Source organism: Variovorax sp. P5_A3 (genome assembly GCF_056400665.1).
This window is the reverse complement of sequence record NZ_JBFUKW010000003.1, coordinates 168,001-224,708: the sequence shown is the minus strand read 5'-3', so window position 1 is coordinate 224,708 and position 56,708 is coordinate 168,001. Positions and strand designations below refer to the sequence as shown.

54 protein-coding genes and 1 tRNA gene (2 of these 55 only partly in view) are annotated in these 56,708 nt (G+C 64.4%); 34 read left to right on the top strand and 21 right to left on the bottom strand.

Annotated features, from left to right (window positions below; genetic code table 11):
- Window positions 1-1,590, bottom strand: partial view of an ATP-dependent RNA helicase HrpA gene (gene hrpA, locus AC1D3B_RS06440; RefSeq protein ID WP_478190009.1) — the 5' portion only. The gene continues 2,286 nt to the left of window position 1, outside the view; 1,590 of the gene's 3,876 nt are visible here — the first part of the coding sequence; its start codon is at window positions 1,588-1,590; its stop codon lies off the left edge, out of view.
- Window positions 1,591-1,724: 134 nt separating this feature from the next.
- On the opposite strand from hrpA, the gene argA reads away from it, so the two are divergent.
- From argA to AC1D3B_RS06385, 11 genes are all read left to right on the top strand, one after another.
- On the top strand, window positions 1,725-3,071 hold the full coding sequence (gene argA / locus AC1D3B_RS06435) for an amino-acid N-acetyltransferase (RefSeq protein WP_478189829.1): 1,347 nt from the start codon (window positions 1,725-1,727) through the stop codon (window positions 3,069-3,071).
- An 89-nt stretch (window positions 3,072-3,160) separates the two neighbouring features.
- Window positions 3,161-3,502, top strand: a complete 342-nt coding sequence (locus tag AC1D3B_RS06430) for a hypothetical protein (protein WP_478189828.1) — start codon at window positions 3,161-3,163, stop codon at window positions 3,500-3,502.
- 9 nt (window positions 3,503-3,511) lie between these two features.
- Window positions 3,512-4,723, top strand: a complete 1,212-nt coding sequence (gene dapC / locus AC1D3B_RS06425) for a succinyldiaminopimelate transaminase (protein WP_478189827.1) — start codon at window positions 3,512-3,514, stop codon at window positions 4,721-4,723.
- Entirely contained in the window at window positions 4,720-5,544 is an 825-nt protein-coding gene (gene dapD, locus AC1D3B_RS06420; RefSeq protein WP_478189826.1) for a 2,3,4,5-tetrahydropyridine-2,6-dicarboxylate N-succinyltransferase, read from the top strand. The genes dapC and dapD overlap by 4 nt, the downstream gene beginning before the upstream one ends.
- A gap of 76 nt (window positions 5,545-5,620) precedes the next feature.
- On the top strand, window positions 5,621-6,772 hold the full coding sequence (locus AC1D3B_RS06415) for a PilT/PilU family type 4a pilus ATPase (protein WP_478189825.1): 1,152 nt from the start codon (window positions 5,621-5,623) through the stop codon (window positions 6,770-6,772).
- Between the two features lie 16 nt (window positions 6,773-6,788).
- Window positions 6,789-7,967, top strand: a complete 1,179-nt coding sequence (gene dapE / locus AC1D3B_RS06410) for a succinyl-diaminopimelate desuccinylase (RefSeq protein ID WP_478189824.1) — start codon at window positions 6,789-6,791, stop codon at window positions 7,965-7,967.
- Window positions 7,964-8,824 (top strand): 50S ribosomal protein L3 N(5)-glutamine methyltransferase, encoded by an 861-nt coding sequence (gene prmB / locus AC1D3B_RS06405; protein ID WP_478189823.1) that lies wholly within the window; start codon window positions 7,964-7,966, stop codon window positions 8,822-8,824. Before dapE ends, prmB begins: the two co-directional genes overlap by 4 nt.
- 30 nt (window positions 8,825-8,854) lie before the next feature.
- Window positions 8,855-10,879, top strand: coding sequence for an ABC-F family ATP-binding cassette domain-containing protein (locus AC1D3B_RS06400; RefSeq protein ID WP_478189822.1), 2,025 nt, complete (start codon window positions 8,855-8,857; stop codon window positions 10,877-10,879).
- Between the two features lie 12 nt (window positions 10,880-10,891).
- Window positions 10,892-11,464, top strand: coding sequence for a hypothetical protein (locus AC1D3B_RS06395; protein WP_478189821.1), 573 nt, complete (start codon window positions 10,892-10,894; stop codon window positions 11,462-11,464).
- Between the two features lie 180 nt (window positions 11,465-11,644).
- Complete coding sequence (locus AC1D3B_RS06390) at window positions 11,645-11,890, top strand: hypothetical protein (protein ID WP_478189820.1); 246 nt, start codon at window positions 11,645-11,647, stop codon at window positions 11,888-11,890.
- Window positions 11,891-12,053: 163 nt separating this feature from the next.
- Complete coding sequence (locus AC1D3B_RS06385; RefSeq protein ID WP_478189819.1) at window positions 12,054-13,841, top strand: tannase/feruloyl esterase family alpha/beta hydrolase; 1,788 nt, start codon at window positions 12,054-12,056, stop codon at window positions 13,839-13,841.
- Between the two features lie 36 nt (window positions 13,842-13,877).
- Here AC1D3B_RS06385 and AC1D3B_RS06380 read toward each other — a convergent pair whose 3' ends face one another.
- The 3 genes from AC1D3B_RS06380 to AC1D3B_RS06370 all read right to left on the bottom strand — a co-directional run bounded on the left by AC1D3B_RS06380 (window position 13,878) and on the right by AC1D3B_RS06370 (window position 16,125).
- Window positions 13,878-14,186 carry a hypothetical protein gene (locus tag AC1D3B_RS06380; protein ID WP_478189818.1) on the bottom strand — a complete coding sequence of 103 codons (309 nt, stop codon included), beginning with the start codon at window positions 14,184-14,186 and terminating at the stop codon, window positions 13,878-13,880.
- Between the two features lie 132 nt (window positions 14,187-14,318).
- The gene (locus tag AC1D3B_RS06375; RefSeq protein WP_478189817.1) at window positions 14,319-15,188 is read right to left on the bottom strand and encodes an OmpA family protein; all 870 of its coding nucleotides are present in this window, start codon (window positions 15,186-15,188) and stop codon (window positions 14,319-14,321) included.
- A gap of 202 nt (window positions 15,189-15,390) precedes the next feature.
- Window positions 15,391-16,125 carry an Ig-like domain-containing protein gene (locus AC1D3B_RS06370; protein WP_478189816.1) on the bottom strand — a complete coding sequence of 245 codons (735 nt, stop codon included), beginning with the start codon at window positions 16,123-16,125 and terminating at the stop codon, window positions 15,391-15,393.
- Between the two features lie 441 nt (window positions 16,126-16,566).
- Between AC1D3B_RS06370 and AC1D3B_RS06365 the strand changes: the two genes are divergently transcribed.
- Genes AC1D3B_RS06365 through AC1D3B_RS06350 form a run of 4 tightly spaced genes read left to right on the top strand, consistent with a single transcriptional unit; the run spans window position 16,567 to window position 21,658 of the window.
- Window positions 16,567-17,592 carry a TRAP transporter substrate-binding protein gene (locus AC1D3B_RS06365; protein WP_478189815.1) on the top strand — a complete coding sequence of 342 codons (1,026 nt, stop codon included), beginning with the start codon at window positions 16,567-16,569 and terminating at the stop codon, window positions 17,590-17,592.
- 27 nt (window positions 17,593-17,619) lie between these two features.
- On the top strand, window positions 17,620-19,518 hold the full coding sequence (locus AC1D3B_RS06360) for a TRAP transporter large permease (protein WP_478189814.1): 1,899 nt from the start codon (window positions 17,620-17,622) through the stop codon (window positions 19,516-19,518).
- A 20-nt stretch (window positions 19,519-19,538) separates the two neighbouring features.
- Window positions 19,539-20,639, top strand: a complete 1,101-nt coding sequence (locus AC1D3B_RS06355) for a LacI family DNA-binding transcriptional regulator (protein ID WP_478189813.1) — start codon at window positions 19,539-19,541, stop codon at window positions 20,637-20,639.
- Window positions 20,636-21,658 (top strand): NAD(P)-dependent oxidoreductase, encoded by a 1,023-nt coding sequence (locus AC1D3B_RS06350; RefSeq protein ID WP_478189812.1) that lies wholly within the window; start codon window positions 20,636-20,638, stop codon window positions 21,656-21,658. Before AC1D3B_RS06355 ends, AC1D3B_RS06350 begins: the two co-directional genes overlap by 4 nt.
- A gap of 91 nt (window positions 21,659-21,749) precedes the next feature.
- Here AC1D3B_RS06350 and AC1D3B_RS06345 read toward each other — a convergent pair whose 3' ends face one another.
- The gene (locus AC1D3B_RS06345) at window positions 21,750-22,508 is read right to left on the bottom strand and encodes a GntR family transcriptional regulator (RefSeq protein WP_478189811.1); all 759 of its coding nucleotides are present in this window, start codon (window positions 22,506-22,508) and stop codon (window positions 21,750-21,752) included.
- A 161-nt stretch (window positions 22,509-22,669) separates the two neighbouring features.
- Here AC1D3B_RS06345 and AC1D3B_RS06340 point away from each other — a divergent pair, with 161 nt between their 5' ends.
- The 6 genes from AC1D3B_RS06340 (at window position 22,670) to AC1D3B_RS06315 (ending at window position 30,669) form a co-directional block, all read left to right on the top strand.
- On the top strand, window positions 22,670-24,151 hold the full coding sequence (locus tag AC1D3B_RS06340) for a mannitol dehydrogenase family protein (protein WP_478189810.1): 1,482 nt from the start codon (window positions 22,670-22,672) through the stop codon (window positions 24,149-24,151).
- Between the two features lie 87 nt (window positions 24,152-24,238).
- Complete coding sequence (locus AC1D3B_RS06335) at window positions 24,239-25,258, top strand: TRAP transporter substrate-binding protein (RefSeq protein ID WP_478189809.1); 1,020 nt, start codon at window positions 24,239-24,241, stop codon at window positions 25,256-25,258.
- 35 nt (window positions 25,259-25,293) lie between these two features.
- Window positions 25,294-27,153, top strand: coding sequence for a TRAP transporter large permease (locus AC1D3B_RS06330; protein WP_478189808.1), 1,860 nt, complete (start codon window positions 25,294-25,296; stop codon window positions 27,151-27,153).
- Window positions 27,154-27,220: 67 nt separating this feature from the next.
- Entirely contained in the window at window positions 27,221-28,429 is a 1,209-nt protein-coding gene (gene manD, locus AC1D3B_RS06325) for a D-mannonate dehydratase ManD (protein WP_478189807.1), read from the top strand.
- Between the two features lie 50 nt (window positions 28,430-28,479).
- A complete protein-coding gene (locus AC1D3B_RS06320) occupies window positions 28,480-29,514 on the top strand; it encodes a Zn-dependent oxidoreductase (RefSeq protein ID WP_478189806.1) in 1,035 nt (344 codons plus the stop codon).
- 108 nt (window positions 29,515-29,622) lie between these two features.
- Window positions 29,623-30,669, top strand: coding sequence for an XdhC family protein (locus AC1D3B_RS06315; RefSeq protein WP_478189805.1), 1,047 nt, complete (start codon window positions 29,623-29,625; stop codon window positions 30,667-30,669).
- Here the strand turns inward: AC1D3B_RS06315 and AC1D3B_RS06310 are convergent.
- Genes AC1D3B_RS06310 through AC1D3B_RS06300 form a run of 3 tightly spaced genes read right to left on the bottom strand, consistent with a single transcriptional unit; the run spans window position 30,662 to window position 32,955 of the window.
- The gene (locus AC1D3B_RS06310; RefSeq protein WP_478189804.1) at window positions 30,662-31,396 is read right to left on the bottom strand and encodes a nitroreductase; all 735 of its coding nucleotides are present in this window, start codon (window positions 31,394-31,396) and stop codon (window positions 30,662-30,664) included. The genes AC1D3B_RS06315 and AC1D3B_RS06310 overlap by 8 nt on opposite strands.
- 9 nt (window positions 31,397-31,405) lie before the next feature.
- The gene (locus AC1D3B_RS06305) at window positions 31,406-31,951 is read right to left on the bottom strand and encodes a 4-hydroxylaminobenzoate lyase (protein ID WP_478189803.1); all 546 of its coding nucleotides are present in this window, start codon (window positions 31,949-31,951) and stop codon (window positions 31,406-31,408) included.
- A gap of 14 nt (window positions 31,952-31,965) precedes the next feature.
- Window positions 31,966-32,955: a tripartite tricarboxylate transporter substrate-binding protein gene (locus AC1D3B_RS06300; protein ID WP_478189802.1), complete on the bottom strand. Its 990-nt coding sequence runs from the start codon at window positions 32,953-32,955 to the stop codon at window positions 31,966-31,968.
- A 131-nt stretch (window positions 32,956-33,086) separates the two neighbouring features.
- Here AC1D3B_RS06300 and AC1D3B_RS06295 point away from each other — a divergent pair, with 131 nt between their 5' ends.
- The 6 genes from AC1D3B_RS06295 (at window position 33,087) to AC1D3B_RS06270 (ending at window position 39,347) form a co-directional block, all read left to right on the top strand.
- Entirely contained in the window at window positions 33,087-34,079 is a 993-nt protein-coding gene (locus AC1D3B_RS06295; protein WP_478189801.1) for a LysR family transcriptional regulator, read from the top strand.
- Between the two features lie 106 nt (window positions 34,080-34,185).
- Window positions 34,186-35,217, top strand: coding sequence for an amino acid ABC transporter substrate-binding protein (locus AC1D3B_RS06290; RefSeq protein WP_478189800.1), 1,032 nt, complete (start codon window positions 34,186-34,188; stop codon window positions 35,215-35,217).
- Between the two features lie 63 nt (window positions 35,218-35,280).
- A complete protein-coding gene (locus AC1D3B_RS06285; protein ID WP_478189799.1) occupies window positions 35,281-36,270 on the top strand; it encodes an ABC transporter permease subunit in 990 nt (329 codons plus the stop codon).
- Window positions 36,271-36,431: 161 nt separating this feature from the next.
- A complete protein-coding gene (locus tag AC1D3B_RS06280) occupies window positions 36,432-37,529 on the top strand; it encodes an amino acid ABC transporter permease (RefSeq protein WP_478189798.1) in 1,098 nt (365 codons plus the stop codon).
- 16 nt (window positions 37,530-37,545) lie between these two features.
- Complete coding sequence (locus AC1D3B_RS06275) at window positions 37,546-38,322, top strand: amino acid ABC transporter ATP-binding protein (RefSeq protein ID WP_478189797.1); 777 nt, start codon at window positions 37,546-37,548, stop codon at window positions 38,320-38,322.
- Window positions 38,323-38,366: 44 nt separating this feature from the next.
- A complete protein-coding gene (locus tag AC1D3B_RS06270) occupies window positions 38,367-39,347 on the top strand; it encodes an amidohydrolase family protein (RefSeq protein WP_478189796.1) in 981 nt (326 codons plus the stop codon).
- Between the two features lie 254 nt (window positions 39,348-39,601).
- Here AC1D3B_RS06270 and AC1D3B_RS06265 read toward each other — a convergent pair whose 3' ends face one another.
- Together AC1D3B_RS06265 and AC1D3B_RS06260 are read right to left on the bottom strand one after the other, a co-directional pair.
- Complete coding sequence (locus tag AC1D3B_RS06265) at window positions 39,602-41,839, bottom strand: NADP-dependent isocitrate dehydrogenase (protein WP_478189795.1); 2,238 nt, start codon at window positions 41,837-41,839, stop codon at window positions 39,602-39,604.
- Between the two features lie 81 nt (window positions 41,840-41,920).
- Complete coding sequence (locus AC1D3B_RS06260; protein WP_478189794.1) at window positions 41,921-43,009, bottom strand: RNA methyltransferase; 1,089 nt, start codon at window positions 43,007-43,009, stop codon at window positions 41,921-41,923.
- A 213-nt stretch (window positions 43,010-43,222) separates the two neighbouring features.
- On the opposite strand from AC1D3B_RS06260, the gene AC1D3B_RS06255 reads away from it, so the two are divergent.
- Both AC1D3B_RS06255 and AC1D3B_RS06250 read left to right on the top strand, forming a co-directional pair.
- Window positions 43,223-43,714: a hypothetical protein gene (locus AC1D3B_RS06255; protein WP_478189793.1), complete on the top strand. Its 492-nt coding sequence runs from the start codon at window positions 43,223-43,225 to the stop codon at window positions 43,712-43,714.
- Window positions 43,715-44,743: 1,029 nt separating this feature from the next.
- Complete coding sequence (locus AC1D3B_RS06250; RefSeq protein WP_478189792.1) at window positions 44,744-44,905, top strand: hypothetical protein; 162 nt, start codon at window positions 44,744-44,746, stop codon at window positions 44,903-44,905.
- Window positions 44,906-45,138: 233 nt separating this feature from the next.
- On the opposite strand, the gene AC1D3B_RS06245 is transcribed toward AC1D3B_RS06250, so the two are convergent.
- Together AC1D3B_RS06245 and AC1D3B_RS06240 are read right to left on the bottom strand one after the other, a co-directional pair.
- Window positions 45,139-45,903 carry a hypothetical protein gene (locus AC1D3B_RS06245; protein ID WP_478189791.1) on the bottom strand — a complete coding sequence of 255 codons (765 nt, stop codon included), beginning with the start codon at window positions 45,901-45,903 and terminating at the stop codon, window positions 45,139-45,141.
- 639 nt (window positions 45,904-46,542) lie between these two features.
- Complete coding sequence (locus AC1D3B_RS06240; protein ID WP_478189790.1) at window positions 46,543-46,713, bottom strand: hypothetical protein; 171 nt, start codon at window positions 46,711-46,713, stop codon at window positions 46,543-46,545.
- A 140-nt stretch (window positions 46,714-46,853) separates the two neighbouring features.
- Here AC1D3B_RS06240 and AC1D3B_RS06235 point away from each other — a divergent pair, with 140 nt between their 5' ends.
- The 3 genes from AC1D3B_RS06235 to AC1D3B_RS06225 all read left to right on the top strand — a co-directional run bounded on the left by AC1D3B_RS06235 (window position 46,854) and on the right by AC1D3B_RS06225 (window position 48,236).
- Entirely contained in the window at window positions 46,854-47,117 is a 264-nt protein-coding gene (locus AC1D3B_RS06235; protein ID WP_478189789.1) for a hypothetical protein, read from the top strand.
- 154 nt (window positions 47,118-47,271) lie between these two features.
- Window positions 47,272-47,823, top strand: a complete 552-nt coding sequence (locus AC1D3B_RS06230; protein ID WP_435501428.1) for a Panacea domain-containing protein — start codon at window positions 47,272-47,274, stop codon at window positions 47,821-47,823.
- Complete coding sequence (locus tag AC1D3B_RS06225) at window positions 47,820-48,236, top strand: hypothetical protein (protein WP_435501427.1); 417 nt, start codon at window positions 47,820-47,822, stop codon at window positions 48,234-48,236. The genes AC1D3B_RS06230 and AC1D3B_RS06225 overlap by 4 nt, the downstream gene beginning before the upstream one ends.
- 73 nt (window positions 48,237-48,309) lie before the next feature.
- Here AC1D3B_RS06225 and AC1D3B_RS06220 read toward each other — a convergent pair whose 3' ends face one another.
- On the bottom strand, window positions 48,310-48,618 hold the full coding sequence (locus AC1D3B_RS06220; protein ID WP_478189788.1) for a hypothetical protein: 309 nt from the start codon (window positions 48,616-48,618) through the stop codon (window positions 48,310-48,312).
- Between the two features lie 219 nt (window positions 48,619-48,837).
- Between AC1D3B_RS06220 and AC1D3B_RS06215 the strand changes: the two genes are divergently transcribed.
- Window positions 48,838-49,443 carry a hypothetical protein gene (locus AC1D3B_RS06215; RefSeq protein WP_478189787.1) on the top strand — a complete coding sequence of 202 codons (606 nt, stop codon included), beginning with the start codon at window positions 48,838-48,840 and terminating at the stop codon, window positions 49,441-49,443.
- A 34-nt stretch (window positions 49,444-49,477) separates the two neighbouring features.
- Here AC1D3B_RS06215 and AC1D3B_RS06210 read toward each other — a convergent pair whose 3' ends face one another.
- From AC1D3B_RS06210 to tolB, 8 genes are all read right to left on the bottom strand, one after another.
- Window positions 49,478-50,614: an AlbA family DNA-binding domain-containing protein gene (locus AC1D3B_RS06210; RefSeq protein ID WP_478189786.1), complete on the bottom strand. Its 1,137-nt coding sequence runs from the start codon at window positions 50,612-50,614 to the stop codon at window positions 49,478-49,480.
- Between the two features lie 71 nt (window positions 50,615-50,685).
- A complete protein-coding gene (locus AC1D3B_RS06205) occupies window positions 50,686-51,438 on the bottom strand; it encodes a DUF1828 domain-containing protein (RefSeq protein WP_478189785.1) in 753 nt (250 codons plus the stop codon).
- Window positions 51,435-51,893, bottom strand: coding sequence for a hypothetical protein (locus tag AC1D3B_RS06200; protein WP_478189784.1), 459 nt, complete (start codon window positions 51,891-51,893; stop codon window positions 51,435-51,437). The genes AC1D3B_RS06205 and AC1D3B_RS06200 overlap by 4 nt, the downstream gene beginning before the upstream one ends.
- A gap of 276 nt (window positions 51,894-52,169) precedes the next feature.
- Window positions 52,170-52,245: transfer RNA gene (locus AC1D3B_RS06195), tRNA-Lys, on the bottom strand.
- 66 nt (window positions 52,246-52,311) lie between these two features.
- On the bottom strand, window positions 52,312-53,124 hold the full coding sequence (locus AC1D3B_RS06190; RefSeq protein WP_478189783.1) for a tRNA threonylcarbamoyladenosine dehydratase: 813 nt from the start codon (window positions 53,122-53,124) through the stop codon (window positions 52,312-52,314).
- Between the two features lie 14 nt (window positions 53,125-53,138).
- Complete coding sequence (gene ybgF / locus AC1D3B_RS06185) at window positions 53,139-53,888, bottom strand: tol-pal system protein YbgF (protein WP_478190008.1); 750 nt, start codon at window positions 53,886-53,888, stop codon at window positions 53,139-53,141.
- Between the two features lie 5 nt (window positions 53,889-53,893).
- Window positions 53,894-54,406, bottom strand: coding sequence for a peptidoglycan-associated lipoprotein Pal (pal, locus tag AC1D3B_RS06180; protein ID WP_478189782.1), 513 nt, complete (start codon window positions 54,404-54,406; stop codon window positions 53,894-53,896).
- 19 nt (window positions 54,407-54,425) lie between these two features.
- Window positions 54,426-55,742 (bottom strand): Tol-Pal system beta propeller repeat protein TolB, encoded by a 1,317-nt coding sequence (tolB, locus tag AC1D3B_RS06175; protein ID WP_478189781.1) that lies wholly within the window; start codon window positions 55,740-55,742, stop codon window positions 54,426-54,428.
- 145 nt (window positions 55,743-55,887) lie between these two features.
- Here tolB and msbA point away from each other — a divergent pair, with 145 nt between their 5' ends.
- On the top strand, window positions 55,888-56,708 hold the beginning of the coding sequence (msbA, locus tag AC1D3B_RS06170) for a lipid A export permease/ATP-binding protein MsbA (protein WP_478189780.1). It continues 964 nt past the right edge of the window; 821 of the gene's 1,785 nt are visible here — the first part of the coding sequence; its start codon is at window positions 55,888-55,890; the stop codon falls past the right edge of the window.

Below are 56,708 nucleotides of genomic sequence, written 5' to 3'. Positions count from 1 at the left end.
CTTGTGGGTGGGCGGTGTGCCCCCACCCCGGCCCTCCCCCAGAGTGGGAGGGAGAGGACCCGCCCTGCCCCCTCCCCCTCTGGGGGAGGGCTGGGGTGGGGGCACCCCCCCGCGCGAATCATGAATCCACTTCCACAACCGCAGATACCCGCTGAACTCGCTCTTCTCGTCATCGAACTTCGAATGCGCCTGGTCCGCCTGCTGCTGCGCCTCCATCGGCCGGTCGCGTACATCCTGCACGGACAGCGCGCTGGCGATGATCAAGACCTCTTCGAGCGCGCCACGCGTGCGCGCCTCCAGGATCATTCGCCCGACACGCGGATCGAGCGGCAGCCTGGAAAGCTCGACACCGGTCGGCGTGAGTTCGTTGGCGTCGTCGACCGCACCCAGCTCATTGAGCAGCTGGTAGCCGTCGGCGATCGCTCGCCGCTGCGGCGCCTCGAGAAACGGAAAGCCCTCGACGTCGCCCAGGTGCAGCGACTTCATCCGCAGGATCACGCCGGCGAGCGACGATCGCAGGATTTCCGGATCGGTGAAACGCGGCCGGCCCTCGAAGTCCTTTTCGTCGTAGAGCCGGATGCAGATGCCGTTGGCCACCCGCCCGCAACGCCCGGCGCGCTGGTTGGCGGCCGCCTGGCTGATGGGCTCGACCAGCAACTGCTCGACCTTGCTGCGGAAGCTGTAGCGCTTGACTCGGGCGGTACCGGTGTCGATCACATAGCGGATGCCCGGCACGGTCAGCGAGGTTTCGGCAACGTTGGTGGCAAGCACGATGCGACGGCCCGTGTGGCCGTCGAAGATGCGGTCCTGTTCGGCCTGCGACAGGCGCGCGAACAGGGGCAGCACTTCGGCGTTGCGCATCACGGGCTGGTGGCTCAGGTGCTTGCGCAAATGGTCGGCGGCCTCGCGGATCTCGCGCTCGCCGGGCAGGAAGACGAGGATGTCGCCCGCGTTGTGCGGGTCGCGCCAGAGTTCGTCCACGCCGTCGGCGATGGCGTCGTTGAGGTCGTAGTCGCGTGATTCCTCGTACGGTCGGTAGCGTTGCTCCACCGGAAAAGTCCGCCCGGACACCATGATCGTCGGCGCCGGCCCCTTCGCGGAGGCGAAATGTTGTGCGAACCGATCCGCATCGATGGTCGCCGAGGTCACGATCACCTTCAGGTCCGGACGACGCGGGAGGATCTCGCGCAGATAGCCCAGCAGGAAGTCGATATTCAGCGAGCGCTCGTGCGCCTCGTCGATGATGATCGTGTCGTAGGCCTTGAGGAGCGGATCGGTCTGCGTCTCGGCCAGCAGGATGCCGTCGGTCATCAACTTGACCGACGCGTCGCGCGACAGGCGGTCCTGGAAGCGCACCTTGTAGCCGACCACATCGCCCAGCGGCGTCTTGAGTTCCTCCGCGATGCGCTTGGCGACCGACGACGCAGCAATGCGCCGCGGCTGGGTGTGGCCGATGAGCCGGCCCTTGCCTGGCGGGGCGTTGAGCTTGCCGCGCCCCAGCGCCAGGGCGATCTTCGGCAATTGCGTGGTCTTGCCCGATCCGGTCTCGCCACAGACGATCACGACCTGGTTCGCCTCGATGGCGGCCATGATTTCGTCGCGCCGGGCCGACACCGGCAGTGATTCGGGGAACTCGATTCGAAGTGGAGACGAAGACAAGGCGGGCAGTTCGGGGAAAATCGCCAATTATCTTGCGCCCGGCCTCGCGCCCCCCTATCCCGCCAATGTCCACCGTCTTCAACTTCACTTTCGTCCCCTGGTTTCGCTCGGTGGCGCCCTACATCCACATGCATCGCGGCAAGACCTTCGTGGTCGCGATGGCCGGCGAGGCGATCGCAGCCGGCAAGCTGCAGAACATCGCGCAGGACCTGGCCCTGATCCAGAGCATGGGCGTCAAGGTGGTGCTGGTGCATGGATTCCGCCCGCAGGTCAACGAGCAGCTTCGCGCCAAAGGCCACGAGGCCAGGTATTCGCACGGCATGCGCATCACCGACGAGGTAGCCCTGGATTGCGCCCAGGAAGCCGCCGGCCAGTTGCGCTACGAGATCGAGGCCGCCTTCAGCCAGGGCTTGCCGAACACGCCGATGGCCGGCTCCACGATCCGCGTCATTTCGGGCAACTTCATCACCGCACGACCGGTTGGCGTGGTCGACGGCGTCGACTTCCAGCATTCGGGCCTGGTACGCAAGGTCGATGCAGCAGGCATTCGCCGCGCGCTGGACTTCGGCGCGATGGTGCTGATGTCGCCTTTCGGCTTCTCGCCCACCGGCGAGGCCTTCAACCTCACGATGGAAGAAGTCGCGACCAGCGTGGCGATTTCGATCCAGGCGGACAAGCTGATCTTCCTGACCGAGGTTCCCGGCATTCCGCTCGACACCAGCCTGCCGGTGAGTGAAGACAATCCCATCGACACCGAGCTGCCGCTCGATACGGCGAAGAAGCTGCTGGCCTCACTGGCACCCGCGCAGCGGCCGACGGACACGGCCTTCTACCTGCAGCATTGCGTGAAAGCGTGCGAGGCAGGCGTGGAACGCAACCACATCCTGCCGTTCAGCGTGGACGGCTCGCTGCTGCTCGAGGTGTACGTGCACGACGGCATCGGCACGATGGTGATCGACGAGAAGCTCGAATCGCTCCGCGAAGCGACGGCAGACGACATCGGCGGCATCCTGCAGCTCATCGAACCCTTCGAGCGCGACGGCACGCTGGTCAAGCGCAGCCGGACGGAGATCGAGCGCGACGTCGGCCAGTACACGGTGATCGAACACGACGGCGTGATCTTCGGCTGCGCGGCGCTCTACCCCTATCCCGAGGCGAAGACGGCGGAAATGGCGGCGCTGACCGTGTCGCCGCAGTCGCAGGCCCAAGGGGACGGCGAGCGCATCCTTAAGCGCATCGAACAACGCGCCAAGTCCATGGGGCTGGAGAGCATCTTCGTGCTGACGACGCGCACCATGCACTGGTTCCTGAAGCGCGGCTTCCAGCAGGTCAATCCGGACTGGCTGCCCGAAGCGCGCAAGCGCAAGTACAACTGGGACCGCAAGAGCCAGGTGCTGGTGAAGAAACTCTAGCGCCGCACTTCCATCAACCCGAGGAGAACGCGATGTATCCATGGCTCTGGTTCTGGTCCCCAACATTGCACCTTCCGTTCAGCGGCAGCGTGGCGCAACGGATCGAGCCCGACACGAACTGGTTCTTCGCGGGAATTCCTCCCTCAGCGGGCAATGGCGACCTGGAAAAGAAGGCATTCGACGTCGCCAGCTACGGGCGGCAGATCGGCTGGATTACCGAGGTTCTGCTCGCCGAAAAGCAATCGAAGTCGGTCGACCCGGACACGGCCGCCGAATCCCTGCGCAAACTCCAGAAGACCTACGAAGAGATCGAAGCCGTCAAGAAGCAAAGCCGCGCCGAGATCGCCGACGCTGCGGCATCGGCGCTGGCCAAGCTACGGGAAGCCGACCGCGAGGCCTACGACCGTCTCCTCGCCCTCGCGCCGCGATAATCCACGCCCATGAATCCCCTGCTCGCCAAACTGCAGCCCTACCCGTTCGCGCGGCTGCGACAACTCTTCGCGGGCGTCACGCCGAACCCCGAATTCACGCCCATCAGCCTGGGCATTGGCGAGCCCAAGCACCCGACGCCGGCCTTCATCAAGGAGGCACTGTCCAGCAGCCTCGGCGCGCTCGCGGTCTATCCGGCCACGGCCGGCGAACTCCAATTACGCGAGTCGTTCACGGGCTGGCTGCAGCGGCGCTACGGGCTCGGGCTCGACGCGGCCACGCAGGTGCTGCCGGTCAATGGATCGCGCGAGGCGCTCTTCGCCCTGGCGCAGACGGTGGTCGATGCCAGCAAATCGCCCGCGCCGGTGGTGCTGTCGCCCAACCCCTTCTATCAAATCTACGAAGGCGCGGCCTTTCTCTCAGGCGCCGAGCCCTACTACGTGCCCAGCGTGGCGTCGCGCAACTTCGCGGTCGACTGGGACAGCGTGCCCGACGAGGTCTGGGCGCGCACGCAACTCGTCTTCGTCTGCTCGCCAGGCAACCCTACCGGCGCGGTGATGCCGCTGGACGAGTGGCAGAAGCTTTTCGCGCTGTCGGACCGCTACGGCTTCGTGATCGCCGCCGACGAGTGCTATAGCGAAATCTATTTCCGCGACGAACCACCGCTCGGCGGCCTCGAAGCCGCGGCGAAGCTCGGCCGCAGCGACTTCCGCAACCTCATCGCGCTCACCTCGCTGTCCAAGCGCAGCAACGTGCCCGGCCTGCGCAGCGGCTTCGTGGCGGGCGACGCGGAAATCATCAAGTCCTTTCTGCTCTATCGCACCTACCACGGCAGCGCGATGAGCGGGACGGTGGCGGCGGCCAGCATCGCGGCCTGGAATGACGAAACCCATGTGGTCGAGAACCGTGCCCAATACCGCGCCAAGTTCGCGGCCGTCACGCCCCTGCTCGAACCGGTGCTCGACGTTCGCCTGCCCGACGCCAGTTTCTACCTGTGGGCCGGCGTGCCGGACTCGTGGCAAGGCGACGACCAGGCCTTCGCCCGCGACCTCTACGCTCAATACAATGTGACGGTGCTGCCCGGCAGCTATCTCGCCCGCGACGTGGCCGGTGCCAACCCGGGCCGCGGGCGCATCCGGATGGCGCTGGTCGCCGACACGGCCGAATGCACCGAGGCCGCGCAACGCATCGTGAACTTCATCCAGAACCGAGCTTTTCAATGACCCAACAACTCCAGCAGACCATCGACGCAGCGTGGGAAGACCGCGCCAACATCTCCTCCACCAGCGCGCCGAAGGAGGTCCGCGATGCCGTCGAACACGTGATCGCCGAGCTCAACAACGGCCAGTTGCGCGTCGCGACCCGCGAGAGCGTGGGCCAGTGGACCGTGCACCAGTGGATCAAGAAGGCCGTGTTGCTGTCGTTCCGCCTCAAGGACAACGAGCAGATGCAGGCCGGCTCGCTGGGCTTCTACGACAAGGTGCCGACCAAGTTCTCGCACCTGTCGGCCGGCGAACTGAAGGAAGCCGGCGTGCGCATCGTGCCGCCGGCCGTGGCGCGCCGCGGCAGCTTCATCGCCAAGGGCGCGATCCTGATGCCCTCCTACGTGAACATCGGCGCCTACGTCGGCGAAGGCACCATGGTCGACACCTGGGCTACCGTCGGCTCCTGCGCACAGATCGGCGCCAACGTGCATCTTTCGGGCGGCGTCGGCATCGGCGGCGTGCTCGAACCCCTGCAGGCCGGCCCGACCATCATCGAGGACAACTGCTTCATCGGCGCGCGTTCCGAAGTGGTCGAAGGCGTGGTGATCGAGGAAAACTCCGTGTTGTCGATGGGCGTCTACATCGGCCAGAGCACGCCGATCTACGACCGCGCGACGGGTGAGGTCAGCTACGGCCGCGTGCCGTCGGGCTCGGTCGTCATCAGCGGCACGCTGCCCAAGGACAATGGCAAGTACAGCCTGTACGCGGCGATCATCGTGAAGCGTGTCGACGCGCAAACCCGCGCCAAGACCTCGCTGAACGATCTTCTGCGCGACTGATTGCAAAGGAAGCCGGCCGCCTGAGGGGGCGGCACGGCGGAAGTCCCGTTTCATAACCAAGCTGAGGAGATTGCCGATGAATACGATGGAAAGAATTCTTCGCCTGATGGCCGAACGCAAGGCTTCCGACATCTATCTATCGGCGAACTGCCCGGCGCTGATCCGCATCAACGGCAACTGCATGCCGATCAACGGCCAGGTGCTGCCATCCGAGGCGCCGCTCAGCCTGTTGTCCGAAGTGGTCCATGAAAGCCGCATCCAGGAGCTGGAACGCACCGGCGAGCTCAACATGGCCATCGCCCTCGACGGCGCCGGCAACTTCCGCATCAGCGCGATGCGCCAGCGCGGCAGCTACGCGGTCGTGGTGCGGCACATCGCTTCGGTCATTCCGTCCTTCGAAGACCTGAACCTGCCCGAGATCCTCAAGACGCTCGTGATGGAGAAGCGCGGCCTCATCCTCATGGTCGGCTCCACCGGTGCCGGCAAGAGCACGACGCTGGCGTCGATGCTCGACTACCGCAACGAAAACTCGACGGGCCACATCCTCACGGTCGAGGAACCCATCGAATTCACCTTCACCAACAAGAAATCGATGGTGAACCAGCGCGATGTGGGCAGCGACACGCAATCGCTCCAGGTCGCGCTCAAGAATGCACTGCGCCAGGCGCCCGACGTGATCCAGATCGGTGAAATCCGCGATCGCGAGACGATGACGGCCGCGATCGCCTATGCGCAATCGGGCCATCTCTGCGTGGCCACGCTGCACGCCAACAACAGCTACCGGGCGCTGAACCGCATCCTGAGCTTCTACCCCGTGGAAGTCCGCGCCACGCTGCTGGGCGACCTTGGCGGCGCCCTGCGGGCGATCGTCGCGCAGCGACTGCTTCGCACACCCAACGGAGCGCGCGTCCCGGCGCTCGAAGTGCTGCTGAATACGGCGCTGGTCGCCGAACTGATCGGCAAGGGCGACTTCTCGGCCGTCAAGGAAGCGATGGAACAGTCCATGGCCGAAGGGTCTCAGACCTTCGAGGAAGACATCGCCCGCCTGATCACCGAAAATCTGGTCACCCGCGAGGAAGGCTTGGCGCAGGCCGACTCGCCGACCAACCTGATGTGGCGCCTGCAGAACCGCAAGGCCCCGGCGACCCGCAGCAGCGAAGAACGCTCCCTCCTCGACCAGGTCGAGGAACCCACCTTCACGGACATCACGCTCGACGTGCGTCTTTGACCCAACTGCCCTCTCGATGTCCCGAACGCTCCAGCTTGCCGAACAACTGATCTCCCGCCCCTCGGTCACCCCCGACGATGCGGGGTGCCAGGAGATCCTCGGCGAACGGCTGGCGCGGCTCGGATTCCGGCTCGAGACCATCGAAAGCGGGCCGGCGGACTTTCGGGTGACGAACCTGTGGGCCGTGCGCCCAGGCAGCGCCCCGGGCGGCGCGAGCCGGACGATAGCGTTTGCCGGCCACACCGACGTCGTGCCGACGGGGCCCGTCGAACAGTGGACCAGCCACCCCTTCACCCCCACGCATCGCGACGGCAAGCTCTACGGCCGCGGTGCGTGCGACATGAAGACCTCGCTGGCGGCCTTCGTCGTCGCGATCGAGGAATTCCTCGCAGCGAAGCCGGATCCGCTCCTCACCCTTGCCTTGCTGCTCACCAGCGACGAGGAAGGCCCCGGGGTCGACGGCACGGTCGTGGTGTGCAACACGCTGGCAGCGCGAGGCGAGCGGATCGACTATTGCATTGTCGGAGAACCGACCGCGGTCGAGCGCTGCGGCGACATGATCAAGAACGGCCGGCGCGGCACCATGAGCGGCAAGTTGACCGTCAAGGGCGTGCAGGGCCACATCGCCTATCCGCATCTGGCGAAGAACCCCGTGCATTCGCTCGCGCCCGCGCTGGCCGAACTCGTCGCCATCAACGCGGCTGGCGCGTGGGATGCCGGCAATGACCATTTCCAACCCACCAGCTGGCAGGTCAGCAACTTTCACGCGGGGACCGGCGCCAGCAATGTGATCCCGGGCGCGGCGGTGGTCGACTTCAACTTCCGCTTCTCGACCGAATCGACGCCTGAATCGCTCCAGCAGCGCGTGCAGGCCGTGCTCGACAGCCATGGCGTCGACTACACGCTCGCATGGACGGTCGGCGGCCTGCCCTTCCTCACGAAGCCGGCGGAACTGGTCGAAGCAGTCCAGCAGTCCATCCGTGACGAAACCGGCATCGAGACCGAGCTTTCGACCAGCGGCGGCACCAGCGACGCGCGCTTCATCGCGAAGATCTGCGAGCAGGTGATCGAACTGGGCCCCGTCAACGCGAGCATCCACAAGATCGACGAGCACATCGCGGTCGCCGAGATCGAACCGCTGAAGAACATCTATCGCCGCACGCTGGACAGGCTTGAAGCGCTGCTCACGGTATGAGCACTGTCATCGAATTGATCGAGGCCGGCGCAAAGCAGCTGGCCGACGCGGGCGTTGCGTTCGGGCATGGCACGGACAACGCATTCGACGAAGCCGTGTGGCTCGTGTTGTGGCGCCTGGGCCTGCCGCTCGATGAACTCGACGCGGTCGCGGATCGCCCGGTGTCGCCGGCGGATGCCGCGCGCATCGGCCAGCTCTTCGCCCAACGCATCGAGACGCGCAAGCCCGCCGCCTATCTGACCCGGGAGGCCTGGCTGCAAGGCGTGCCTTTCTACATCGACGAGCGCGCGATCGTGCCGCGCAGCTTCATCGCGGAGCTGCTGGCCGATGGCAGCATCGATCCCTGGCTGGGCGAACACACGCAGCGCGTGCTCGATTTGTGCACGGGCAACGGCAGCCTCGCGGTGTTGGCGGCCATGACGTACCCGGATATCTCGGTCGATGCAGCCGACCTGTCGACGACGGCGCTCGAAGTCGCGGCCATCAACGTGACGCGCCATCAACTCGACGACCGCATCACGCTGCTCGAATCCGACGGCCTCGCCAACGTGCGCGGTCCCTACGATCTCATCCTCTGCAATCCGCCGTACGTCAATGCCCAAAGCATGACGGCGCTTCCGGCCGAGTACCGCGCCGAGCCCGAGCTGGCGCTGGCAGGCGGTGCCGACGGCATGGACTTCATCCGACGGCTTCTGGCCGAAGCGCCCGCCTGCATGAGCGAATCCGCCTTGCTGGTGCTTGAAATCGGCAACGAGCGCGCCAACTTCGAGGCGGCTTTCCCGCAGCTCGAAGTGGTGTGGCTCGCCACCAGCGCAGGCGACGATCAGGTCCTCCTGGTCCCGCGCGAATCCCTCTGACGAAATGCCCGCCAACGGGCGGGCAATGCAATGATCACACTCAAGAACGTCATCCTGCGCCGCAGCGCCAAAGTGCTGCTCGACGGCGCCAGCGTCACCATCAACCCGGGCGAGAAAGTCGGGCTGGTGGGTCGCAACGGCGCGGGCAAGTCCACCCTTTTCGCACTGTTCAACGGCAGCCTGCATGAGGACGGCGGCGACTTCTCGCTGCCGAAGCAATGGCGCATGGCGCAGGTGGCGCAGAACATGCCCGAAACCGACGAGCCCGCGACCGACTTCGTGGTCGGCGGCGATACACGACTTGTCGAATTGCGCGAGGCGCTCGCCCTCGCCGAAGCCGGCCACACGGCCGACCCCGACGACCACGACATGGGCATGGCCCTCGCCCATGCCTACACCGACCTGGCCGACGCGGGCGAGCATGACGCCGTGCCGCGCGCACAGTCGCTCATCCTCGGTCTCGGATTCAAGGTCCACGAGCTCGACCAGCCCGTCAACAGCTTCTCGGGCGGCTGGCGCATGCGACTGCAACTCGCGCGCGCACTGATGTGCCCGAGCGACCTGCTGCTACTCGACGAACCCACCAACCACCTGGACCTGGACGCACTCGTCTGGCTCGAATCCTGGCTGCAGAAATACGCTGGGACAATGATCGTGATCAGCCATGACCGCGAATTCCTCGATGCCGTGACCGACGTGACGCTGCACATCGAGCACGCGAAGCTCACGCGCTACGGCGGCAACTACAGCGCTTTCGAAACCTTGCGCGCCCAGCAGATGGAACTGCAGCAGTCCGCCTTTGCGAAGCAACAGGACAAGATCGCCCATCTGCAGAAGTTCATCGACCGCTTCAAGGCCAAGGCCAGCAAGGCCAAGCAGGCACAAAGCCGGGTGAAGGCGCTGGAGCGGATGGAAAAGGTTGCGCCCCTGCTCGCCGAAGCGGATTTCAGCTTCGAGTTCAAGGAGCCGGGCAACATCCCGAATCCGATGCTCTCGATCAGCGATGCGAGCTTCGGCTACCGGATGGAGGACGAGGCGCCCAAGACCATCTTGCGCGGCGTCAACCGCTCTGTGCTGGCCGGCCAACGCATCGGCATCCTGGGCGCCAACGGCCAAGGCAAGTCCACGCTGGTCAAGACGATCGCCCGCGAGATGGGCGCGCTGGCCGGGACCGTCACCGAAGGCAAGGGCCTGAACATCGGCTACTTCGCGCAGCAGGAACTCGACGTGCTGCGTCCGCAGGACACACCGCTGGAGCACATGGTGCGCATGGCGCGCGAACTGGGCTCCACGGTCAAGGAGCGCACGGGCGAGCAGGACCTCCGGGGCTTCCTCGGCAGCTTCAACTTCAGCGGCGACATGGTGAAGCAGCCCGTCGGCACGATGAGCGGCGGCGAGAAGGCGCGCCTGGTGCTGGCCATGATGGTCTGGCAGAGGCCGAACCTGCTGCTGCTCGACGAGCCCACCAACCACCTGGACCTGGCCACGCGCGAGGCGCTCGCGGTAGCGCTCAACGAGTTCGAAGGCACGCTGATGCTGGTGAGTCACGACCGTGCACTGCTGCGCTCGGTTTGCGACGAGTTCTGGCTGGTCGGCCGGGGTGTGGTCGGCGATTTCGACGGCGACCTCGACGACTACCAGAAGTACCTGCTCGAGGAGGCTAAGCGTCTGCGCGAGGAGGCCAAGATCGCCACGCGTGATGCCGCGGCGGCCCAAGAGCCGGTCGCGCCGCCGGTCCAGGTTGCGACCGCACCGGCACCCCGTGCGCCGGAGCCGGCGCAATCAGGCAAGAACCAGCGCAAGCAGGACGCACAGGACCGGCAACAACGCAGCGAGCAGGCCAAGCCGCTCAAGCGGGAGCTCGCGCAGATCGACCAGCGCCTGGCCGCCGCTGCGGGCGAGAAGGCCTCCCTGGAAGAACGGCTGGCGCAGCCGCTCGCGGCGGCGGACATCGCCGAAGCGGGCAAGCGCCTGAAGGCACTGAACGACGAGATCGCTCAGCTCGAAGAGCGCTGGCTCGCGTTGTCCGACAAGCTCGAATCGCTCGCCGTTTGATAATGGGGCGGCATGCCCTCCGCCATCGAACTCGCCCAAGGCGATCCGGACCTCATCGCAGCCGTCCGGCGCAGTCGGCGGCTGCTCGGGCGCAAGGCGCTGATGGCGGCAGCCATCGGCGCGGTACCGATCCCCGGCATCGATTGGGCCGCCGACGCGGCTCTGCTGGCGCGTGTGATCCCGCAGATCAGCGCCCAATTCGGACTATCTGTTACCCAAGTTGATCGACTTGCGCCCTCCGAGCGGGAGCGCATAAGAAAAGCCGCGGCGACCGTGGGCGCACTCCTGGTCGGCAGGCTGGTAACGCGCGAACTGCTGATCAAGCTCGCCAGTCACGCCGGGGTTCGGATGACGGCCAAGCAGGCCACCAAGTACGTCCCGGTCGTTGGCCAGGCCATCTCCGCCACATTGAGCTATGCCGCCATGCGTGCGCTGGGCGAACTGCATATCAAGGACTGCGTTCAGGTGGCCCAGCGCCTTCGACATCTGCTGCCGCCGGCGTCGGCGAGCGGGACCCGGGTCGAATCGACGACGCCAAGACGCTCACGCATCGGCGGCGTCTGGCATCGCCTCAGGTTGCGCTGACGGGCGGATATCCATGACGACTGTTGGCCTACCACGACGCGAAGCGTATGTCGATTCAACGGACGGTGGATAATGTGACAACTCACACAGACCGAAAGGCTTGGGGTGAGTCCCTAGGGGTAAAGGTACGGATCACGCTAAGGTCCATTCCGCAGGATTGAAACCGGAGGAGCGGACAAGATGAACGAGACAGACCTTGCAGCATCGGTGGAACGGCTCATGGCCCGAGTCGATTACTACCTGCACTGCGAGTTGGACGAAGAGTACGACCATGACCGACCGGACACCGCGCGCCGGTTGCTGGAAGCGGCGTTGCGACAGGAATTGATCCGCGCAAGCGCCGTAGGTGTCGTCTCCGCCATCGCCGAATCGCGACATTCCGTCCTCGACGAGGATGAAAACGCGGGCCGATCCCGCAGCGCATAGAAAAAAGGCCGCATCAGCGGCCTTTTTTGTGCCCGACATTCCGGGACTTTCGTGCCCGTCGCTCGGGTTTGCACTGAGCATTTTGATTTCCATTAAAAACTATATTGGTTATCTTCAATAACCGAATCGGGCTCTCACGGGCTCGATTCATCAGGAGACAACCATGGTGCAAATCAAGTTGCCGGCCCTCCGGCCGACGATGGTGCTGATCGGTACAGCGGCGGTTCTCGCAGCGTGCGGCGGCGGTGGCGGCGGGGGCTTCGTGCTTCCGCCCGCCGCCGGAACTGGCGGCACGGGTGGCTCGACGACACCGCCGCCCGTCACTCCCCCGGCCACCACGACGCAGGCGCAGCCCGGCAAGCTGCTGTCCTGCGATGATCTCGCATCCAAGGCCGCATTGGCCGGCACCGTCTACACCTCAGTAAGCTCCGTGGCAGCCGGCGCGCTGACCGTCGCCGGCGTCAGCGCGCAGGTGCCGGCGCATTGCCTCGTGAAGGGCAAGATGAACGAGCGCACCAGCCCGGTCGACGGACAGACCTACGCGATCGGCTTCGAGATGCGCCTGCCGGTTGACTGGAACGGCCGCTTTTTCTACCAAGCCAACGGCGGCCTCGATGGCAGCGTCGTGACCGCGACCGGCGGCATCGGCGGAGGCGGTCCGCTCTCGACCGCTCTCCACTTGGGATTTGCGGTAATCAGCTCGGATGCCGGGCACCAGTCGCCGACGCCGAGCTTCGGCCTCGATCCCCAAGCGCGCCTGGACTACGGCTACAACGCCGTTGCCCAGCTCACGCCGATGGCCAAGAACCTGATCAGCAAGGCCTACGGTCGCGGGCCGGATCGCTCGTATCTGGGTGGCTGCTCCAACGGCGGCCGGCACGCGATGGTCGCGGCTTCACGCTACGCAGATCTGTACGACGGCATCCTCGCCGGCGATCCGGGCTTCAACCTGCCCAAGGCAGCCGTGGCGCAGCTCTACGGCGTGCAGCAATACGCCACGGTCACGACCGGCCTGACCGCCCAGAACAAGCCTGATCTGCAAACAGCGTTCACCCAGGCCGAACTCAACACCGTTGCCAAGGCTGTGGCAACGCGCTGTGACGCGCTCGACGGCCTGACTGACGGCATCGTCTCCGACGTGCCCCGGTGCAGGACGGCATTCAGCCTGGCCGCGGATGTTCCCTCCTGCTCGGGTGCGCGAGACGGCACCTGTCTGACCGACCAACAAAAGACTGTGCTGTCGAAGATCTTCGCCGGCGCCCGCGACAGCGCCGGCACCACGATCTACAGCACGTTCCCCTTCGACGCGGGCATCAATGGCGCCAACTGGCGCCAATGGAAATTCGCCAATTCGCAAGCCCTGGACACGGGTGCGGTAGGCTTCGTGTTCAGCTCCCCGCCCCTGGGCCCGAACCGGCCTTCCGGCATCGACTTCGCGCTGACTTTCAGCATGGACGCGGACGCGCCGAGCATCTACGCGGCGAGCGGCGCCTACGCCGAGTCGTCCATGACTTTCATGACACCGCCGAATCCGACGCAACTGAAGACGCTGCGCGACCGGGGCAGCAAGCTGATGGTCTACCACGGCACCAGCGACCCTGTGTTCTCCTCGGATGACACCGCCAACTGGTATGACGGACTGCGCGCGAACAACGGAGGCGACGCATCCAGCTTTGCGCGCTACTTCCCCGTGCCCGGCATGAACCATTGCGCCGGCGGCCCGGCGACGGACCAGTTCGACATGCTCACGCCGCTCGTCGCCTGGGTCGAGCAAGGCCAGGCCCCGGATTCGGTGAAGGCGACAGCCCGCGGCGCCGGATCCAATGTGGTCAATGCCGAACTGCCGGCCAGTTGGTCGGCCAACCGGACGCGACCGCTTTGCCCTTACCCAACGGTGGCGACCTACACCGGCAGCAATCCGGAAGACGCGTCGAGCTTCACCTGCAAGTAGCACGCGCCGAGTGATGCAGCGGCAGGGGATCTTGCCTCATGACGCCCTGCCGCCGCCCCGCTTTCTGGAGGCGCTGTCGCCCCAGGCCAAAGAGATCAGGCCGAAGATCAAGAGCCACACGACGCCAGAAAAAATTGCGCCGCCCCAATGCATGCCGGTGTCGCAATTGACGTCGAAGAACTTCGAGAGGCTGGGGCTTTTTTCGATGGCCAGCGTCGCAAACCGGGTCGGCAGGTAATACAGAAACTGCAGCCACTCCACGACATCGGTCACCGAAATGCGCCCATCCCTGTTGGTGTCGACGACGACCTCGAGTCTGTGGCACTGATCAGCGAATATGACCATCCTTCTCGCTCCGTAAGGGGATGGAGTGGATCATCCCATGCAATTGTCACGCGGCCATGGGGAGCAAAGAGTCAATGTCGGACTGCGTCGGCAGTTCGACGTTGATTTGGATCAGCAGGCCGGGACGTCTAGCTAGCTCGCCTCTCGCGCCTCGATGTCAACGCGCCGATTGGGCGCATTGCACGCAACGCGCGCCTGCCGGGAACCGCCAACGGGGCAGGAAACGACCGGCTCGGTGCTACTCGCCCCTTCGATCGCGATCTGATTGAACTTCAGGCCTTCCTCCACGAGCACGCGACGGACGGTCGCGGCGCGCTGCTCGGACAAAGCCTGATTGCTCGCGAACGAACCTATCGGATCGGCGTGCCCGCGCACAACCACGCGAGCGCCGACCGCCGAAGACTTTTCCTTGACGTCCGCGGCGACCTTCGCCAAGTCCGCGCGCCCCGTCGAAGTGATGGCCTGCGCATCCGCCCTGCCAAACTCGAAGAGCACATCCGCATTGACGGTGTAGCGCATCGCCGGCGCGGCGGCGACGCCTTCAGAGTGACAGGGAATGACCGTACTCGCTCGGCTGATGACATGACGTTGTTCACGGGCGCCTTCGAGCAGACGCTCAGCCTCTGCACGCCTGAGGGGCACTACCTCACCGAGGCCGCGGTCCGAGACAGACACGAAATAGGTCTTCCCGCCTTCGAGGTTGACTCGGGTCTTCGGCCGTTCCTTGCCTTCATAGAGGGGGGCGTCGCCCACATAGGCTTCGAGCGCATGGTCGCCTTCGCGCAGGCAAATTCGCGTAAAGCCGTGCGGCAGCAATGCGGTGTGGAACTCGCCATCGACGTACACGTGGGCGCCCTCGCCATCAGGCGGTGCGGCCTTGCGAAACAGGACCACTTGCGCTTGATCCTTGCTGACCGCAGGTACCGCGCCATAAAGTGGCCCCTCGTGAAGGACCGTGCGATTCGACAAGTCTTGCGCAACAACTGCTGGCGAGGCCAGCAAACACAGCACCGACAGCGTCGCGGCAGCGACGCCTCGGCCGAGGCGCGCACCCGGACCGGAAGTTTGGGGTATCGAAAATTGCATGAAAAAGCTCCCAACGCCCCCGGTGGGGCGCCGTTTGAAAAAGTTGAAAGAGATGTTTTCGAAAGTGCGCCCTATATCTGACGTGGCAGTTGGTCGACCGCCACGCCAGAGGAAAGGCTTACAGGATCGTGACCTGGACCTTGTTCTCGATCAGCAGTTCGGTGGTGCCGGCCAGGTTGGTGTAGACGTTGTAGGTCACACCAGCCACCTCGGTCGCACCTTCGCTGGCCCAGCCGTCCGCGCCGGCGTCGCCGCCGAGCAGGTCGACTTCGCCGTTCGCGCCGTTGACTACCATCTGCTTCTTGCCGTCAGCCAGCGCCAGGTCGGTCTGGCCGTTGGCCAACACATCCTTTGCGCCGAGAGTCAGCGTGTTGCCACCCGTGCCGAGGTCGAACTTCTCGACACCCTGCAGGCCCAGGGCGGACAGATCGATGTGCATGGGCGCCGCGTCGTCCGTGGTGTCGCCACCTTCCAGCGGACCCGTCTTGGTGCCGACGTCGTCCGTCACCACCAGGTCGCCGACCGCTTCCGGCTTTGCGGTATCGACCGCGAAGTTCCAGATGCCCGTCGCGTCGCTGGTCCGGCCGATCGCGTCGGTGGCCGTGGCCGTGATGTTGTGCGCGCCGTCCTTCAGATCGTCGGGGGGCGTGAAGCTCCAGTTGCCGTTGAGATCGGCCTGCGCCGTGCCCAGCAGGGTGACAGTGACGTTCTCCGGAGCTTCATCATCGTGCTCACCCTTGAGCAGATACTTGACGCCAGACTTGGCCTTTATCTTGACTGCCGAGTTCGCGTCTACGACTCGAGCGACATTCTTCACGCCATCACTCACGATGATGCTTGCTTTTTTGGACATTGATTCCCTGAAAACTATTTGTAATTGAGTACAAGATTTCGCATGGATGGCCGCGTGCGACTGCCCGCAATCCATCCAGCCTTCACACTCGACGCCAAGGCCGCTGCGCCGGGGGAGTCTCCTGATTGAATGGGCCCAGGCCTATAAGAATCGTCTTAAAGTAGTACTCGCGACCGGCTGTCTGGTCATCATGGTCATCAAAAAATCACGTTCGCACGACGGACGATGCGGCCGAGATGAGGCACAAAGTGCTGACAAAGTGCGCCAGCCGAACTCATTCGAGCCCGCGCCCGGGAACTCAAACCAGCTCGTGCGAAGTGGGCGCCCCCTGGGTGAAACCCTTGTTCGATGAGGCTGGTAAGTGGATATAGTAAATCGATTTAGTAAACCGATACATAACTGGAAATTGCCCTAAGTTCACCCAAGACAAGGAGACACGCCATGGTCCAGATCTCTCGGCGGCGCTTCGTGCAATCCACCGCCGCAGCCCTCCCCGCGCTGGCGGGCTTTCCTGGCATCGTGCGGGCGCAAGTGCCCATCTCGCTGCGCATGTCATCCTCCATGACGGCGGACGACAACGCCGCCCACTACGTCTGGTACCAGCGCTTCCAGGCCAATCTGAAGGCCGCGACGGGTGATGCCATCAAGCTGGACTACTTTCCGAACAACCAGTTGGGCAAGGAAAGCGATGTGGTCCAGCAGGTCAAGGTGGGTTCCATCGACATGATGGTGACGGGCTCCTCGATCTGGGCCACGGCGCTGCCCGAGATCGGCATGCTCGATCTGGGCTATGTGTTCGAGAGCTATGCGCATGCCGGCAAGGTGCTGGAAGGGACCGTCGGCACCACGCTCAACAGCATGCTGCAGCAGCGCGCCGGTTGCACCATCCTGACCTGGGCTTCGCACTTCGGCCCACGCAATGTCTACACCAAGGCGCAGGTCAGATCGCTAGCGGAGATAAAGGGCGTGAAGCTGCGCGTGCTGCCCACGCCCGCCTTCATCGAGACCTTCAAGATCATGGGAGCCATCCCCACGCCCATTCCCTTCGGCGAGCTCTACATGGCCGCGCAGACGGGCGTGGTGGACGGTTTCGAGCACGACGCCGGCACCGTCCTGGCCAGCAAGCTGTACGAGGTCACGAAGTCCTGCTGGCAGACCGAGCATCTCTTCAGCCCGATGGTGGTCGTGATCGGCAAGCGCGGGATGGACAAGATCCCTCCCGACGTTCGCGCCGGCTTCATGAAGGCAGTCGCCGAGGCGTCGGTGCAGCAGCGAGTGATTGCCAATGAAAAAGCTGTGTCGGCCATCGAGGAACTCAAGACGAAGGGCATGACCTTCTTTCCGATGGCGCCTGCCGAGCGGGCCACGGTGCGCAAGGAGATGGAAACCAAGCTTTGGGCGGACTTCGCCAGGCAATACCCCAGCACGGCGCCGCTGTTCGCGGCCATCGCCAACAACAAGACCTGATGGGGACGCCGAATCGGGAATCCTTCGATGTCCGCAGACCTTTCCGCCGCCCTGCCCCATCCGGCAGCACTGCCGGGCTGGGGCTTTCGCCACGACACACACCCCGGCCGTTTGCTCGCCCTGCTGACCCGCTACATCGAGTATCTGTCCGGCCTTGTGCTGGCGGTGGACGTGATGGTGGTGTTCCTGTCGGTGATCTATCGTTACGTCCTGCACGATCCGGTCGACTGGGCCGAGGAGGTCGCGCGGGCGCTGATGATCGTCCTGGTGTTCTTCGGCGCCGCGACGGTGCTTGCGCGCAGCCAGCATGTCGGCGTCGACCTCTTCCGACAGATGCTGCCCGAGCGCTGGCAGCCCGGGTTGATCCAGACGGCGCACTGGATCATCGCCGGCGTGTCCGCCAGCCTTCTCCTGACATCGATCCTGCTGCTCATCGACTCGTACAGCCAGACCACGTCGCTCGGCCTGCCGCAATGGCTGTACGTCTACCCCGTCGTGGCCGGCAGCTTGTTCATGACCTTGTTCGGCGTGGCCAACGCGGTCAACGGCCCGGCGCGTGTCGTTGTCGGCACCTTGACCGCAAGCGTGGTGCTGCTGGCCGGCGTGTTCGGCTGGAACGCGCTGATGCCTGCGCACAGCATTCCTCACGGCGTGCTGCTGGCGGCGGGGTTCGTCGCCAGCCTGGCGTTGGGCGTGCCCATCGGCTTCGTGCTGGCCTTTTCGTCACTGCTCTACTTTCTGTCCGATCCGTCATTGCCCATGCTGGTGTATGCACAGCAGGTGATGGCGGGCAGCGATCACTTCGTGCTGCTCGCCATTCCCTTCTTCGTGCTGGCGGGCCTGCTGATGGAATCCAACGGCATGTCGTCGCGCCTGATCGAACTGCTGCTGCGGATCTTCGGGCGCGTGCCTGGCGGCCTGGGCCTCATCACCATCACGGCGACCGCCTTCTTCTCGGGCGTGTCGGGGTCCAAGCTGGCCGACATCGCCGCGGTGGGCGGGATCGTGATGCCCGCGGTGCGGCGCACGCGACAGGATCCGAACGAGGCCGCAGGTCTGTTGGCGTCGACCGCCATCATGGCCGAGACAATCCCACCGTGCATCAACATGATCATCATGGGCTTCGTCGCGAACATATCGATCGCTGGCCTGTTCATGGCGGGACTCGTGCCGGCGGCGGTGATGGCGTTGGCGCTGGCCGTGCTGGCCGTCATCTTCGGCCGGAAAATCAATCCGGACGAAGCCTTCGCATCGCGCACGCCGCTCCTGAAGCTGCTCGGTGGCGCGCTGGTAGCGGTGGTCATGGTGGGGATGATCGGCAAGGGCGTGACCTCCGGCGTTGCCACTTCCACGGAAGTGTCGGCCTTCGCCGTGATCTACGCGCTCGTCGTGGGCAGCCTCGCGTTCCGCGAATTGAGCGTGAAGGCACTGGCGCGGCTCTTCGTCAAGTCGGCATCGATGGCGGGCAGCATCCTGTTCATCGTCGCGGCGGCGTCCAGCCTTTCCTTCGCGCTGACCATCGAGCAGATCCCGCAACTCGTGTCCGGCTCGATGATCGCCTTCGCGCACCAGTACGGCAGCGTGATGTTCATCCTGCTGTCGGTCCTGATGATGATCGTCTTCGGCGCCGTGCTCGAAGGCGCACCGGCGCTGATCATCTTCGGTCCGCTGCTCACACCCATCGCGCAGCAGCTCGGCATCAGCCCGCTGCACTTCGGGACGGTCATGGTGATCGCAATGGGCCTGGGCCTGTTCGCGCCGCCAATCGGCCTCGGGCTTTTCGCCACCTGCGCCCTCACCGGAACGCAGGTCAAGGATGTCGCGCGACCTATGATGAAGTACCTCGCCGTGCTGCTGGTGACCCTGGTGTTGCTGGTGCTCGTGCCTTCATTTTCCTTGTGGTTGCCCAGTCGACTGGGACTCTGATCGATACCAGGAAGTAGCGGATGACCACCATCCAGGACGTTGCCAGACACGCTGGCGTTTCGGTGAGCACCGTGTCGAATGTGCTCAACGGGCGCGCCGACCGGATGCGCGCGGAAACGCTCTCGCGCGTCGAATTTGCCATCGAGACGCTCGGATTCCGGCCCAACAAGCTCGCGCAGCAACTCAAGACGGGGCAGACGCCGCTCATCGGCCTGCTCGTACCGTCGATGACCAATCCCATGTACGGATTCATCGCCCGCGAGATCGAGAACGTGGCGCAGGAGCAGTTCGGCTACCGCCTGCTGATCGGCAGCACCTATCGCGACCGCGAGAAGGAGAGTGCCTTTTTCGAGGATCTCATGTCGCACGGCGTTCGGCGCGTCATCGTGATTTCCTCGCTCGCCGACGAGCGGCACTTCGAGTTGGCCGTCAAGAGCGGCATGACGGTCGTGAGCTACGACCGGGGCGCCACGCCCGGCAAGCGCTCGAACGTCGACCACGTCATGCCCGACAACTTCGAGGCGGCACGAATGGCAACTCAACACCTCATCGACAAGGGCCATCGGCAACTTGCGTTCGTCACCGTCGCCGGCATGACGATGAGCCGCAGCGCCAAGATCGACGGCTTCCAGGCTGCAACCGGAGCGGCTGGCCTCCAGCGCCATGCGCAAGTGATCGATGGCGGCCCCCTCGACGAATACGGCGACGCCGTGATCGCCGAGGTCGGCCGCGCCACGGCCCTGCAGATCGCGGGTTCGCCGCGCAGGCCGACCGGCATCGTTGCGCTCAACGACCTGATGGCGCTCGGCCTTATGGCCGGCTTGCGCGAAGCGGGCCTGGCCGTGCCGGCAGACGTCTCGGTCGTCGGCATCGATGGCCACTTTCTGTCGACGCTGTCCAATCCGATGCTGACCACGGTCGAACTGCCCGTGCGCCAGATGGCGCGCGCGATGGTGCAACGCGTCATGCGAGGGAGCCCTGACGACAGCGATGACGAGCGCACGCTCGTCTTCGCGCCGACGCAACTCGCAGAGCGCGAGTCGGTCGCGCCCCCGCCTTCAGGGTCCACGGCGCGACGCGCTTCCGCGAGCAGGGCCAAGGCCGAGAAAACGACGACATGACCACCGTCTTCGTCAGCCATCCGGCCGACAAGCTGGACCCGTATTTCGGCGACCGGGCCATCAAGGCGTTGTCGGCCATCGCCGAGGTGCGCTTCAATCCTCACGTCCGCGAGTTGTCGACGACGGAACTCATCGCCGCGGCGCAAGGTTGCGAGGCGATCATCGCGTATCGGCAGACCCCGGCGCCCGAAGCCGTGTTCAGGGATCTCCCCGGCCTGGCCGCGTTCCTGCGCTGCGCGGTGGACATCCGCACGATCGATGTCGCCGCAGCCAACGCGCACGGGGTACTCGTGACGCAGGCCAGCGCCGGCTACGTGCCGGCCGTGGCGGAATGGATCGTCGCGGCCATGATCGATCTGGGACGCGGCATCAGCCGCTATGCCGATGCCTATCACCGCGGCGAACCGCTGGCACCCTTCATGGGCCGCGAATTGCGCGGCTCGGCCTTGGGGGTGATCGGCTACGGTCAGATCGCGCAATACCTTTGCCGTTTGGCCGTGGCACTTGGCATGCGCGTGCTGGTGGCAACACCCGAGATCATCGAGCGAAAGGACGGCCTGGAGCAGGTCCCACTGCAATCCCTGCTGGCCGCATCGGACTTTGTCGTTTGCCTGGCTCCGGCCAACGCACAGACGGAGAACCTCATGGACGCAGCTGCCTTCGCGGCCATGCGACGCGGCGCGTTCTTCATCAACGCCTCGCGCGGGGAACTGATCGACGAAGCCGCGCTTCTCCACGCGCTGGAATCCGGCCACCTCGCCGGATGCGCCCTCGACGTAGGCCGTGCGCCCGACCAGATGCCGACGCCTTCGTTGGCCGTGCACCCGCGCGTGCTCGCGACTCCGCACATCGGCGGCCTGACCGAGCCGGCCACGGAGCACCAGGCCATGGAGACCGTAGCTCAACTCGCGACGCTGCAGAAAGGCGAGATTCCGACCGGTGCCGTCAATGCAGCCCACGCCACGCGGCTGGCGGCCTGGAGCCAACGCAACCTGGCGAGTTCGGCGCCGTCCAAGTGAGAACGCATCACGCGTCGACAACCGGGCCGAACTCTACGGCTTTCAAGGGCGGCAGGCCCGCCTGCATCGCGTGCGGAGTGAATCCAGGCGATCAGTCGACGAAATAGGCCTCCGGTGCCTGCTTGCGCAAGGCCGCGAGATGCTCGGTGATGTGATTGATGTGCGAGGCGACGCTGGCCCCCAGGCCCGCCACGTCGCGTGATGCCATCTGCGCCAGCATCTGTTCATGCTCCTGCAAGGCACGCTCGGCATGCCCGGCAACATGGCCGAGCAGCAGCCAGCGCACGCGGTCGAATTGCCGCTTGATCGGTTCGAGCATGGTCCAGATGTGCTCGCGGCCTGCAAACTCGAAGAGCCGGCGGTGCATCAGCTCGTCCAGTTCCGAAAAGCGGTCGATCTCGCCGCCGTCGACCGCACTGCGCTGGCGCGCCACGATCTGCCCGAACTCCTTGAGCTGCTCCGGCGTGATGCTCTGGGCAAGCTGCACGTGGTTGGCGCATTCGAGCGTGCTGCGCACGAATCGGCCTTCCTCGAGGAGCGACATACGCACAGGCGCCACGATCGTGCCCACCTGGCGGTAGATCAGGACCATCTGTTCTTCGGCGAGCTGGGCGAGCGCCTCGCGCACCGGCGTGCGGCTGACATCGATCAGCTTCGAGATCGTGGCCTCGGACAGCGCCGTCCGTGGGGGCAAGGCGCCACGAACGATGGCGTCGCGCAGTTGGTCATGGACCTGCGCGGTATAGGACCGCTCAGGATCGAGCCTGAAGCCGTTGAGCGCGGCGACCAGCGGCCCTTCGGCTCGCAGCGTGTCGGTCTTGAGCGGATCGTTGGCGGGGGGACGAGGCATGTCTTGGCTGTCAGGCAAAATCGATGGTGCCATGGTAGAGCACAGACGAATTCCTAATCATCAGGGTTTCCCCGCTCTTTTAAGGGTTGTTTGCTTCCTTAAACTTGCCGAACGCCGCTTACTACCATGGTACTGTGGTGAATCACGGAGACCCGTTGTCCATGTCCCTCCCATCCAGTTCGATCGAAAAGCGGTTGTCGCAACACACGCTGCTTCAAATCGAGGGACGTTCGGCGTTGCCTGCCTACGACCGATCGCAACTCGCCACTGGCATCGTGCATCTGGGTCTGGGTGCCTTTCACCGCGCCCACCAAGCCGTTTACACCGAATCGGTTGTCGCCCAGGGAGACCGCCGCTGGGGCATCGTCGGCGTCAGCCTGCGCGATTCCGGCGTCGCCGACACGCTGGCGGCGCAGGACCATCTCTATTCGGTGACGGAGCGCCATGGTGACGAGGCTCGGACCCGGGTGGTCGGCGTGTTGCGCGCGGCCCTGTTTGCGCCACGGCAACTGGACAAGGTGATCGGCGCCCTCGCCGACCCGGCGACGAGCATCGTCAGCACCACCGTCACCGAGAAGGGCTACAGCCAGCACCCGGGCAGCGCCGACCTCGATCTGGACGACCCCGCCGTCCGCCACGATATTGCGAATCCTGAAGCGCCCCGCACCACCCTGGGCGTGCTGGCTGCCGGGATTCGCCGCCGCCCTGCCGATGCGCCGCTGACCCTCGTGTGCTGCGACAACATGGCCGGCAACGGCGACACGCTGCGCAAATTGCTGACGCAGTACGCCGAGCAGTTCGATGTACCGCTTGCACGTCGCATCCAGACGCAGATGGGTTGCCCCAACAGCATGGTTGACCGCATAGTGCCCGCGGCGACGGCGGACTCGCTCGCCTGGGCATCTGCCCGGCTCGGCCTGCGCGACGAAGCCGCGATCGTCTGCGAGCCCTTCACGCAATGGGTGATCGAAGACCGCTTTGCCGGGCCCCGCCCAGCCTGGGAAGATGCTGGCGCCCTGTTGACCGACGACGTCCGTCCCTACCAGGCGATGAAGCTTCGTCTGCTGAACGGCACGCATTCGGCCATCGCCTATGCCGGCCAGCTTCGCGGACTGGACAGCGTGTCCGACGCCATGGCTGATCCACTGGTCGGTGGCTTCGCGCGGCGCCTGATGCTGGAGGACCTTCGCGCCACCGTCGTCGCGCCCGCCGGCTACGACGTGCTGGCCTATTGCCATGAACTCCTGCGCCGGTTCGAGAATCCCTCGCTCGCCCATCGCACCCAGCAGATCGCCATGGACGGCACGCAGAAGGTGCCAGTGCGCTGGCTGCCCGCGCTGCGCGAAAGCGGCGCCGCCGGCGTGGAGCGCCCGATGCTGGAGCGCGCCCTCGCCGGTTGGCTTCACTACCTCGCGCGAGGCCGCAGCGACAGGGGCGCACCCCTGACGATCAGCGACCCCGGCGCCGAAGCGCTGGCCTCACGCCTGCGTTCAGCCGCCAGCGACAACGATGCCATCCATGCCGCGCTCGGGCACGAAGCAGTCTTCGGCCATGAACCCTGGCCGCCTGCCTTGGCCGCCCGCTTGGCACGGCATCTGTCGACGCTTCGCCAAGGCGGCATGGCGGCGCTGCTCGCTGGCTGACCGGCATCGACACCCGCATCCGCATCCGCATCCGCACCTGAATCTCGCACCCGACCGATCACTCGACAAACCAACGGAGACCTTTCAATGACCTTCGCGCCTACCCGCCGCCAATTCGGCACCACCATCGCCGCTGCCGGCATGGCCGTCGCACTGCCCACGCGATTCGCCTTCGCACAAAGCGAGATCAAGCTCAAGTACGGCACCGCGTTTCCGGCGGACCATCCGGGCACCTTGCGCATCAAGGAAGCGGCCGAGGCGATCCGCAAGGACACGGGCGGCAAGGTCGACCTGCAGGTCTATCCGACCAGCCAGCTCGGCAGCGAGCCGGACATGATCTCGCAGGTGCGCGCCGGGGCCATCGACATCATGTCCACCGCCGGCACCAATCTTCAGACGCTCGTGCCGACGGCCGGCATCAACGGCGTCGCCTTCGCCTTCAAGGACTATGACGTCGTGTGGGCCGCGATGGACGGCGACCTGGGTGCCTACGTCCGGGCCGCGCTGGCCAAGGTCAACCTGTATGCCTATGACAAGTGCCTAGACAACGGCTATCGCAACATCACGTCGGCCACCAAGGCCATCGCCACGCCGGCGGACCTGAAGGGATTCAAGATCCGCGTGCCGGGCATCCCGATCTGGATCTCGATGTTCAAGGCGCTGGGCGCATCGCCCACGGCGATTCCGTTCGGCGAGCTCTACTCTTCGCTACAGACCAAGGTGGTCGACGGCCAGGAAAACCCGCTCGCCCTGATCCAGAGCGCCAAGCTCTACGAAGTGCAGAAATACTGCGCGCTGACGGCGCACACCTGGGACGGCCACTTCATCTTCGGCAACGCGAAGAAGCTGCAGGCCTTGCCGAAGGAGGTGCAGGAGTCCCTGTCGAAGAACCTCAACGCCGCAGCCCTGAAGCAGCGCGAGGACATCGCCAAGCTCAACGCCGATGCGCAGGCCCAACTGACCAAGCTGGGCGTGACCTTCAACAAGCCCGACTCGGCGCCCTTCCGCGACATGCTCAAGACCTCGGGCTTCTATACCGAGTGGAAGGGAAAGTACGGCGACGAGGCCTGGGCGAAGCTCGAGAAGTACTCGGGCAAGCTCGTCTGACGTCTGCAAGCACCAAGACCGTTCAGGAGCGCGCCATGCAGTCCACCGTCGATCCGCTCGACATCGTCCCGGCCGCCACGTCGAACTGGTTCGACCGCGTGCTGGCGTGGGTGACCGAAGTGCCGGCCGCCGCCATCGTGGTGGCCGAGATACTGATCCTCGGCGGCGGCGCGTTCGCGCGCTATGCGCTGCACGAGCCGCTCACCTGGACCGATGAACTCGCCAGCATCCTCTTCCTTTGGCTGGCAATGCTCGGCTCGTGCATCGCGCTGCGTCGCGCCGCGCACATGCACCTGACAACCTTCATCAAGGACCTGCCCGCCAACAAGCGCGCATGGGTCGATGCATTCGGCATGTGCCTGGTGGTCGGCTTCCTGCTGATGCTCGCCGGGCCGGCCTGGGAACACTGGCACGAGGAGATGGAGGTCTCGACGCCCGTGCTGGGCCTGAGCGAAGGATGGCGTGCGGGTGCGGTGTGCGCGGGCGCTTTCCTGATGCTCGTGACCGCCGTCGCGCGGCTGGTCGAGCACGCGACCTGGAAGCAGATCGCAGTGTGTGCAGGCACCGTGGCGATCTTCGGCGGAGCCCTGTGGTTGCTGTCGCCGGTGCTCGCGACGCTCGGCAACATCAACCTGATCATCTTCTTCCTGCTGATGCTGGTCGGATGCATCGTGATCGGCGTGCCGATCGCCTTCGCCTTCGGACTGGCGACGATGTGCTACTTGACTTTCTCGACTTCGACACCGATGTCGCTGATGCCCAACCGCATGCAGGAAGGCATGTCGCACCTGATCCTGCTGGCGGTGCCGCTGTTCGTGTTCCTCGGTTCGCTGATCGAGATGACCGGCCTGGCACGCGCCATGATCAATTTCCTGGTCAGCCTGATCGGCCATGTGCGGGGCGGCCTGCAGTACGTGCTGCTGGGTGCGATGTACATCGTCTCGGGCATCTCGGGTGCCAAGGCTGCCGACATGGCGGCCGTGGCCCCTGCCCTGTTCCCCGAGATGAAGAAGCGCGGCAGCAAGGACGGCGACCTCATCGGCCTGCTCTCGGCTTCCGGCGCCATGTCGGAGACCATCCCGCCAAGCATTGTGCTGATCACCGTCGGATCGGTGACCGGGGTTTCGATCACCTCGCTCTTCGTCGGTGGCCTGATGCCGGCGGTGGTCGGCCTCGTGCTGATGGCGATCGTGGTCTGGTGGCAGACGCGACGCGAAGACATGTCCGGCGTCACCAAGGCATCGCGCCGGCAGATCGGCAAGCTCCTGCTGGTGGCACTGCCCGCGCTCGCGTTGCCGGTGATCATCCGCACCGCCGTGGTCGAGGGCGTCGCAACGGCCACCGAGGTCTCGACCATCGGCATCTTCTATACCGTGCTGGCGGGCCTGTTCATCTACCGGCAGTTCGACTGGCGCCGCATCTATCCAATGCTGCTCGACACGGCCTCGTTGTCGGGTGCGATCCTGCTCATCGTCGGATGCGCCACCGCGATGGCCTGGGCGCTGACGCAGTCGGGCTTTGCGCAAGACCTCGTGAAGATCATGACCGCCGTCCCGGGCGGCAAGATGGGTTTCCTGCTGGTCTCGGCACTGGCCTTCGTGGTGCTCGGCAGCCTGCTCGAAGGTATTCCGGCCATCGTGCTGTTCGGGCCCCTGCTGTTCCCGATCGCAAAGCTGGTCGGCGTCAACGAGGTGCACTACGCGATGGTCGTCATCTTCGCGATGGGACTCGGACTCTTCGCACCGCCCTTCGGCGTCGGCTTCTACGCCGCCTGCGCCATCGGACGCGTGTCGCCCGACGTCGCCATGCCGCGCGTGTGGCCCCACATGGCGGCGCTCTTCGTCGCCCTGCTTCTACTGGTCTTCGTGCCCTGGTTCTCAATCGGCTTCCTGTAGCCGAAGGCCATCAACTGCCCTGCGAACGGCATCTCGCCCCTACCGCTCATTCCTCCTGGAGATTGAATTGAAGATCGAACGCATCCAGACCATCGTCACCTGCCCGGGCCGTAACTTCGTCACCGTGAAGATCGTCACCGACGACGGGGTTGTCGGACTCGGGGACGCCACGCTCAATGGCCGTGAGCTCGCTGTCAAGGCCTACCTCGACGAACACGTGTTCCCCTGCCTGATCGGGCGCGATCCGCGCAACATCGAGGACATCTGGCAGTACCTCTACCGAGGTGCCTACTGGCGGCGCGGCCCCGTGACCATGACCGCCATCGCGGCCATCGACATGGCCCTCTGGGACATCAAGGGAAAACTGGCCGGGATGCCGGTCTACCAGTTGCTCGGCGGCAAGAGTCGCGACGGCCTCATGGTGTACGGCCACGCCAACGGTCGCGACCATGCCGAGGCCATCGAGGAAGTGCAAAAGCACAAGGAGGAAGGCTTCAAGGCCATCCGCGTGCAGTCCGGCGTGCCCGGGCTTGAAAAGACCTACGGCGTCGGCAAGACCAAGGGCTTCTACGAGCCCGCCGAAAAAGGTCTCCCGCCCGAAGAACCCTGGGACACCTCGCTCTACCTTCGCCACACGCCCGAACTGTTCCGCAAGGTGCGCGAAGCGATCGGATTCGACACACACCTGCTGCACGATGCGCACCATCGCCTCACGCCGATCGAGGCCGGCCGCCTCGGCAAGGAACTCGAACCGTACAGCCTGTTCTGGATCGAGGACGCGACGCCGGCCGAGAACCAGGAGGCCTTTCGCCTGATCCGCCAGCACACCACGACGCCGTTGGCGATCGGCGAGGTCTTCAACTCGATCTGGGACTGCAAGGACCTCATCAGCGAGCAGTTGATCGATTACATCCGTTCGACCATCACGCACGCCGGCGGCATCACGCATGTGCGCCGCATCGCCGACTTCGCGGCCATGTACCAGGTGCGCACCGGCTTCCACGGCGCGACGGACCTGTCGCCGGTGTGCATGGCGGCGGCCGTGAACTTCGGCTTGTGGGTGCCCAACTTCGGCATCCAGGAACTGATGCCGCACAGCCCGCTGACCGACGAGGTGTTCCCGCACAACTACCGCTACGAAGACGGCTACCTGGTCATGGACGAGGTACCGGGCCTCGGCGTCGACATCGACGAAGAGCTTGCGGCGAAGTATCCCTACGAGCGGGCCTACCTGCCGGTCGCACGGCTGCGTGACGGCTCGATGTGGAACTGGTAGCCGCCCGCTCCGGGCCTTCCCAACAGCGTACGAAACACAAGGAATCCATCATGCTCAGCGTCGTCGTCGATCAACCCAACAGCATGGCCGTCGTCGAACGGCCCATGCCCGAGCCCGCGGCCGGCGAGGTGCGCGTGCGCGTGCGCTTCGCGGGCATCTGCGGCTCCGACATGCACATCTTCCACGGACAGAATCCGTTCGTCTCGTATCCGCGAATCATCGGCCACGAGTTCGTCGGCCGCATCGAATCGGTCGGCGCGGGCGTGAGCGCGTCGCGCATCGGCGAGACGGTGGTGGTCGATCCCGTGATCAGCTGCGGCCAGTGCCATGCATGCCTCATCGGGCGGCAGAACGTGTGCAGCCGCCTGCAGGTGATCGGCGTGCATCGCGACGGTGGCTTCAGCCAGTACGCCTGCGCGCCGGAAAAGAATGCCTATGTGGTGCCGAAGGGCCTGGCCGATGCCAGCGCATCAGTGATCGAACCCTTCGCGGTGGCGGCGAACGTCACCAGCCGCACTGGCGTTTTCCCGAGCGATGTCGCGCTGATCTATGGCGCCGGGCCGGTCGGCCTCAACCTGATGCAGGTGCTCAAGCGGGTCTACGGCATTCGCGCCTTCATCACCGATCACTTCGACGAGCGCCTGGCCTTGGCGCTGCAATGCGGCGCGGCGGAAGACGAGATCATCAACACCACACGAGAATCCTTGCCCGAAGCGCTGGTCAAGCGCGGCGTCGAAGGCGGCCCGACCCTGATCTATGACGCCGTTTGCCATCCGTCGATCATCGAAGAGGCAATTCGCATCGCCGCGCCGGCGGGGCGTATCGGCGTGCTCGGCTTCTCGTCGACGCCTTCCGCGATCCCACAGCAGGAGCTGACGAAAAAGGAGCTGACGCTCTACGCCTCGCGCCTGAACTGCGCGATGTTCCCGACGGTGATCGACTGGATCACGCGCGGGCTGGTCGATCCCGGCCGCATCATCAGCCACAAGGTCGACTTCCGCGACGTCGCGGGCGCCTTCGACATTGCGGAGCGCAATCCGCGCTACAGCTGCAAGGTGCTGCTGGACTTCGGCGTCGATGCGTGAGCGCAAGTCCAGGTGGCGTTGATAGTCGGCGCGGCCAACCGTGCAGACATCCGGCGCCACAATGTGGCAAGGAACGACACCCTCGTCGTTCCTCGAACAGGAGTGAACATGACGCGCCCGTCCAGTGAACAGGCAAGCGCTTCGGCGACTTCGATTCTGACCCAGGCCCTCCAATGGAAAGACGCCGGTGACGAGGTCGCCCTTGCCACCATCGTGAAGGCCTGGTCGACCGCGCCCAGACGTGCGGGAGCCCAGATGGCTGTCCGTCGTGATGGGACGACCGTCGGCACGCTATTCGGCCCTGGCGTCGACGCGCAGATCGCTTCGGCTGCCGTCGAAGCGCTCGCAGGCGGAGCCGACAAGACGATCAGCGTCGCGATCGACGACGCCACAGCCTCGACCGCCGGAATGGCGTGCGGAGGCGACATGCAAATTCGCTTCGAACCCCTGCGCGGCGGGCCCGGGGGCCAGGTCGAAGTCCTGCGCAAGTCGATCGATGCACTGAAGAGCCGGCGAAGCGTCGTGTTGTGCACCCGGCTGTCGGACGGTCGTCGGTCCCTGATCCCGGTCGACGATCCGGGCGCAGACCCATGGGCGGCCGAGGCTGTTCGGCGTGCAGCGGCGGACGATACGGCCATGAGCGAAATCGACGGCGACGACGTGCTGTTTCAGGTGTTCAACGCCCCGCTTCGACTCTACGTGGTGGGCGCCGTGCGTACGGCGCGCGCGTTGCTCGCTGCGGCGCAGTTGATCGGCTTCGAAGTGACGATCGTCGACTCGAGAGAGGCGGCGGCAAAGGCATTCGATTTCACCGGCGCAAGTTTGCGGGTCGGTGACGTCGCGGTCTCCTTGCGCGAAGCGCAGCTCGATGCCCGGTGCGCCGTGGTGATGCTGGCGCACGCGCCCGAGATCGACGACCCGGCCATCATCGAGGCCCTTGGAAGCAACGCGTTCTACGTGGGCGCGCTCGGGAGCAGGAAGTCGCACGCCGCGCGCCTGGTGCGCCTCGCTGAAGCGGGCGTCTCGCCCGTAGTCGCGCAAAGGATCCATGGGCCTGCAGGACTGGCAATCGGTGCCATCGGCCCGGCCGAGATCGCCGCGTCGATCGTGGCTGAGATGATCGCGGTGCTCCGGGGCGCGAAGCCCTCTACTTGATCTCGATGGATTCGGCCGGCGCGTCGAATCCCGCATGCCGCACGAACGCCTCGACCCGTTGCCGCGGCATTTCCATCCGGTTCACGTTCGCGTCCTTGTCGCCGTATCCCATGGCCATGCCGCAGACGGTGAGTTCGTCCGGCCGCATTCGCAGGTGCCGCGCGATGACTGCATGGAATGGCGCAAAGGAAACCTGCGGGCAGGTGTCGATGCCTCTCGACTTCGCCACGATCATCACGCTCTGGATGTACAGGCCGAGGTCCAGCCAGCTATGGGCGTTCAGGCGCGCGTCGATGCTGAAGATCAGCCCCACGGGCGCGCCGAAGAAGCTGTAGTTGCGTTCGGTCTGGGCCGCGCGGGCGGCGGCATCTTGCCGGTCGATGCCCAGCGCGCCGTAGTAGCGCACGGCAAAGTCAGCCTGGTGGGTGCAGCACGCGCCCGGCAGCGGGTCGGGGAAATGCGATGGCCGCGGAAAGTCGCCTCGTCGAAAGGCCGTCACGAGGTCGACGCTCAATGCCCTCAGCGGCGCTCCCGCCAGCACATGGACATTCCAGGGCTGCGTGTTGGAGTTGCTCGGCGCGGTGGTCGCCACCTGCAGGATGTCCAGTACCGCATCTCGCGGCAACGGGTCCGGGCGATAGGCGCGCACCGATCTGCGCGACCGAAGAACGTCGTCCACGCAACGACTCGTGTCCGTCTGCGGCAATGCGAATTGCTGCTGCTTCACGCTGTCTCCTCAGTCCTGGGGCGAAGGATGGTAGGCGATCCGCCCTGCCGGAAGGAAGAACAACGCGATGACGGCGCCCCCCTTCGCTTCCGGATAGTGATGGCTTCCGGGCGCGGGCGCGGTCCAGCCGGCTTCGCACCAGCCGTTGGGTCCGTTGAGTGCGGCGCCGGCATCCAGGGGCACGACCATGTTGAACTCCCCATAGGGATGCGCATGGTACTGGCCGCGATAGCTGTCGTCGGCATTGCCCTGGGTGTTGCCAGTGCTGTCCATGTAAACCGCCGTGATGCTGAAGTAGCGCGTGCGCTCCGACGGTTCCGCGATGCGACTGCGGCGATAGATGGGGCCGTCGAGTTCGGCGTTCGCGGCCCAGCCGTCGTGGACGCCTTGCTTCACCAGGCGCGCGAGTGTCCGGTACAGCTCGCTGTCCGGTCCGTACTTCCGGTTCAGCCAACGCTCCGTCTCGGTGCCGGCCGTCATGTCCTGCACCTCTTCGAGAAAGGGGATGCTGCGCTCGATCAGCGCTGTGCGGTCTGTGTTCGACTCGTCTTTCATCATGGGTCTCCTGGTCATTCCTCTGAACGAAAACCGGAGGCGCGAACCACCGGCCCCCAGGATTCCCGGTCGCGGCGGATCAATCCGGCGTATTCGCGCGGCGCCAGCGTGCCGGGCTCGAGGCCGACCTGCTCGAAGGCCGCGATCAGGGCTGCGTCCTTGCTGGCGGCCACGATGGATTCATGGAGAGCCTGCACGGTCGCTTCGGGCGTTCCGGGTGGCGCGAAGACGCCGTAGGTCTCGGCGCCCCGGATTCCAGCGAACCCCTGCTCGATGAAAGTGGGTACGCCGGGCATGAAGCGGGATCGCTTCTCGCTCGTGACGCCGATGATCCGGATCCTTCCCTGCTGCATGTACGGAAGGAAGTCCGCCACGAATCCCAGGTACGCCGGGATCTGGGCGCCCACCAGGTCCTGCATCGCGGGCGCTGAGCCGCGATAGCCGATGTGCTGCAGTTTCAGGCCGGCCGCTTCCGAGAGTTGATAGCCCAGGAAGTGAGCCATGGAGCCGGCTGCCGGCGATGCATAGGTAGCGCTGCCGGGCGAGCGGCGCACCCACGCCACATAGTCCTGCAGGTTCCTGACTGAAGCCGGCACCGCGCCGCTCACCGCGAGGGCGCAGGTCGCGGTCACCAGCGGCGAGATGGGAACGAAGTCATTCACCGGGTCGTACATCAGACGCGCATAGACATGCGGATAAATCGTCAGCGCGGAGGTCTGCGTGCACAGCAGCGTGCTCGCATCGGGACGCTCGCGCTTGAGCTGACTGCTCGCGACACGGCCGGCCGCGCCCACGCGGTTGTCGACGATGTAGGAGCGTCCCTGCTTGCGCCAGGCTTCGGCCAACTGGCGCGCGGTGGTGTCGAGCGTGCCCCCGGCGGGATAGCCGACCAGCAGCTTGCCAGTGGCCCCGCCTTGCGCCAGCGCGGGCGGCAGACCGCTTGCGAACGGAACACTCAAGGCCAGGCGCGTGAACGCGCGGCGGGAAAGTCGTGAGGAGTCCATGCTTGCCTTTGCTTCATTGACGCCGGTGGCGTGTGTGTGGATGCATCGAATGATCGGCGTCCGTCGAGTTGAATGGAACTGATGTCTTTGCAAGAGGACAATGCATCCGGTTCAACTCACGGAGACGCCCAATGAGCATCGGCCGCATGGATCTCAACCTCCTGAAAGTGTTCGATGCGGTCTACGAAGACCGCAACCTCGTGCTCGCGGGGCGACGACTGAACCTGAGCCAGTCGGCCGTGAGCCATGCACTCACGCGACTGCGCGAACTGGTCGGCGACGAACTGTTCCTGCGTACCGGCAAGGGCATGGCGCCTACAGGCCGCGCGCTGGCGATGGCGCCCGTGCTGCGCGATGCGCTGCGCCGCATCGAGGCCACGCTGGGCGTGGAGCCGTTCTCGCCGGCGCAGTCTTCACGACGCTTCGTGATCGCGGCGAACGACCATGTCACCGCAGTCATCGTCGCGCCGCTCTCGCGCGAGTTGCAGAAGGCAGCGCCGGGCGTGGACCTGGTGATCCGGCCCTCCACGCGCCTGGACCTGGCCGAGCAGATCGATCTCGGACGCATCGACCTGGCGATCGGCATCTTCTCGCAGGTGCCGGCGCGACTGAACACACGCACGCTCATGTCACAGGGCGAAGTCATCCTGATGCGCAAGGGTCATCCCGCCTCGCGCCGCAAGCTGCAGGTGAAAGACCTGGCGCGCTATCCGCTGGTGACCATCTCGGTCGGCGGCCAGGAAGAAGGCGCGGTCGACGGCTTCATCCTCGAGCGGGGCCTTGCGCGCCAGTCGGAGATGTTCGACCGGCACGCGCTCGAAGAAGCGCTGCAGGACACCGGGCAGCCGCCGCGACTGCGCGTGACCGTGCCGCATTCGCTGGCCATTCCTGCGCTGCTGCGCGCAAGCGACATGCTGTCGATCGTGCCGGCCTCGCTGGCGCAGGCGCTCACGCGAGGCGGCAGCGAACTGCTGTTGCGCCAGCCGCCGTACCGTGCCGGCCGGTCGACCACACGCGCTGTCTGGCATCGGCGCAACGACCACGACGCCGGGCACGCATGGCTTCGCGACAGCGTGGCCGCGGTTGCCGACGCGACGGGCGGCATAGTTGGCGAAGGCGCGTGACCGGTCGAGGCGCGCGCAGCCGGACAGGGTTTCTGTGGGTCTGCGCCACGGACCTCCGGTGATACGCTGCACCGCGATCCAACCAACCTGAAAAGCCAGAGACAACATGCGCACCCCACGGACCCTGTCGACCGCACGCCACACCTTGCTCGGACTCGCCGCCCTCGCGGCATTGACCAGCGCCGCACAGGCCGACGTGCTCGACGATGTCAAGGCGCATGGCGTACTCAAGTGCGGCGTCACGCTGGCCGCTCCGGGCTTCTCGGCCGAGGACAACGCCGGGAAGCGCGAAGGCTTCGACGTCGACCTGTGCAAGGCCATCGCCGCCTCGACGCTCGGCGACGAGACAAAGATCCAGCTCGTGCCGATGGATCTCAAGACCGCCTTCGCCGGCCTGCCGACCGGCGCGGTCGACGTGCTCACGCACCGCTTCACCTGGACGCAAAGCCGTGACGTGAGCGGCCTCAAGTTCCCGAAGGTGATGTTCTTCGACGGCCAGGGCTTCGCCGTCACCACCAAGTCGAAGGCCACCAAGATCGCCGACCTGAACAACGCCACCATCTGCACCGCGCAGGGCAGCACGTCGGAGCTCATCGTGGCCGACTACTTTCGTGCGCACAAGCTCAAGTACAAGATCGTGACCTTCGCTTCGCAGGAGCAGGCCTGGGACGCCTTCGTCGGCAAGCGCTGCGACGCGGCCATCAACGACCGCTCGGGCCTGGCCGCGCGCCTGGCCAAGCTGCCGAACCGCGACGAGTTCAAGGTGCTGGCCGAGACGGTTTCCAACGAACCCATCGGCCCGATCGTGGCGCAAGGGCAACCGCGCTGGGAAGCCGTCGTGCGCTTCACCTTGAACGCCCTGGTGGCGGCCGAGGAACTCGGCATCACGCAGGCCAACGTCGACGAGCAACGCAACTCGCAGAGCCCCGACGTGCAGCGCCTGCTGGGCACCACGGGCGACTTCGGCGTCAAGCTCGGCCTCAACGCCGACTGGGCCTACAAGGCCGTCAAGGCCGTGGGCAACTATGGCGACGTGTGGGACCGCAACGTCGGCCCGAAGACCGCCCTGCGCCTGGACCGCGGCCGCAATGCGCTGGTGGCCAATGGTGGCCTGATGATGGCGATCCCGGTTCGTTGATCGAAGGGGTAGAGGGCGCACCGCGCGCCCTGTTCGCGCATGACAACCCCTCGCCGCTCGAAGATGTCTCGCGCCGTTTTCATGGAACGGCTGCCGGGCTATGTCGCACAGGCCCTGCTCCTGGCCGTGATCGCCTGGCTCGCGTGGCGCGGCATCGCCAATTTCCTGGTGAACGCGCACACGCTGGGCGTGTCCATCGGCTACGGCTTCCTGCGGACCGAGGCGGGCTTCGAGATCGCGCAGTCGCTGGTCCCGTTCGGACCGGCATCGACCTATGGCAGCGCCATCGTCGTCGCAACGCTCAACACGCTGCTGGTCGTCGCACTGGCGATCGTGTTCAGCACGCTCATCGCACTCTTCATTGCGTTCGGCCGGCTCAGCACGCACCCGCTGATCCGCGGCGCATCGACGCTCTACGTGGAGGTGTTTCGCAACATCCCGATGCTGCTGCAGATCTTCTTCTGGTACTTCTCCGCGATCGCCTTGCTGCCCGACGTGGGCGACAGCCTTCGCCTCGGCCCCGTGTTGCTGAACAACCGCGGGCTGTTCCTGCCGCACCTGCTGACGACGGCCACGGGTGGCCTCGGTTGGGACGTGCCGGTCGTCGAAGGCTTCAACGTCAGCGGCGGCTTCGCGCTGTTGCCTGAACTCATCGCGCTGACGCTCGGCCTGTCGATCTACAACAGCACCTTTCTCGCCGAGATCTTTCGCGCGGGCATCCTGTCGGTCCCGCGCGGCCAGTCGGAGGCCGCGGACACCGTGGGCCTGAGCGGCGTGCGCGCCGCCCTGCTGGTCGTCCTGCCACAAGCCCTGCGCGTGGCCTTGCCGCCGGCTGCCGGGCAGTACCAGACGCTCGCCAAGGCCTCGTCGCTTGCCGCGGCCATCGGCTATCCGGACGTCATGCAGATCGTCGGCGGCACGGTGCTGAGCCAAACCGGCCAGGCGCTCGAAGCCATGGCGTTGGTCGTGGTGATCTATGCGGTCATCAATCTCGCAATTGCATTCGTGGTGAACCTGGTCAACCGCCGTCTGATGACACGCCATGGCCGCTGAGATCAAAGGTCACCCCCAGGCTTGCCCACTTCGTGTGGCCGCCACCCCCCTCTCCGGGGGCAGCCCCGGCGGCCCGGCAAAGCCGGTTCCGCGGGGCTTCTGGACCCGGCTGTGCGGTTGCATGTGCCGCGGATCACGCGATCGCGTGGTGGAAGACTGAGATGAATCGCTTTTTGCGCGAGGCGCTGGTCAGTCCACGGCCTGCGCCGGTGGCCAGCATTCCGGCGCTCACGCGCTGGCGGCGGGCCTGGTTTCCGGGGCTAGCGATGGGCCTGGTCTCGCTGCTATTGCTGGCCGCGTTCGTCCTGGCGAGTTGGCGCTTTCTCGATTGGGCCGTCGTGAACGCGCATTGGACGGGCGCCTCCAGCGATGCCTGTCCCGACAGCCGTGGCGCCTGCTGGGCCTTCGTGACCGCGCGCTGGAAGCCCTGGCTGGTCGGCGACTATCCATCGGATCAGTTGTGGCGTGCATGGGCCTGCTTCGTCGGATTCGCCTTGTTCTGGACCTGGGTCGTTCGCCGCGCGCACGGCGCCAGCCTGCAGCGCGTGCTGATGGGCTTCGTGTGGATGCCGGTGCTGTTCTTCCTGCTGTTGCTGGGCGGCGGCATCCTGCCCTTCGTGCCTCCGACTCGTTGGGGGGGCCTGTTGCTCACGCTGGTCGTCACGCTGGCCACTTTTCCCACCGCCCTGCCCTTGGGCCTTGCGCTCGCGCTCGGCCGTCGCTCCCGGCTGCCCGTGGTGCGTTCGCTCTGCGCCGCGTTCGTCGAGTCCATGCGGTCGGTGCCATTGCTCGTGGTGCTGTTCATCGCGGCCACCTTGCTGCCCATGTTCCTTCCTCGGGGTTCGAACGTCGACCTGTTCTCGCGCGCGCTCGTCGCCTTCGCGCTGTTCAACGCGGCGATGGCGGCGGAAGTCTTTCGCGGCGGATTGCAGTCCATCGGCCGCGGCCAGATCGAAGCCGCCACGACGGTGGGCCTGAGCGACTTCATGGCGCTGCGCCTGATCGTGCTGCCGCAGGCCGTGACCGCTGTCGTGCCCGCGCTGGTCAACATCATGATCGCCGTGATCAAGGAGACAACGCTGCTTTCCGTGATCGGCGTCAACGACTTGCTTGGCGCAGTGGAGACGGGTGCCAAATCGCCAGGCTGGGTGGGCGATGCCAACATCCTGACCTCGGGCCATGTCTTCCTCGCGCTGGCTTACCTGGCCGTCTGCTGGGGCCTCTCGCGCTACAGCCGCCGGCTCGAAGCCTCGCGCTGACCCCAAAGAATCCTCGATGACGAACACGCCTTCCGTTGAAACGAATGCCGCCGCCGTGGTGCGGATGACCGGCATCAACAAGTGGTACGGCGACTACCACGCACTGCGCGACATCGACCTGCAGGTGGCGTCGGGCGAACGCATCGTGATCTGCGGGCCTTCGGGGTCGGGCAAGTCGACACTGGTGCGCACGGTCAACCTGTTGGAGCCCTTCCAGCAGGGGCATCTGCACGTCTGCGGCGTCGAAGTCGGTGCCGACGAAATCACGCGCGCCGCTCGGCTCGCCGTGAACCGGCGCGTGGGCATGGTCTTCCAGCAGTTCAACCTGTTCCCACACATGACTGCGCTCCAGAACCTGACGGTCGGACCGGTGTGGGGCATGGGCGTGGGCCGCAAGGAGGCGCACGAGCGCGCCATGCACTACCTGGAACGCGTGGGGCTGCGCGACCATGCGCACAAGCATCCGGCGCAGCTCTCCGGCGGCCAGCAACAGCGCGTCGCGATCGCGCGCACCCTGTGCACGCGGCCGCAGGTCGTGCTCTTCGACGAGCCCACGGCCTCGCTCGACCCTGAAATGGTGAATGAAGTCCTGCAGACCATGGAGGGCCTGGCCGGCGAAGGCATGACGATGATGATCGTCACGCACGAAATGGGCTTCGCGCGCCGAGTCGCCGACCGCGTGATCTTCATGGACCAGGGCCAGGTCATCGAGACCGCACCGCCCGGCGACTTCTTCGACCGGCCGCAAAGCGCGCGCCTGCGATCTTTCCTGGGGCAGCTGCTCACGCATTGAGCGAGCTGTTCCGCTCAATCCTCACACAACGGAGACAACACACCATGACCGTCATCGACGTCCACACGCACATGTTCACCAGCCGCTGGCTCGAACTTCTCAAGAAGGAAGGCGGCATCTACAACATCAAGACGCGGCCGGACGGCCAACAGGAGATCTTTCGCGGCGACACGCCGGTCGTGATTCCGCAGCGCGGCCACTTCGACTACGACCTGCGTGTGAAGCACATGGACGCCGCGGGCATCGACGTGTCGGTGGTCTCGCTCACCTGCCCCAACGTGTACTGGGGCAACGAAGACATCAGCTGCCGCGCCGCCCGGGAGTCGAACGACACGATGGCCGAGGCACAGACCACCTACCCCGATCGCATCCGCTGGTTCACCTCGCTGCCCTGGGAATATCCGCAGCGCGCCATCGAGGAACTGGAGCGCACCTGCGCGAACGGTGCGGTCGGCGTGATGGTGCTGGCCAACATCGCCGGGCGCAGCCTGACCGACCCGCTCTTCGCGCCGATCTGGGCCGAGATCGACAAGCGCGGCCTGCCCGTGCTCGTGCACCCGACCGACCCGCCGGGCGTCGACATGATGGACATGACCAAGTTCGACCTGAGCTGGTCGGTCGGCTTCATGTTCGACACCACGCTGGCCATCACACGCATGATCTTCGAAGGCTTCTTCGACCAGTATCCCAACCTGAAGATCATCGCCTCGCACGGCGGCGGCACCCTGCCCTACCTGGTCGGCCGCTTCGAGAAGGGCGACGAAGTCGAGATCCCGAGCCGTCGCAAGATGAAGCGCAAGCCCACGGACTACCTGCGCCACATCTACTACGACAGCATCACCTACAACCTGGGTGCCCTGCAGTACCTCATCTCGGTGGTCGGCGCGGAGCATGTGATGTTCGGCACCGACTGGCCGCACCAGGTGCACGACACGAAGGGTGCGTTCGCCAACACGGCAAGGCTGCCCGCAGAGCAGACCGCGGCGGTGCGCTCCGGCAACGCGCAGCGGATCTTCAAGCTCTAGCAGGGGTCGGCGGGTTACCTCTTACTGAGGCGCCGGCTTCGCGACAGGCGGCGGCGCACCGGTGCCGCTCGAGCGGGTCCGCTGGCAGATCATGCGACCCGTTTGCCGGTCCCAGTGGCAGGCCCTGCTGGACTTCGTCGCCGGGGTGGTCACAGGCTCCGCCGGGGTCACCGGCTCTGCCGCGGAGGCGAGACCAGCAAAGGCGACGGCCCCAAGAAGGAGGAGTTGCTTGAGGTGTTCCACGTCGGCGAGCCTCAACCCACTGCCGCCGCGAGCGTCGCGTTCAAGGTCGCGCTGGGGCGCATCACCGCATCGGTCTTGGCCGCATCCGGCAGGTAGTACCCGCCGATGTCGGCCGGCTTGCCTTGCACGGCGGCCAGCTCATCCACGATCTTCTTCTCATTGGCAGCCAGCGTTTCGGCGAGCGGCTTGAAATGGGCGGCCAGTTCCTTGTCTTCGGTCTGGTCCGCCAGTGCCTGGGCCCAATAGAGGGCCAGGTAGAAGTGGCTGCCGCGGTTGTCGAGCTGGCCGGTCTTGGGCGAGGGGCCCTTGTTGTTGTCCAGCAGCTTGCCCGTGGCGCTGTCGAGCGTCTTGGCCAGTACCTTGGCCTTGGCGTTGTTGTTCTTGATGCCCAGGTCTTCGAGGCTCACGGCCAGGGCGAGGAATTCACCCAGCGAATCCCAGCGCAGGTGGTTCTCCTCCACCAGTTGCTGCACATGCTTGGGTGCCGAGCCGCCGGCGCCCGTTTCGTACATGCCGCCGCCGGCCATCAGGGGCACGATGGACAGCATCTTGGCCGAGGTGCCCAGTTCCATGATGGGGAACAGGTCCGTGAGGTAGTCGCGCAGGATGTTGCCGGTGGCGCTGATGGTGTCCAGCCCGCGTACCACGCGCTCCAGCGTGTAGCGCATGGCACGCACCTGGCTCATGATCTGGATGTCCAGCCCGGTGGTGTCATGCTCGTGCAGGTACATCTTCACCTTGGTGATGAGTTGCGCCTCGTGCGGGCGGTAGGCGTCCAGCCAGAACACCACCGGCATGCCGGAATTGCGTGCGCGCGAGACGGCGAGCTTGACCCAGTCGCGGATGGCGGCGTCCTTGACCTGGCACATGCGCCAGATGTCGCCTGCTTCCACGTTCTGGCTGAGCAGCACTTCGCCGGTGTCGAGGTCGGTGATGTTGGCCACGCCGTCCTCGGTGATCTCGAAGGTCTTGTCGTGCGAGCCGTATTCCTCGGCCTGCTGCGCCATGAGGCCCACGTTGGGCACGGTGCCCATGGTCTTGGGATCGAAGGCGCCGTGCCACTTGCAGAAGTTGATCATCTCCTGGTAGATGCGGGCGAAGGTGCTCTCGGGCATGACGGCCTTCACGTCCTTAAGCCGGCCGTCGGCGCCGTACATCTTTCCGCCGTTGCGGATCATCGCCGGCATGGAGGCGTCCACGATCACGTCGTTGGGCGAATGGAAGTTGGTGATGCCCTTGGCGGAATCCACCATGGCGAGCTCGGGGCGGTTCTCATGGCACGCGTGCAGGTCGCGCCGGATCTCGTCCTGCGTGCTCTGGGGCAGCGTGGCGATCTTGTTGTAGAGGTCGACCATGCCGTTGTTGACATTCACGCCCAGTTCGTCGAACAGCTTGGCGTGCTTCTCGAACGCCTCGCGGTAGAAGATCCTGACGCAATGGCCGAACACGATCGGGTGCGACACCTTCATCATGGTGGCCTTGACGTGCAGCGAGAACATCACACCGGTGTCGTAGGCGTCCTGGATCTGGCGTTCGTAGAAATCGACCAGTTCCTTCTTGCTCATGAACATGGAGTCGACCACCTCGCGCTCGAGCAGCGCGACCTTCGGCTTGAGCACGATGGCCTTGCCGCTCTTGGTGATCAGTTCCATCTTGACGTTGTGCGCCTTGTCCAGCGTTATCGACTTCTCGCCATGGTAGAAGTCGCCGTGGTGCATGTGCGAGACGTGCGAACGTGACGCCTGGCTCCAGTCGGCCATGCTGTGGGGATGCTTGCGGGCGAACTCCTTCACCGCTCTGGGCGCGCGGCGGTCGGAGTTGCCTTCACGCAGTACCGGGTTCACCGCGCTGCCGATGCACTTGTTGTAGCGCGCGCGGATGTCATTCTCTTCGTCCGTCTTCGGGCTCTCGGGGTAGTCCGGAATCTTGTAGCCCTTGTCCTGCAATTCCTTGATTGCCGCCTTGAGTTGGGCCACCGAAGCGCTGATGTTGGGCAGCTTGACGATGTTGGCTTCGGGCCGCAGCGTCAGCCTGCCCAGTTCCGCCAGGTTGTCGGGTACGCGTTGAGCTTCTGTAAGCACCTCCGCGAACTGCCCGAGGATACGGGCAGCCACCGAGATGTCGCTGGTCGTGATTTCGATGCCCGCCGGTGCGGCAAAGGCCTTGACGACGGGCAGCAGCGAGGCGGTCGCCAGGCGCGGTGCCTCGTCGGTGAGGGTGTAGATGATCTGGGAGTTTGCGGCGGTCATGGCGGCCCTAGGGTGAGTTGAACAACAACGCAATGCCCCGGCCGGAATTTCAGGCGAGGCTGCGAACTGACGCAAACTTTATCAAGTTAAGGCGGGCGTCTCCGCCGTCTCGATATTTTTAGATTCGAATGTGGCCGGGCGCCGGTTTTCGGCCCTGCGAAGCGGCACCTGTACGTCGGCTGCGCGCGCCCTCAACTGACCGCAACCACCGTCGACATCCTGGCCGGCCGAATACCGCAGCTTCGTCAGGACGCCCCGTTGGTGGAGCGTTCGAGCCATCTGCTTGCAGCGCTCCCACGACGGGCGGCTGAAGGTCACGCCATCCACCGCGTTGAACGGGATCAGGTTGAGCACGCCGTACTTGCCGGAAAGCAGACTGACGATGCCCTGCATCTCGTCTTCCCCGTCGTTGACGCCTTCGAGCAGCGTCCACTGGTACTGAATCGGGTAACCCGTCGCCCGGGCATAGCGCTCGCCTGCGCTGACCAGTTCCTCGGGCGTCATGTTCGGTGCGCGCGGAAGGAGTTTTCGGCGCAGGTCCGCCTTGGTCGTATGCAACGAGAGCGCCAGCGCGGGCCGGACGCGCTCCTGCTGCAGTCGTTCGAACGCACGCGGGTCGCCGACGGTGGAGAACACCAGGTTCTTGTGGCCGATACCGCCCGCGGTGCCGAGCAGGTCGATCGCCTCCACGACGTTCTCCAGGTTATGGGCCGGTTCGCCCATGCCCATGAACACGACCTTGCGCACCGGCCGGCGCAGGCGCGCGAGGGCGACCTGGGCGATGATTTCGGCGCTTCCCAGTTGGCGGAGCAATCCGTCGCGACCGGTCATGCAGAACTGGCATCCGACGGCACACCCGAGCTGCGACGAGACGCAGAGACCGTCACGTGGCAGCAGGACGCTCTCCACGGTCTGACCGTCTGCCAGGGCGACAAGCAGCCGCTCGGCCCCATCCGCGCCCGGGTGGACCGCGTGGATGCGCGCCAGTCCTGCCAGGTCAGCCTCGATGGACGGCAGGGCGGCCAATAGCGACGCCGGGAAAAAGGTCCCAGGCAGACGCCTGCCGCTGTCCCGGGGCAGCGCATGGGACCACAGCCGGAGGACCCGGTGTTCGTGGATGGGCCCCGCTCCGGCGTCCCGCAGTCGTCGTCTTACTTCGTGGATTCGCATGCGCGGACTATGGCAAAGGGAAAAGCATAATGAGGCGGCACAGGATTTCCTGAACTTCGTCGAACTTGAGGAAGGGGCCAAGGGTACTACTGCGAAACGTCGAACTTGCACTCCCAGTGCCATCCGGCCTTGCCGCGCCCAGACCCGTCTATGGAATCTCAGGTCATTCATATCGCCGGCCCAGGGGGCGCGCCCTATGAACTGGGCCAGCCCATGTTGATGTTCGCGGGTCGATTGTTCCTCGGCCGGGTGGATCCCGTGCGCCTGAGCAATCGCGGCACCGAGGTCTACTTCGGAAACTTTGCGCCGACCTCAGTGGCCCGAGATGAGCCACGAAACATCGGAGCCTTGCTGTTCTATGAAGCGTGCGCCCATGTCACCCGCTTCCATCCGCAGGTACAGCTCATCCGCTTCTCGTCCTCGCGGCCCATGCCGGGCGTCGGAGATCCTGCTTTTCAGGCAGCCGCTCGTGTCGCAGCCCTCGAGCGCATCGGCGCCGCGAACATCGTCGTCTCGCCCATGCAATCCGGGCTCATCACCGTCTCGGGGACCTGGGCCTATAACGCGCGCAATCTGCATGCGCTCAACGTTGCATTGGAAGAGCACCGCGCCGTCTTTCGGGCAGTCGCGATCGGGAGGAGCAATGAATGGCCCTTTTGGCTCAGGCGGCTTCGGCGCGTTCTGACGCGGCGTGCTCGCACCTAGGCTGCGCCGTGCGCAATCGGGTTGATGGGGGATGACTTCAGGAATTGCGGCATGGCTATATAAAAGATAGCAGGCAATTCAATATCGACGCGGTGTTCTTGGTAGGACGTACTGGATTCGAACCGGTGGTCAACGGATTAAAAGAACCACGCCCACAGAGGCTAAGGTCCAAGATTCGCTGGACTTTCCCTCGATAGACCCGAGCATGCTGGATCGAGACATGCATCTGGGTCCATCGGACGGGAAAAATCAGGTCCCACAGTTTCTCCCTCAGTGGAGCATGAGACTGTCATCGAGCCACCCACCTACATGACCCGACCGGGGTCGTCCAGATTCCCACAGAAGTCCCCGCACCCATCTCGATCCTTGACCAATCCGGTGTCCTGAGCACCACGCCCCGACGACGAAGCGCAAGTGTTGCGAGACAAAGCCGCGCCCCTTGACCCGTGCCCGCTGGTGGCGAGACGAGGACGGAACCGTGCGAGCCTTCAGCCGCAAAGACTTCCCCGATAGCGCTGAGGCCCTAGCGTCCGTGCAGCGATAGTGCGGTCGCCTGGCCGGGACCCGGCACGAGGGGCCACCGGCTAGGGATTTTTTCACGCGTGAGCGGAACCTGTAGCCAAGCATCCTGAGCGCCGAAAGAACCAGTGCCATACTGCTTTCTTTAACCGCACCCTGTCCCGGAGCCCGCAATGCCATTAGGCCGTGTTGCCCACACTCAACTTCCATACTGCCTTCAGAAGACAGGCGACGGGCGCTGGCTTCTTCTCAATCGCAACTACAAGCCGTTAGGAACGACAAACAAGGAGTGGGTGGATTACGACACACACCCTGACCGCCTGAAACTTCACCGTCGAACGGTCGGGGCCGTCGCTAAAGCGGCCGTGAACGTGATCTCAGATAGTTCCAACGAGCCGGACGTCATCTATCTCTATGACGATGGGAACATCCCTACAGAATCAGCCGCGAACTGGAGCGCATACACAAAGCTGCTCTCGTTGGTAATGCATGCGAAGACATAGGGGAAACATGGAACTCAAGGACTTCATCAAGGCCACACTGCATCAGATCGCGGAAGGAACCGTCGAAGCGCAGAAAGCCATCGGCGAGCACGGTGCCGTCATCAACCCCGGCAGCGTTAGCCGCCGCAGGCCCACCGCATTCTGCCTCTCGCAATCAGGGTACAGATAGCGTATCCGCTTGCTTGGGTGGAAGGGGTCTTCGCAGTTCTTGAGTAGGCCGCAAAGGGCACAAGAGACGCGAAAAGCCACGCAGCCGGATTTCGATCATCTGGGCTGCTGCGGACCTGCGGAGACACCTACGGGGCGATGGCGATCTTGACGGGCCCGCCCCCCGACCTCGTGCGTGTGCTCCCGCATGCCTCCACATGGCTATGGATCGTGCTAGAGCGAGCGTGCAATGAGTTACGCGCCTTCAGCCATCGGCTCGCCGTTAGCTGCTTTATGCGCAGCCAGAGCGGCGTCGAGTTTGATCTTGTCCGCCCATTTAGTACGCACTATCTCTAGGCCGGATTCGGTCAGCTTTGCCAGAAGTTCCCTTGCCTCCTCCGGACTAGCCGCACCAAACCGAATGAGAGCGAATCTCAACTCTTGCGCCGCCCTGACGAAACGCACGACCGTCATCCACTGGTCGTGTATGCCCTCGGGAGTGACCCAGTACCTCTCGTCATTCTCGAAAAGTGCTCCCCACATCTCCACGACTTGCAAGACATGGGTTAGCTGGGTCTGAAACTTTGCGCACGAAAAAACAACATCACGAGGCAGCTTGGACAACTGCTCCGAAGTTAGCTTCACCTCTTTGGCGGTTTCAAGCTGCGAATTCATGAAGCGAGGGATCGCTCTATAACTTTGCTCAGCGCGGATTTCCTCGAAAGATATTTTCTGAAGCCCTTCTGCAATCATCGCGCTCAGTTTGTGCGACACCTCAAATTGCCCACTACCCGGCTCGCTAATCTTCTTCAGTTCGTCAGCCGGCACCATCGCTTTGATGGCAGTTCTTACCGCGAGGTCGGCCGCGACCACATTGCTGACCTTGATGAGGTAGACAAACGCAAGCCGTCTTTCGGCATCTCGTTGCGATCGTCTATCAAGGACGAGGCGCACCAGGAAACCGAACGCGGCAGATGCAACGGCTCCGATGAGCCCTGAGATAAGCGCGAGAGCTTGCACAGTGAATTGGTTGTTGTGTTTTTGGAAGAAAACTCGTCTCAGTTTGCCGCCACGGGCCGCACAGCGTCCGGCCTTCCGTGGCTTGACTGACCATGGCCAATTGTGCCCGTGAGGCGCGTTGCGCTTGAATACCCTCCCTCATGGACCTCAATCCCCGTACATGACCCAAACAAGCGACCTTCGTGTAGTGCGCCCCGCCCGCTTGAGCGCGCATACCCGAACTATTTTTTGGACGCGGCAGTATTTCTCAACGAGCTGACCCGGGTCACTATTCGCTGTCGGCAAGTATCAAGTGATCCCCTCGACCCTCAAGGGCGCCGTGGGCGCGATCGGCCTTACTGGAAAAGAGCAGTTCACCCCTGAGCTTCAGGAGCGAATCTTCGCCGAATATTTGCTCGACAAGAAGCGGCCCGCGATCGCCGGCTACGTCAGGGGCGAGCACGACAACCTCGGCGCGGCGCAGCGCGCGGGAGCGCGCGAGTGGGCCTCGATCGCAGACCCTTCGACGGGCAAGAGCTACTACACGGGCAGTGCTCGCAATGCGGCGTCGCTCTCGGCCGGCGCGTTCGGCGGATCGCTCACGCATGCGCGCGACAAGTACAAGGCTCTCGTGGCGGCAGGCGTGGACAGCAGCAACGCCTACAAAGCCGTCGTGAACGGCCCGACCATGCCATCGCCTGTGCCGGCGAACATCCCGTCATCGGTTCCCGTGTCGATCCCGAAGCCGGTCGAGGTGCGCGATCCGGCTGTACCGTTGAACGGGGCCGGCGCAGGACGCGGCACGATCAACATCAGCACGCCCGAGGTCATCGGCCAGAACGTTTCCGACAGAGGAATCGCGCATATATCGCGAGCGGCGGCCTCGGAGGGGGCGCGACGGGCGGATGGTAGGCCTAATTGGTTTGCCAACCGGCGCCCGCCGCTACCATGGTGCCCAAGGAACCCACACCATGACCGAAGCCGAGGCGCGCGAGCGTATCCGAGAACTGGGGAAGATCGTGCTGGCCGAACGCCGCGAGCACGACGTACGGAATGCAGAACTCTCGATCGAATGCTCGCTGCGAGCGCCCGGCGCTGGCGCTGCCGAAGGCGTTATCTACAAAATCGCTGGTCGCGATGTGACGCCGGCAGAGGGCGGCCCGCCGCATGCTGGCCGCGTCGAAGTGAACGACGGCGACGACAACATGCGCGAAAAGCGCTGCGTTTCCCGGTAGTGCTTTGCTCATCGGGCTGGCGCCTGGGCGGGCCGGCTGAACACCGGGAAATGTTGCGGCACAGCAATACTGGCGTTTCTACCCGCTCCTGGGCGACAGATTGGAGGAAAATGGGTGGCCGAGAACTGCGCCCCGCAGCACTCCCCAACCACCCATGCTCATTACTCACGAACGCGAAAAGCTGATTGAGGCCGTGGCCTTCTTCGCTGCGAACGTGCGCAAGCTGGGGAAAACGAAGCTCTTCAAGCTGCTGTATTTCCTCGATTTTCAGCATTACCGGGACACAGGCCGCTCTGTGACCGGCCTGCACTATTCCGCGTGGAAGATGGGGCCGGTGCCGGTGTCGCTATTCGAAGAGCTTAAGCCGGGGGTTTCTTGGGACGGCAAGGTGGCCTTCGAGTCGATCTCGTGGGGCGGCAAGGAAATGCTCACGCCGAAAGCGCTCGGCCCGTTCGATTCCAAGCATTTTTCTCGGCGTGAGATCGCGCTGCTGAAAGGCCTTGCGAAAGATTTTCGAGACGCAGACGCTGAGACGATGATTGAGAAAACACACCTTGAAAATTCCCCGTGGCATCAGGTGTGGGAAGGCCAAGGGGCTCGACAGGCCCCAATCCCGTACGAACTCGCGCTGAGAAAAGGCAATCAAGAGGCGATGTCTGCACTGTCTGCGGCGCGCCAAGAACTTATTGACGCCCTTAGCCGATGACGCCGGGAGCGGTGCTTTTTCATCGGCGCTTTGTGTTCGCCGACGGGGCCTCGGCGGACAAGTATTTGGTCGTGCTTGCGGCCTCTGATCGCCACCTCCTTGTGGCAAAGACCACATCCAACGGGACGCACTACCGCTCGGATCATGGGTGCCAAGCCGGTAGCTTTTTCGCAGCATTCTTGCTTACGCGCGGCTGCTGCTGTCTGCCGCTGAGCACTTGGATTTGCTTCAACGATTTCTACGAACTGTCTCTCACGCAAGTGCAGAGCGGCATTGTCGATGGCTCAATTCGTCAGTACGGGATGCTCGACAAAGAGCTGACACGCGATGTGCAGTTTTGCGCCGCATCGACTGACGACGTGAGTGAAGAGCAGGAAACACTGATTCGAAGCTGTTTCGTGGCCGTCAAGTGAGACGGTGTCGAGGTCGCGGCAGATTGCCTATGAAAAAGCCCGCCGAAGCGGGCTGGTGAAGCGATGCGGTGTCTCAGGCGCTGAGGCTGGCGATCTCATCGACAAGCCTCGAAAACTGCGCCCTCTGGTCCACCGTGAAGCTGCGCGCCTTGACGGCGTGAAGGCCCTCGCCATTGGGGTCTGACAGGCCGGTAGTGTCCATCAGGTCGTCAAACTCGCGCAGGTAGTCCTGGAGGCTCGGTTCCAGCGTCGACCGATTGAGCTTGTCGAGGCCAAGGGACGCTTCGTGCATCGCCGCCGTGATGCTGCTCACTTCGCCGTTGATGTGCGGCAGCATGAGGGCAGAGCGAGCGGACGCGAACTTTTCAGAGAGGTAGGACATGTGATCGAGTGGGTTGAGTGTTGCAGCCTTCTTGGCCGGCCATGTGGCAAAAAATCAGGGCCATGCATCCGCTGGCGTGAGCAGGAAACGAAGCCGCGAGGACCGGCAGAACCGACCCGCGTCAATTTTGCCTGACCGAGACTTTCGGCCCGGTCGCGGGCGCACCGCGCGGCCATGACACGGTGCATCATCACCCATCATTCACAGCCTGGAGGCCACGTGACCGGCGAACAATCAGCGCAAAGCTCCGAGCCCGACGACGAAGACGACGAGGCCCTGACCGAGGGTGAACGCGTAAGGCGAGTCGCACTTCTGACCCACCATTGCATCGACAACATTGCGTGCTACCGCGCAGGCTGGGCGACCAGTTCCAAGGGCGAGAGGCACGTCGTCGTGCAGCGCAATTTCTGGATCAGAGCGAATGGCAACTTCCTCGATATCGCGGTGTCGGAGTGGTGCAAGGTCTTCGCGGACAAGAAGGGCAAGCACCACTTCGCCCGCGTCATCCCAGAGCCCGCGACGCTGCTTGCCGGGCTCACGGCAGCTCTCGGGATGGACGAAGCTGCCTACGGCGCGCTGATTGCCGGAGTCAGGGAATATCGCGATAAGTTTGTCGCCCACCTTGACGATCAGCGGGTAATGAATGTCCCTGCGATGCAACCGCTACTCGACAGCGCGGTGTTCTTGTTCAACACCTTGTGCACGAACGAGGCGACCGTGGTGCATCTGACTGGGTTGCGGCCTGACGCCAAGGAGTTCTATGACCAGCGCTTCGCTGAAGCCTTGGCCGAGTACCGCCGCGCGGAAAGTGAGCAGGCGGGCTGAAGATGTGCGTGCGGAGTGGGTTGTTGGACCGCCGTCAACCTCGGCGTCGGGATGGCATGAACCCAAACGATTGAGACAGAACGTCATTTGTTTCCATCAACACTTCAGTGCCATTTAGGTCTGCGCTGATGTCCTCGATCCAGATTTCCGGCAGAACCAAGTGCGGCCGGTCAGCGACTTTTCGGCTGATGTGGTCATGCACCGAGCCCGTCACTAAGACGCAATCCGCCACGTTGAGAACCGCACATTGCACGATTGCGGGGCCGGCAAGGTCCCACCGCGTTGCAGCGGCCAAACAGGCATCGAAGGCACGCGCATAGAACGCCTCAACGCTTTCCCTCCAAACGCCTCCGCGACCATTCCTGTCGGCGCCTCCCGCCACAACAATCGATTCCACGCACCCGTTCCGGAACACCTGACTCAAGCCCCACAAGCCGTCATCCCCCTCATAGTGCGCCACCACGCCATCGAGGTTGATTCCGGGGTTTCCGCCGCCGTCCCAGACGATGAATTTTGAGAAGTCCACACGGCCCATATCGATCTTCGAGCGACCAGCGACGCCCGACAGCGGAGCAAATTCGAAAACAGCAAGTGGGCAATCCTTCATCATTGGGCGCCACGTCTGCCGCTGTTGAATAGCCTGCATTCGTTGACCGAAAAACCTTCGTGCCTGCTCGCCCAGCGATGCCGTGCGCCCAAAAGCCGTTCGAATCTGGTCGTAGCTCATATCTGACGTAGATGTTCCGTTGCGAAGCACGAATCGACGTTGAGTGTCCTTGCGAACGCAGTGAGGTCCATCAAACGAGCTTGGCACCCTCACCACAAGCACAAAGCCGTCGCCGACCTCGACGGCCTTCATCTGCACGCCAAGGCGAGGTTCGATCGATGCGTCAATMACCTGCCGAAGCCGGCGCTCAGCCTCATCTGCCGATTCGCCAATGATCGGCATCAAACTCGCCGCCGAGCCATCTTGCTCCTCGATCCCATACACAAGATCGCCGCCATCAGCATTGGCGAAGGCGCTCACGTCTTTTGCTATCTCAAACGTCCCCCCACCGTCTCGGGCTGGAATGAGTCGCTTGAAATCGAGCGTGCCCGACTCAGCGAATCGCTGGCGACAAATTTCGTCGAGCGCAGCGGCATCGATCTGATTGAGAACGTAGGGCAGCATCTTGAGACGACTGGCGTTGAAGGTGAACGGACAAAAAGGCCCGCGCGAGGCGGGCCAGAATGGTCAGATTGCTACTGCTGCCAAGGCGGTACAAACGCCCTCTTCTCCAGCGCGGTGAACGGTGTGACGGTCGCGACGCTTTGCATGATCAGCGCCTCTTTCTTCGCCGCATCCGGGTCGACCCGATCGTCGATCACGACCAAGAATTTCGTCGCTGCGTTTGCCATCAGGCCATGAATGTCCACGAGCTTGTGCAAGACCGAACTGATGGCGTTCGGATGGGGGCCAGTCGCAACCACGCCCGCGCCTTCGAACATCACATCGAGGTTGTAGGCCCGCCCGGAAACGCCCTCGAATGCCGGGTTTTCAGTGAGTACGGCGTCAGGCTTCCAAGCCCGCAACGCCATGACAACCTCTTCGACAAACTGCGTCTCGTCAGTGGCGGCACCTCTCTGATCCCGCTCCCAGGAAACGAGCGCCAGCAGCGAATTGAGGTATCTGGCGAAGGCTCCCGGCGCATCGTCGAGCGGCGCCCAAACTTCGATTTCACCTAGCTCGGTGAACACGGCTCCGTGTTCCTTGGCGGCCGACCTCATGAACCGGGTGTTCTTGCCATTCTCCAGCCTGACGCCCCGACCGATGAAGTGCATCATCGATTGGCCGTCGTCGAAGAACCTGATCTGCCCGGCGGCCGTCTCAGCGAAGACCGGCAGGGCATCACCATCGTCGAACCGAAACGGCGTCGAGATGAGTACGACGTCGCCGCTCGCCGTGACGGGCGAGCAGTCGAAGCCAAGCGTTTTCGACAGGGTTTCGCAGATCATGATGGTCTCAATTCGAAGGCGAAAGGGTCATCCAGTGGTGGTTTGAAGGCGATGTTGGCCCGCTTGCAGAAATAGTCAAGCGCCTCGTCGAAGCCCCATTTGAGCCAGTCGGCGGAGCCACTGACCCTAGCGTCCCCCATGTGTTCGTGCACGATGTCGTGCCAGTTCTTCGGTGCGTGCGCCACGGCGTTGATCTCCAACTGATAAACGCGCTGAGCCGCCCCGAGGTTCATCCGAAAGACGGTGAACTTGTAGGTCGTAATCCCGGTTCGCTTGGACCACCCAACCTGCATGACAACGTGCAGGCCTGCCCGGCTTCCGTCTTCCGACATCAGGCCGCACTCGGTGATCGCCAAGCCCGGCTTCTCCTTGTTCTCTTTCCACCCGGGAACGTCCTCACAAATGAGGGGGTTGGCTAGCAGCGCGAGCGCCTCGGCGTGTGGTGCGTCGTTCACAGACTCCCCTCGCCAGTCTGCACCGTGGGTTGGCAACGCTGGCACTCGACCTGCGAGGCGTCGACTGGGGCGAAAGGCAGCATCATCTGGCGATTGTGTAGGGAGGCGTCGAGAACCACGCCGGCCAGCAGGGCACACGTGGGGCAGCGACAACACCATGCGACATCCGAAATTTCCTTACGTCCGCCGTTACATCAAGAAAAAGCAGAGCAAAAATAAAAAGAGCCTGCTACCGATCTGATAGCAGACTCTTCAATAACCATGCGGCTTAACGGATGGTAGGACGTACTGGATTCGAACCAGTGACCAACGGATTAAAAGTCCGCTGCTCTACCAACTGAGCTAACGTCCCGATACCAATCTCTCAATCTCTCTTCGACTTGATCTTCACCGGCGTCGAATCCGGCAAAGCCCGAAATTATAGCGTGCCGGCTCGGGCAATCCTGTCCAGAACCCACCCCGCGGCACATTGTCCGAAGGTCGCCGTCACACTCACCACCGAACCATAGCCGTGGCAGTTGAGGGAGCCGTCGCCCTCCACTGCGCAGGAGGCGTCCGGCGGCGCCACGCTTTCGCGGCTGAAGACGCAGGTCACTCCGATCTTTCGACCCTCGCGCGGCGCGCGGTGCTCCTTGCGCAGACGCTGTCGAAGTTGCGCCAGAAGGGGATCGTGCGTGACCAGTGCGAGGTCGTCGATATCGACTTTGTGCGCCATGCGCTTGCCACCCGCCGCGCCGACCGTGACGAAGCCCGCGCCTGACTCGCGCGCCCATGCGGCCATGGCGACCTTGGCCTTCACCTGGTCGCACGCATCGATGATTGCGGCAGCAGTCCCGTTGGTCGCCTGTGCGGTGGCGAGCAGTTGCAGCCAGTTGTTCGGCTCCACGAATTCGTCGAGCGCGAGCACCTTGCAACCGGGATTGATTTGCGCAATGCGTTCGCGCATCGCTTCGACCTTCGCCTGGCCCACCGTCGCGTCGAGCGCATGGATCTGACGGTTGATGTTGGACTCGGCGATGTGATCGAGATCGATCAGCGTCAGCCGCCCTACCCCGCTGCGCGCCAAGGCCTCGACGGCCCACGAGCCCACGCCGCCGATGCCGGCAACCAGCACGTGTGCATTTCGAATCGCCGACGCGCCAGTCACGCCGTAGAGACGCTCGAGCCCGCCGAAACGGCGGGCCAGGTCGGCGTCGTCCGAAGCGGCGACCGGGGAAGCGGTATTCGACAAGATACGAACCGACGTCAGCGAAGTCGCGAGAGGCGCTCGCGCCCCGCCTGCGCGGCCTCGGACTGCGGATAGGCCTTGGTCAGGTCTTCAAGCGTCCGGCGTGCCGCGCGTGTGTCCTTCAGTTCGATCTGGCAGTTGGCGATGGACAACACGGCTTCGGGCGCCTTCGCATGATCGGGCGCCAGCGACAGCATGGACCTGAAGTTTGCGATGGCCTCGTTGTAGTTGCGCGTCGCGTACTGCGCATTGCCGAGCCAGAACAGCGCGGACGCGTTGTAGCCGCTTTGCGGATAGCGTTTGACGAATTCGGCGAACGCCGTCTGCGCCTGCGCGAACTGGCCGGCCCTGAAGATGCCAAGCGCTGCGTCGAAGTCGGCCTTCTCCTTGGGATCGGCATTGAACTCGCGCCCATCGACCGAGACCTTGGACGGCTCGTTCTTCTTGAGCCGGTCGTCGACTTCGGTCTGACGCTGCTGCATTTCAGTCACCGTGCGCGTGAGCTGTTCGTTCTGGCCGGTCAGGCGCGCCACATCGCCGCGCATCTGCTCGATCTGGTTCTGCAGATCGAGCAGGCTGCGCCGCAACTGTGCGTTCTCGTCGTTCTGGCGCTGCTCGCCCTGCAATCGCATGGCCTCGACCCGCTGGCGCAGGTCGAGGATGGCGCGCCGGGCTTCGTCGTCCTCGAACAGCGCGGCCTGGGCCCCTAGAGAGGCGCACAGCAACGCGGCTGCGAGGGCAGCCCCTCGCAAGGAAACACCGCGCATCATCATCAACGGTAGGTGATTTCGGCGCGACGGTTCTGCGCCCAGACGTCTTCACCCGAACCTTGAGCGGCCGGCTTTTCCTTGCCGAAGCTCACGGCCTCGATCTGCACATCCGTCACGCCCAGCAGTACGAGCGAGCGACGCACCGCCTCGGAACGCTTCTGGCCCAGCGCGAGGTTGTACTCGCGGCCGCCGCGCTCGTCGGTATGGCCTTCGATCGAGATGCGGCGATTCGGGTTCGCCTTGAGGAAGCGGGCGTGACCGTCGATCAGTTGCTGGAACTCCGGCTTGACGGTGTAGCTGTCGAAGTCGAAATAGATGATTCGCGCCACGCCGACCGGTCCCTGCGCGGTCTGCGCATTCGGGTCGATGGTGACCGGCGCCACACCGCTGGTCGACCCACCGGAGCCCTGGCCCGCGTTGCGGTCGACCACGGGCGTGTCGTTGAGCTTGGTACCCGACGAACAACCAGCGATCAGCGCCACGATGGCCAGCGAATAAATCGTACGTTTCAACATTTCGAACTCCTCAAGTTAATCATTGCTTTTGAAACGGACCCCAGTCCGGTTCGCGTATGTCTCCAGCCTGTCCCGCCAGCCGAGCTTTTATTTTTCCGTCCAGCGTCGTCGTCATCAACGCTTCACGGCCTTGCAGCTTGGTGGCGTAGACGATCAACTTGCTGTTCGGGGCGAAACTGGGACGTTCGTCGGCGGTCGTGTCGGTGATTGCCTGCACGTTGCCGGTCGCCAGTTCCATCACATGGAGTTTGAACCCGCCTCCCACGCGCGAGATGTAGGCCAACCACCGACCGTCGCCGCTGATTGCCGGAGAGATGTTGTAGGTGCCGCTGAAGGTCACCCGCGTGGGGCCGCCGCCGCTGGCGCCCATCTTGTAGATCTGTGGAGCGCCGCCACGGTCGCTCACGAAGTAGATCGAGCTGCCGTCCGCCGAATACATCTGATCGGTATCGATGCTGTTGCTCTGCGTGAGGCGCCGCGGCTCGCCACCACTTGCCGGGATCGTGAAGATCTGCGATCCGCCATCGCGGCTGAGCGTGACGGCCAGCGTGGAGCCATCGGGCGACCACGCCGGCGCGCTGTTGTTGCCCTTGAAATTGGCGACAAGACGCCGCTGGCCACTGCTCACGTTGTGCACATACACCACGGGCTTGCGCGCCTCGAAGGAAACGTAGGCGAGCTGCTGGCCATTCGGCGACCAGCGCGGGGAAATGATCGGCTCCGGACTGGCAAGCGCGGCCTGGGCGTTTTCACCATCCGCGTCGGCGACCCAGAGCGTGTGGCGCGTGCCGTTCTTGGTGATGTAGGCAATGCGGGTCGAGAAGATGCCCTTCTCGCCGGTCAGTTTTTCATAGACATAGTCCGCGATTCGGTGCGAAGCGAGCCGGAGGTCGGCTTGCGGCACGGTGTAGCTCTGGCCGCCGAGGTCCTGTCCGCGCACCACGTCCCAGAGGCGGAAGCGTACGTCGTAGCGGCCATCGGCGAGCTTGTTCACGCTGCCGACGACGAGGGAGTCGGCGGTGCGCTGACGCCAGAGGCTCAGGTCGGGACGGGAGGTCTCGTCCAGCGACTGACCGGAAGCATCGACACCACGGAACTGCCCGCTGCGCTCGAGGTCGGCCTGGACAATCGTGGAGATCTTTTGCGGCGACCCTTCCTCGCCCTTGAAAGGGGCCAGCGCGATCGGCAGCTGCGTCAATCCAACGCCCGACACCTCGACCCGGAACTGGGCGAATGAGGGGAGCACGGGGGAGACGGCAATGGCCGCAATCAAGGCGCGGCGAGCGATGAACGATGAAGAAAGGGTTGGGGGAATGTCTTGCAACAGCTTTTTCATGCAGTTCGGAGAAGTTGCCGAGGATTAAGTTTCTTGTCTCGGGCGGAAAGTGTGCACATGGTACACATTGCGATGGTCACGGCGTCACAAAACGTGTACGAACCGGCCCGGTCCTACAGAAGGCGCGCCCGTAGAATGCGCCGCCATGCAGCCCTCCCCCGCCGCCGAAGAAGCGCGCCCCCCCTTAACGCGACGACTCGCGCGACTGATGACCTGGTTCGGAGGCTCGCGCCGCTGGTGGGCCCTCGGATTTTTTACCGCGCTCATTGCAGCGCTCACCGAACCCCTGATGCCGGCGCTCGTGAAGCCCTTGCTCGATCGCGGCTTCACGCGGGGGCAGCTCGCGCTGTGGATCGTGCCAGTGGCAATGATCCTTCTCTTCGCCGTACGCGGGCTCGCACAGTTCATTTCGCAATATGCGCTGGCGCGCATCGCCAATGAGGGCATGCAGCGGCTTCGCCGCATGCTGTTCGAAAAACTTCTCTCGGCCGAACTCGCCCTGTTCACACGCCAGTCCGCCAGCACGCTGTCAAACACCGTGGTCTACGAAGTCCAGACTGGCGGCATGCTGCTGGTACAGGCCTTGCTGGGGCTGTCGCGCGACGGCCTGACATTGATCGCACTGCTGTTCTATCTGCTCTACCTGAACTGGAAGCTCACGCTGATCGTGGGCGTCCTCGTTCCCGGCGTCGGCTGGATCATGAAGGTGCTGTCCAAGCGCCTCTATCACCTGACCCGGCTGGGCCAGATCGCCACCGACGAACTCGCCTACGTGGTCGAGGAGAACGTGCTGGCGCACCGCGTCGTGCGACTTCACAACGCTGAGGCGACCCAGACGGACCGCTTCGAGCGCCTGAGCCACAGCCTCAACCGGCTCGCGGTGAAGTCCACCATCGCTTCCGCCGCGATGACGCCGCTCACGCAGTTGCTGGCGGCGGTTGCTTTGTCGGTGGTGGTGGTGATTGC

Coding starts and splice junctions, on each gene's coding strand:
- argA (WP_478189829.1), top strand. CDS start 1,725: ATGTCCACCGTCTTCAACTTCACTTTCGTCCCCTGGTTTCGCTCGGTG.
- AC1D3B_RS06335 (WP_478189809.1), top strand. CDS start 24,239: ATGACCTTCGCGCCTACCCGCCGCCAATTCGGCACCACCATCGCCGCT.
- AC1D3B_RS06250 (WP_478189792.1), top strand. CDS start 44,744: ATGGAACTCAAGGACTTCATCAAGGCCACACTGCATCAGATCGCGGAA.
- AC1D3B_RS06385 (WP_478189819.1), top strand. CDS start 12,054: ATGGTGCAAATCAAGTTGCCGGCCCTCCGGCCGACGATGGTGCTGATC.
- tolB (WP_478189781.1), bottom strand. CDS start 55,742: ATGAAAAAGCTGTTGCAAGACATTCCCCCAACCCTTTCTTCATCGTTC.
- AC1D3B_RS06355 (WP_478189813.1), top strand. CDS start 19,539: ATGACCACCATCCAGGACGTTGCCAGACACGCTGGCGTTTCGGTGAGC.
- AC1D3B_RS06230 (WP_435501428.1), top strand. CDS start 47,272: ATGCTCATTACTCACGAACGCGAAAAGCTGATTGAGGCCGTGGCCTTC.
- AC1D3B_RS06395 (WP_478189821.1), top strand. CDS start 10,892: ATGCCCTCCGCCATCGAACTCGCCCAAGGCGATCCGGACCTCATCGCA.
- AC1D3B_RS06330 (WP_478189808.1), top strand. CDS start 25,294: ATGCAGTCCACCGTCGATCCGCTCGACATCGTCCCGGCCGCCACGTCG.
- AC1D3B_RS06205 (WP_478189785.1), bottom strand. CDS start 51,438: ATGATCTGCGAAACCCTGTCGAAAACGCTTGGCTTCGACTGCTCGCCC.
- dapE (WP_478189824.1), top strand. CDS start 6,789: ATGTCCCGAACGCTCCAGCTTGCCGAACAACTGATCTCCCGCCCCTCG.
- AC1D3B_RS06240 (WP_478189790.1), bottom strand. CDS start 46,713: ATGACCTCGGGCGTGCTGATGTTGATCGTGCCGCGTCCTGCGCCGGCC.
- AC1D3B_RS06260 (WP_478189794.1), bottom strand. CDS start 43,009: ATGCGAATCCACGAAGTAAGACGACGACTGCGGGACGCCGGAGCGGGG.
- AC1D3B_RS06350 (WP_478189812.1), top strand. CDS start 20,636: ATGACCACCGTCTTCGTCAGCCATCCGGCCGACAAGCTGGACCCGTAT.
- AC1D3B_RS06225 (WP_435501427.1), top strand. CDS start 47,820: ATGACGCCGGGAGCGGTGCTTTTTCATCGGCGCTTTGTGTTCGCCGAC.
- AC1D3B_RS06340 (WP_478189810.1), top strand. CDS start 22,670: ATGTCCCTCCCATCCAGTTCGATCGAAAAGCGGTTGTCGCAACACACG.
- prmB (WP_478189823.1), top strand. CDS start 7,964: ATGAGCACTGTCATCGAATTGATCGAGGCCGGCGCAAAGCAGCTGGCC.
- AC1D3B_RS06270 (WP_478189796.1), top strand. CDS start 38,367: ATGACCGTCATCGACGTCCACACGCACATGTTCACCAGCCGCTGGCTC.
- AC1D3B_RS06370 (WP_478189816.1), bottom strand. CDS start 16,125: ATGTCCAAAAAAGCAAGCATCATCGTGAGTGATGGCGTGAAGAATGTC.
- AC1D3B_RS06235 (WP_478189789.1), top strand. CDS start 46,854: ATGACCGAAGCCGAGGCGCGCGAGCGTATCCGAGAACTGGGGAAGATC.
- AC1D3B_RS06400 (WP_478189822.1), top strand. CDS start 8,855: ATGATCACACTCAAGAACGTCATCCTGCGCCGCAGCGCCAAAGTGCTG.
- AC1D3B_RS06320 (WP_478189806.1), top strand. CDS start 28,480: ATGCTCAGCGTCGTCGTCGATCAACCCAACAGCATGGCCGTCGTCGAA.
- AC1D3B_RS06305 (WP_478189803.1), bottom strand. CDS start 31,951: ATGAAAGACGAGTCGAACACAGACCGCACAGCGCTGATCGAGCGCAGC.
- dapC (WP_478189827.1), top strand. CDS start 3,512: ATGAATCCCCTGCTCGCCAAACTGCAGCCCTACCCGTTCGCGCGGCTG.
- dapD (WP_478189826.1), top strand. CDS start 4,720: ATGACCCAACAACTCCAGCAGACCATCGACGCAGCGTGGGAAGACCGC.
- AC1D3B_RS06345 (WP_478189811.1), bottom strand. CDS start 22,508: ATGCCTCGTCCCCCCGCCAACGATCCGCTCAAGACCGACACGCTGCGA.
- AC1D3B_RS06390 (WP_478189820.1), top strand. CDS start 11,645: ATGAACGAGACAGACCTTGCAGCATCGGTGGAACGGCTCATGGCCCGA.
- AC1D3B_RS06285 (WP_478189799.1), top strand. CDS start 35,281: ATGTCTCGCGCCGTTTTCATGGAACGGCTGCCGGGCTATGTCGCACAG.
- ybgF (WP_478190008.1), bottom strand. CDS start 53,888: ATGCGCGGTGTTTCCTTGCGAGGGGCTGCCCTCGCAGCCGCGTTGCTG.
- AC1D3B_RS06255 (WP_478189793.1), top strand. CDS start 43,223: ATGTTGATGTTCGCGGGTCGATTGTTCCTCGGCCGGGTGGATCCCGTG.
- AC1D3B_RS06220 (WP_478189788.1), bottom strand. CDS start 48,618: ATGTCCTACCTCTCTGAAAAGTTCGCGTCCGCTCGCTCTGCCCTCATG.
- AC1D3B_RS06295 (WP_478189801.1), top strand. CDS start 33,087: ATGAGCATCGGCCGCATGGATCTCAACCTCCTGAAAGTGTTCGATGCG.
- AC1D3B_RS06300 (WP_478189802.1), bottom strand. CDS start 32,955: ATGGACTCCTCACGACTTTCCCGCCGCGCGTTCACGCGCCTGGCCTTG.
- AC1D3B_RS06365 (WP_478189815.1), top strand. CDS start 16,567: ATGGTCCAGATCTCTCGGCGGCGCTTCGTGCAATCCACCGCCGCAGCC.
- pal (WP_478189782.1), bottom strand. CDS start 54,406: ATGTTGAAACGTACGATTTATTCGCTGGCCATCGTGGCGCTGATCGCT.
- AC1D3B_RS06275 (WP_478189797.1), top strand. CDS start 37,546: ATGACGAACACGCCTTCCGTTGAAACGAATGCCGCCGCCGTGGTGCGG.
- AC1D3B_RS06415 (WP_478189825.1), top strand. CDS start 5,621: ATGAATACGATGGAAAGAATTCTTCGCCTGATGGCCGAACGCAAGGCT.
- AC1D3B_RS06265 (WP_478189795.1), bottom strand. CDS start 41,839: ATGACCGCCGCAAACTCCCAGATCATCTACACCCTCACCGACGAGGCA.
- AC1D3B_RS06315 (WP_478189805.1), top strand. CDS start 29,623: ATGACGCGCCCGTCCAGTGAACAGGCAAGCGCTTCGGCGACTTCGATT.
- AC1D3B_RS06280 (WP_478189798.1), top strand. CDS start 36,432: ATGAATCGCTTTTTGCGCGAGGCGCTGGTCAGTCCACGGCCTGCGCCG.
- AC1D3B_RS06360 (WP_478189814.1), top strand. CDS start 17,620: ATGTCCGCAGACCTTTCCGCCGCCCTGCCCCATCCGGCAGCACTGCCG.
- AC1D3B_RS06290 (WP_478189800.1), top strand. CDS start 34,186: ATGCGCACCCCACGGACCCTGTCGACCGCACGCCACACCTTGCTCGGA.
- AC1D3B_RS06380 (WP_478189818.1), bottom strand. CDS start 14,186: ATGGTCATATTCGCTGATCAGTGCCACAGACTCGAGGTCGTCGTCGAC.